This window comes from Micromonospora sp. NPDC048898 (assembly GCF_043198035.1).
GTDB lineage: Bacteria > Actinomycetota > Actinomycetes > Mycobacteriales > Micromonosporaceae > Micromonospora.
Map to the genome: position 1 here is coordinate 379,660 of NZ_JBICUF010000005.1, position 46,611 is coordinate 426,270.

A 46,611-nucleotide genomic window follows, 5' to 3' on the forward strand; every position below is an offset into this window, starting at 1 on the left:
ATCCTGGCCGAGTTGATCGAGTCGGCGGGCTCCTGGGGGCTCACCGCCACCCTGCCGCCGGCCGCCCAGCGCGGCGCTTACGTGGGGGCGTTCCGGCTCGGCAAGCAGCTGCAGTACCTGGTCGCTCCGGCCGCGTTGACCGCGCTCGGAGTGAGCACCGGCGGGTGGGGTTGGTTACCGACAGCAGCGATCTTCGTGCTGATCGGAGTGGCTGTCGTACCCGTGGTGACCTGGGCCGAACGGACGCCGCGGCTGGGTGCCGAGGCCCCGGAGCCGACCAGGACACCAGTCCCATAGTCCGGACCAGCCTTTCCACCCTCCGTTCCATCACGTAGGGTGATTTGGTCATGTGGCGGGCGCTTCTCCTCCTTAGCCGCCGCGACGAGGCCTGACCGGCCGGCACCTCGTCGCGGAGTCGCATCGCGCCGTCCAGCACATCCGATTTTCTTCTCGGCGCCGCCGCGCATCGTCGCCCGGCAGCGCGCCGACACCTTCCGATCTGCTGACGCCACATGTTCCAGGGAGCACTCCGAGATGGCTCAACCTGTCACCGACGCCGAGACCGATCCGATCGCCCGGCAACGCCCGAGCCGGATGCCGTACCACCGCTACCAGCCCTACGGGGAGCAGTTCCGGGTGGAGCTGCCGGACCGCACCTGGCCCACCCGCACCGTCGACGCCGCTCCCCGCTGGTGCGCGGTGGATCTGCGCGACGGCAACCAGGCCCTGATCGACCCGATGTCGCCCGAGCGCAAGCGCCGGATGTTCCAGCTGCTCGTCCAGATGGGCTACAAGGAGATCGAGGTCGGCTTCCCGTCGGCCAGCCAGACCGACTTCGACTTCGTCCGGCAGCTCATCGAGCAGGACATGATCCCGGACGACGTGACCATCCAGGTGCTCACGCAGTGCCGGGAGCACCTGATCGAGCGGACGTTCGAGTCGCTGCGCGGCGCGAAGCGGGCCATCGTGCACTTCTACAACTCGACGTCCACCCTGCAGCGGCGGGTGGTCTTCGGGCTGGACCGCGACGGCATCGCCGACATCGCCACGAGCGGGGCGCGACTCTGCCAGAAGTACGCGGAGATCCACACCCCGGACACGGAGATCTTCTACGAGTACTCGCCGGAGTCGTACACGGGCACCGAGCTGGAGTACGCGCTGGAGGTCTGCTCCCGGGTGATCGACGTGATCGACCCGACCCCCGACCGGCCGCTGATCATCAACCTGCCGGCCACCGTCGAGATGGCCACACCGAACGTGTACGCCGACTCGATCGAGTGGATGCACCGGCACCTGCCGCGCCGGGACAGCGTGGTGCTGAGCCTGCACCCGCACAACGACCGGGGCACCGGGGTGGCCGCCGCCGAGCTGGGCCTGCTCGCCGGTGCGGACCGCATCGAGGGCTGCCTGTTCGGCAACGGCGAGCGCACCGGCAACGTCGACCTGGTGACGCTGGGCCTCAACCTGTTCTCCCAGGGCATCGACCCGATGATCGACTTCTCGAACATCGACGAGATCCGGCGAGCTGTCGAATACTGCAACCAACTGCCGGTGCACGAGCGCCACCCGTACGCGGGCGACCTGGTCTACACCGCCTTCTCCGGCTCCCACCAGGACGCCATCAAGAAGGGGTTCGACGCCCTCGCCGCCGACGCCGAGGCCGCCGGTGTGCCGATGGACGAGCACCCGTGGGCCGTGCCGTACCTGCCGATCGACCCGAAGGACCTGGGCCGCACCTACGAGGCGGTCATCCGGGTCAACTCGCAGTCCGGCAAGGGCGGCATCGCGTACATCATGAAGAGCGAGCACCAACTGGACCTGCCGCGCCGGCTCCAGATCGAGTTCTCCGGGGTGGTGCAGCACGTCACCGACCACGACGGCGGCGAGGTCGACCCGGGCGCCATGTGGGAGATCTTCGCGACGCACTACCTGCTCGACCACCAGCCCGACCCGGCGGTCCGGCTGAGCGGCTACACGATCGGCACCACCGACGGCAAGGTCGAGATCGACGCCCAGGTCGTCGTGGGCACCGAGCAGCACTCGCTCGCCGCGGTCGGCAACGGCCCGATCGACGCGTACGTGAACGCGCTGCAGTCGGTCGGGGTGGGCGTGCGGGTGCTCGACTACCACGAGCACGCGCTGTCCTCCGGTGGGGACGCGCAGGCCGCCGCGTACGTGGAGTGCGAGGTCGACGGTCGGACGGTCTGGGGCGTCGGCACCGACGCCAACATCGTCACCGCCTCGATCAAGGCGGTCACCAGCGCCGTCAACCGCGCCCGCGGCTGATCACCCGCGCCGCGTCCCCGAGGTGGTCTCCTACCTCGGGGGCGTGGCCGCGGGCAGCGAGTGGCAGGGCTGCGACGGTGGGGCCGCGCGGGGCGGCCGGTGCACCAACACGAGGGCCAGCACCGCCCCGGCCAGCAACAAGCCCACACACCAGACCATGGCACCCCGGAACGCCTCGGTCAGCTCGGCCTTCTGCGCGTAGCCGCTGCCGGACAGGCCGACGAGCAGCGGCAGCGCCGCCACCGCGAGCAGACCGCCAGCCCGGGACGCGGCGTTGTTGAAGCCGCTGGCCACCCCGGAGAACCGGTCCTGCACGGCGGCCAGCACCGACGCGGTCAGCGGTGCCACCACCAGGGTCAGCCCGATGCCGAAGAGCAGCACCCCGGGCAGCACGTCGGTCCAGTACGACGCGCCCGGCCCGACGCCGCGCAGCAGCAGCAGACCGACCGCGGCGATCACCGGCCCGACGGTCAGCGGCAGCCGGGGGCCGATCCGCGCGGACAACGCGCCCGCTCGGGCCGACCCGGCCAACAGCAGCAGGGTCATCGGCAGCAACGCGATGCCGGTGCGGAACGCCGACCACTCGACCACGTTCTGCAGGTAGACGGCGAAGAAGAAGGTGAAGCCGCCGAGCGCCGCGTAGACGACCACGGTGAAGATGTTCAGCACCGAGAAGAGCCGGCTGCCGAACAGCCCGGTGGGCAGCATCGCGGCGTCGCCGCGCCGCCGTTCCAGCAGCACGAAGGCCACCGCGGACAGCACCCCGACCAGCGCCGCGATCAGCACCGGGGCCGAGTCGAAGCCCCGCGCCGGGGCGTCGACAAGGGCGTACGTGACACCGGCGAGCGCGAGCGCGCCGAGCAGGGCTCCCCCGATGTCGAACCGTCGGCGGGTCCGACCCGGCCCCGCCGTCCGGGAGGCGCTCTCGTCCCGGCTCTCCGGCACCCACCGGATCGTGGCCAGCACCACCAGCACGGCGATGGGCAGGTTGAGGAAGAAGATCCAGCGCCAGGACAACGCGTCGATCAGCCAACCACCGATGAACGGGCCCAGCGCGGTGGACACCCCGGACAGCCCGGCCCAGGCGCCGATCGCCCGGCCCCGGTCGTCCGGGTGGAAACTGGCCTGGAGCACCGACAGCGAGCCGGGTGTGAGCAGCGCGCCCCCGGCGCCCTGGAGGAACCGGGCCGCGATCAGCCAACCGGTGCCCTGAGCCAACCCGCACAGCACCGAGGCGGCGGTGAACCAGACCACCCCGATGAGGAAGACGCGTCGCCGACCGAAGCGGTCCCCGAGTGCGCCGCCGAGCAACACGAACGCCGCGAGCATCAGCAGGTAGCCGTTGACGGTCCACTGCAGATCTGCCACGTTCGCGCCGAGGTCCTGCCCGAGCTTCGGCAGCGCCACATTGACGACAGTACTGTCGAGGAAGACCATGCCGGAGGCGAGAACGGCGGCGAGCAGCGTCCCCCGGCCGGCGGAGGTGCCCATCCGGAGGGCGGAAGCCGGTGCGGGTGCGGTCATCACACCAATCTGCCTTGCATCATGTGGGAGACGCCACGAAACGCCGAAACCATTCCCGGGTACTGTGCGCAATCGCCGGGAGACCGCAAGCTGGAGAGGTGTCGTCTGTGCGTACCAGATCAGGACCGCGAGTGGCGGCGACCGCGCTCGCCGCGGCGCTGGCGCTCGGCGCGGCCGGTTGCGTCCCACCGGACGAGCCGGACGTCCCGCCGCCGAGCGACGGCGGCAACGCCACGCAGCAGCTCGGCCAGCTCACCGTCGCCACCGCTGGCTCGATGAAGGGCTACAGCCGGGACCACTTCCCGCACTGGCGGGACACGGGCAAGAACTGCGACGTGCGGGACAGCATCCTGCAGCGCGACGGCAAGGACGTGAAGCTCTCCGGCTGCAACGTGGTCGGTGGGCGCTGGGAGAGCGTGTACGACGGCCGCAGCGCCGCCGATCCCGCCGATGTGGACATCGACCACATGGTGCCGCTGGCCAACGCGTGGCGCTCGGGTGCCGACGAGTGGGACGACCAGAAGCGCGGCGACTTCGCCAACGACACGACACGTCCGCAGCTCATCGCGGTTTCCGCGTCCTCCAATCGGGCAAAGGGTGACCAGGACCCGTCCCAGTGGAAGCCGGCGAACCGGGAGTACTGGTGTAAGTACGCCGAGAGCTGGGTGACGGTCAAGCACTACTGGCGGCTCACGGTGACCAGCGCCGAGAAGGCCGCCCTGACCGACATGTTGGAGGGCTGCTCAGTGGGAGGCGATTCGTGACCGCCGCCGAGGCGGGCGGCCCGGCGGCCGCCGGCATGACCGCGGACGGCACCGCCGAGACCCCCGCCGCCGTGCCGGGTGCCGGCATGGTCGCGGATTCCGGTGGCGGGGCCGGCCCGCAGAGCCGCACCAGCGACATCGTGCCCGGCCCCGGCGGCGTGATGACAGATGAGGTCGGCGTCGTCACCGGCGACCTGACGCTGCGCACCGAGTACGCGGACGGCAAGGTCACCCTGCGGGTGCAGTACAAGGACGCGGACGAGTGGTATGTGGTGACCGGCACGGCGGTCGCGCTTGCCGATCCGGCGGGGCTGGACGCGGTGCACGGCGTCGCGGTGGGCCTGCTGCACCGCCCCGAGGGCTGAGCCACCCGAATCACCTACCCGTCCCAGGGGCCGTCCGTTCCCGGACGGCCCCTGGCGGCGTCACGGGGTGGGGATCAGCTCGCCCGGCGGGTCGACCGGGCCGGTGCCCTCGGTCGGGCGGACCAGTTCCACCTCGACCTCGTGCGGCCGGATCCGGCCGGCGGCGATGTCCTCGGCGAAGTGACAGGCCACCCGGTGCCCACCGACCACGTCGCGCAGTTCCGGCCGCTCGTCGGCGCACCGGGTCGGCTGCGCCCACGGGCACCGGGTGTGGAACCGGCAGCCCGACGGCGGGCTGGTCGGCGAGGGCAGGTCACCGGCGAGCAGGATCCGCTCCCGGCGGTCCTCCACGAGCGGGTCGGGCACCGGCACCGCCGACATCAGCGCCCGGGTGTACGGGTGCATCGGCTCGCGGTAGAGGTCGTCGCTGGACGCCTCCTCCACCAGCCCGCCGAGATACATGACGCCCACCGTGTCGGCGATGTGCCGCACCACCGCCAGGTCGTGCGCGATGATCAGGTAGGTCAGGCCACGCTCGTTCTGCAGGTCTTCCAGCAGGTTGAGCACCTGGGCCTGGATCGACACGTCAAGCGCGGAGACCGGCTCGTCGGCGACGATCAGGTCCGGGTTGAGCACCAGTGCGCGGGCGATGCCGATCCGCTGGCGCTGGCCACCGGAGAACTCGTGCGGATACTTGCCGAGGGCCGACGCGGGCAGGCCGACCGCCTCCAGCGTCTCGCGCAGCTTCCGGTTGGTCTCGGCCTTGTCGCCGGCCAGCCCGTGCGCCTTGAGCCCCTCCACCAACAGCGACTCCACCGACTGTCGGGGGTCGAGGCTGGAGAGCGGATCCTGGAAGATCATCTGCATCCGGCGGCGGGCCTTGCGCATCGCCTCGCCCTTGAGCGCGCGGACGTCGGTGCCGTCGAAGACGATCTCGCCCTCGGTCGGTTCGACGAGCCGCAGCAGGCCGCGACCCAACGTCGACTTGCCGCAGCCCGACTCGCCGACCAGGCCGTACGTCTCGCCCTTGCGGATGCTCAGCGACACCCCGTCCACCGCGTAGACGTACCCGATGGTGCGGTCGAAGAGCAGGCCGCTCTTGATCGGGAAGTGGACCTTGATGTCGCGCAGCTCGATCAGGGGTTCGGTCTGTTCGGTCATCGGACCGCCACCTCCTCGGAGACGGGGTTGTTGCAGCGGAGGTCGCCGCCGGTGGCGGTGGGTTCGAGCGGCGGCGGCCCTTCCAGGCACGCGTCCACGACGTTGTCGCAGCGCGGCGCGAACGCGCACCCCTCGGCCCACGGGATGTTGTCGGAAACCGACCCGCGGATCGCGTGCAGCCGCTCACCGCGCGGTGAGTCCAGCCGGGGCACCGAGTTGAGCAGCCCGTGCGTGTACGGGTGCCGGGCGTGCGCGAACAGCTCGTGCCGTCGGTTCCGCTCGACCACCTTGCCGCCGTAGAGGACGTTGACGGTGTCGCAGAGCCCGGCCACCACGCCCAGATCGTGCGTGATCATGACAAGTGCGGTGCCGGTCTCGTCGACCAACTGCTTGAGCAGGGTGAGGATCTGCGCCTGGATGGTCACGTCGAGCGCGGTGGTCGGCTCGTCGGCGATCAGCAGCCGAGGCTTGCAGGCCAACGCGATGGCGATCAGCGCGCGCTGGCGCATGCCGCCGGAAATCTGGTGCGGGTACTCGCTGAGCCGCCGCTGCGGGTCGGGGATTCCGACCGCGTCGAGCAGGTCCCGCGACTCGCGCAGCGCCTGCTTGCGGTCCCGGCCCTGGTGACGTTCCAACACCTCGGCCACCTGGACCCCGATCGGGATGACGGGGTTCAGCGAGGAGAGCGGGTCCTGGAAGATCATGCTGATCTCCCGGCCGCGTCGGTCACGCATGTCGTCGGGTCGCAGCTTCAGCAGGTCGGTGCCGTCGAAGAGCACCTCCCCGGTGACCCGGTTACCGCGCTTGGGCAGCAGGCCCATGATGGCCAGGCTGGTCACGCTCTTGCCGCAGCCGGACTCGCCGACCAGGCCGACCGTCTGCCCCGGCTCCACCGTGAAGCTGACCTTGTCCACGGCGGTGAAGGGCCGCTCGCCGCGCCGCTGGAACACGACGCTCAGGTCACGGACGTCGAGCAGGCTCATCGGGTCACTTCCTCACTGCTGTGGTCCTTCGCTCGCGACTGTGGGGCTCGCAAGCTCACTCCTCGCGCTCGCCCGAGACGGGGTCCGGGCGCGCTGACAGCGCTCACCGTGGTCACCGCCGGTTCTTCGGGTCGATCGCCTCGCGCATCGCCTCACCCAGCAGGGTGAAGCCGAGCGCCACCACGATGATGGCGAGCGCGGGGTAGTACGCCAGTTCCGGACGGACCTCGAAGTAGCGCTGGCCGTCCACACCGAGCATCAGGCCCCACTCGGCCCGGTTGATGTCCGGGTCGCCGAGGCCCAGGAAGGAGAGCGCGGCGGCGTCCAGGATGGCCACCGCGAAGGTCAGGGTGGCCTGCACGATCACGGCGGTCAGCGAGTTGGGCAGCATGTGCCGCAGCACGATGTTGCGCTCCTTGACGCCGAGCGCGCGGGCGGCGAGCACGTGGTCGCTCTCCCGCTGGGCCAGCATGGAGCCGCGCAGCAGCCGGGCGAAGATCGGCACGCTCACGATGGCCACCGCGAAGATGACTGTCCACTGGCTCGACCGGCTGGCCATCGCGACCAGGGTGATCGCGAGCAGCAGGCTGGGCAGGGCCAGCATCACGTCGGTGAGTCGCATCAGGACCACGTCGACCCAGCCGCCGAAGGCACCGGCGATCGCGCCGAGCAGCACCCCGAGGGCGAGACCGATGAGGGTCGCGAGGACGCCCACGAAGAGCGTCTGCCGGGCGCCGTAGATCATGCGGGACAGGAAGTCCCGGCCGAGTGGATCGGAGCCGAACGGGAATCCACTGCTGGCCCCGGGGATGGTGTCCACGGTGAGGCCCTTGGTCAGCTCGTCGAAGCGCTGCACCGGGTCGTGCGGTGCGATCAGCGGGGCGAAGATCGCCACCAGGACGAACAGCCCCACGATCACGGCTCCGACGACGGCGACCGGGTTGCGCCGCAGCCGGCGCAGGGCGTCGCGGACGAGGCTGATCCCGCCCCGGTCGGAGGCACTCGCCTGGGCCAACTCGTCGAGCCGGGCCTTCTTGCGGTCGCCGAGCAGGCCGATGCTGCGCTCGCTCATCCCGGGACGGGGCTTGTCGTTCCCGGGGCGGGGGGCCGGCGTGCCGGCCTGGGTGGTCGGGTCACTCATCGCACACGCACCCTCGGGTCGATGAAGGCGTAGGAGAGGTCGACCAGCAGGTTGACCACCACGAAGACCAGCGCGGCGAGCAGGATGATCGCCTGGAGCACCGGGTAGTCCCGGCCGCCGCTGATGGAGTCGGTGATCAGCGTGCCGATGCCGCCCCAGTTGTAGACCTTCTCGGTGAGCACCGCGCCGGAGAGCAGCGCACCGGTCTGCAGGCCGATGGTCGTGACCACGGGCAGCAGCGCGTTGCGCAGGATGTGCCGTCCACGGATGGTGCGGTGGCGCAGGCCCTTCGCCTCGGCGGTCCGTACGTAGTCCTCGTTCAGGACGTCGAGCACGCTGGCCCGGGTGATCCGCACGATCACCGCCAACGGGATGGTGGCGAGCGTGATCGCCGGCAGGATCAGGTGCCACAGGGCGTCCGCGCTCGCGTCGAACTCCCGGGTGAGCAGGCCGTCGAGCACGAAGAAACCTGTGACGTTCGTGTTGTCCAGACCCGTGGTGAGCCGCCCGGACGGCGGGAACCAGTGGATGTTCTGGGTGAAGACGTCCTTGAGCAGATAGCCCAGGAAGAAGATCGGGATGGAGATGCCGAGCAGGGTGCCGGCGATGGTGAGGTTGTCCGGCCAGCGTCCGCGCCAGCGGGCGGCCAGGTAGCCGAGTGGCACACCGAGGCCGATGGCGATGATCATCGCGGCGAGGGCCAACTCGATGGTGGCCGGGAAGGCGCGGCTGATGATCTCGGTGACCGGGTCACCGGTCCGGATCGAGTTGCCGAAGTCGCCGGTGAGCACCCGCTGCATGAACTTGCCGTACTGCACCAGGATCGGCTGGTCGTAGCCGAGCGCCCTGGTCAGCAGCTCGCGGCTCTCGGGCGTGGCCCGCTCGCCGAGCAGCGCCTCGACCGGCCCTCCGGGCAGATTCCGCAACCAGACGAAGATCAGCGCCGACAGCGCTATGAGGGTCACCACCAGCTGCAACAGGCGGCGGACTATGACTCGCAACATCTCTCACACACCAGACTCTCAAAGATCGCGGATCGGCCCGGGCCGGGAGGAACCCCGGACCCGGGCCGATCACGCCTACGGCCTCAGCCGAGGGACGTCACTTGCTGATGCTGACCGTGTTGAATCGCTCGTCGGTCAACGGGCTGGCCACGAGGCCCTTGACGTCCTTGGTGACGACGATGGCCGGCGGGGCGTGCCAGAGCGGAACGGCCGGCAGCCACTTGGTGGCGATGTCCCGGTTGACCTGCTCCCAGGCCGCCTTCTTGCCCGCCTCGTCGACGGTGCCGTCAGCCTTGGTGATGGCGTCGAACATCTCGGTCATCGACTGGTCCCCGAACTCGGCCTTGCCCCGGCCGAAGAACGTGCCGACGAAGTTGCCCGGGTCGTTGTAGTCACCCGTCCAGCCGAGGATGTGCAGGTCGTGCTTGCCGAACTGCTGCACGTCGTCCTTGAAGCCACCGTTCCACGGGCGAGGCACACCGTTGACCTTGATGCCGACGGCCTGCAGGTCGTTGGCGAGGACGGTGAAGATCTCCTGCGGGTTCGGCATGTACGGCCGGGTGACGTCCGGCGGGTAGTAGAAGTTGAGCGTCAGACCCTCGGCGCCAGCGTCCTTGAGGAGCTGCTTGGCCTTCTCCGGGTTGTAGTCGTACTTCTGCACGTCCGGGGCGTAGCCGAGCACGGTGTCCGGCAGGAACTCGTCGGCGACCTTCGCGCCACCCGGGCCCTTGGTCTGCACCAGCTGCTGGCGGTTGAGGGCGTAGGCGATCGCCTGCCGCACCCGCAGGTCCTTCAGCTTCGGGTTCTTCTGGTTGAGGCCGAGGTAGAGGATGTTGAACGCCGGGCGGTTGACGACCTGGAAGCCCTCACCCTCGAGCGCCTTGCGGTCGGCCGGGGCCGGGAAGTCGATGCCCTGCACGGTGCCGGCACGAAGCTCCTGCTTGCGGGTGCTCTCGTCCTTGATGATCTTGATGATCATCTTGTCCACCTTGGCCTTGTCGCCAAAGTAGTCCGGGTTGCGGTTCAGGGTGATCTCGTTCTTGGCCTTGTCCCAGCCACCGAAGGTGAACGGGCCGGTGCCGACCGGGTTGGTGGTGGCGAAGGCGCTGTACTCGAACGAGTCGCCGTTCTGCTTCACCGTGTTGGCGTCGTACTTCTTCAACGCCTCCGGGCTCGCGATCGACAGCGAGGTCAGCGCGAAGGCCCCCGGGAAGGCACCCTTGTACTGGTTCAGCGTGACGACCGCGGTGCCATCGCCCTGCGCCTCACACTTGTTGTAGACCGGCTTGCCGGCGGACTCGCTCTCGTTCTTGGCGAAGCCCCCGAAGACGTCCATGTAGTAGATCATCTGGGACTGGGCGGCAGCGCCCTTCATGTTGTACCAGCGGTCGAAGTTGAAGCAGACCGCGGCGGCGTTGAACGGCGTACCGTCGTGGAACTTCACGCCCTGGCGGAGCTTGAACGTCCAGACCTTGCCCGCCGGGTCGTGCTCCCAACTCTCCGCCAGACCGCCCTGCAGCTCCGCGGTGCCCGGCTTGTGGCTCACCAGGGTGTCGAACATCTGCCGGACCGGCCGGAACGACTCACCGTCATCGTTGAAGATCGGATCGAAGTTCTTCGGGTCACCGGCACCCGCGAAGATGAAGGTGCCGCCAGTCTTGGCCTCGCCACTGTCGCCGTCGCGCTCGCTCTTCGCGCAGCCGGCCGCGCCGACCGCCAGAGCGGCAACGGCCGCGATGGCCACGGCCGTTTTAAGCCTTCTCGCCTGCATCTCTCACCTCTGTCATGCGCATGACCACGCCGAGCTGTGGCTCGGTCCGTGTGCGGGAGGCTATGACATGTCACACGCGAAGCGGAACGGGCGTTAGGCAATCGCTACCAAGCCGACACCTTGGGCCGGGGTCTGACAGTCGACGGCACGGCGGACACAGGTGGCGACACATCGATCCGTGCCGGGCCGGACACCGAAACGGGGGCGGCACCGTCGGTGACGGCACCACCCCCACGGGTACGACTCAGACGGCCCGGCGACCCTCGAAGGCCCGGCCCAGGGTGATCTCGTCGGCGTACTCCAGATCGCCGCCGACCGGCAGCCCGCTGGCCAGCCGGGTCACCGCGATGCCCATCGGCTTCACCATCAGCGCCAGGTAGGTGGCGGTCGCCTCACCCTCGGTGTTCGGGTCCGTGGCCAGGATCAACTCCCGGACCCCGCCGCCGCCGAGCCGGATCAGCAACTCCCGGATGCGCAGGTTGTCCGGACCGATCCCCTCCAGCGGATTGATCGCGCCGCCCAGCACGTGGTAGCGACCGCGGAACTCACCCGTCCGCTCGATGGCGACCACGTCCTTGGGCTCCTCCACCACGCACAGCACCTCGTCGGTGCGCCGTGTGTCGCGGCAGATCCGGCACTGCTCGGACTCGGCCACATTGTAGCAGGTCGTGCAGAACCGCACCAGCTCCTTGACCTTGCGCAGCGCGCCGGCCAGCCGGTTGACGTCGGCCGGATCCGCCGACAGGACGTGGAACGCGATCCGCTGAGCGCTCTTCGGGCCCACGCCCGGCAGCCGGCCCAGCTCGTCGATCAGGTCCTGGATGGCACCTTCGTACATCTGCCGGCTCAGAAACCGGGCAGGCCGAGGCCGCCCATGCCACCGGCGACCGGGCCCATCTTGCGCTCGGTCAGCTCCCGTGCGGCCTCGGCGGCGTTGTGCACGGCCGCGACGACCAGGTCCTCCAGCGTCTCCACGTCGTCCGGGTCGACGGCCTTCGGGTCGATCTTGATGGCCTTCAGCTCACCGGAGCCGGAGACGGTCGCGGTGACCAGCCCACCGCCGGCGGTGCCGGTCAGCTCGGCCTCGGCCAACTCGGCCTGGGCGGCGGCGATCTGCTGCTGCATCTTCTGCGCCTGCTTCAGCATCTGCTGCATGTTCGGCTGTCCACCTGGGCGCACGGATGGCTCCTTCTCGCACTCGTCTGCTCGGCCGCCGCCCAGCCTATCCGCTGGGACCGACCACACCCCGCCCGGTGCGCGCCCCACGCCGAGCCCTCCGGGTACGGCTGTCACTACCCCGAACCGGCCGGCTGCGCGTAGTGCGCCGAGACCCGCCGCCCTGGTGTGCTCGACGGCATGAACCTCAACCGCACCGGCCGGGTCGGCGCGCTGTGCTGGGCCGGAGCCGCACCGATCTTCCTCGTCGCCAGCCTGGTCACCGGCCTGCGCTGGCGCGAGCCGACCTACAGCTGGGCCATCCACAACATCAGCGATCTCGGCAACGCCCACTGCGGCATCTGGGACACCACCAGACCCCGCTACGTCTGCTCACCCTGGCACCCGCTGATGAACGCCGCGATGCTGGTCACCGCCGTCCTGCTCGCCGCCGGGCTCCTGCTGACCTGGCGGGTTCTCGGTCGCGGCGGCGTCGTGCGCTGCGCGCAGGCGCTCCTGTTGCTGGCCACCGTCGGGTACGCCCTGGCGGCCCGCTATCCGGCCGACGTCAACGAGAACCTGCACGTCCTCGGCGCATTCCTGATCATGGGACTGGGCAACGTCGGCCTCCTCGTCGCCGGCTTCGCACCACGCACCACCACGCTCGGCCGGTGGCGAGGTCTCACCGTCACCGCCGGGGTCGTCGCGCTGATCGGAACTCTGCTGTTCTTCAGCCAGCAGGCCGTCGGAATCGGCGTAGGCGGCACGGAACGCGTCGCCGTACTCCCCTTCCCCCTCTGGGCCTGCGCCGTAGGCGTCCTACAAGCCGAAATCCCCGCCCAGCCCCCGTCCGCCCCCGCTCCGGTCCCCGCCGCCGTCGATCAAGGAGTTGTGGTGCCTGAATAGGTCAGCAGCGGGTGGTTTGTCACCCACCACAACTGCATGATCGACGAGAGCGGGGGCCGGAGCGGGGCCGGGCTTAGCGGGCGTCTACTTCGTTGATCTTTTCGGCGCCGAAGGTTTCCCGGAGCAGCCGTACCGCCTGCTCCTCGCTGGACTCCCGGGCCGTCTTCTCGTCGATGACCTCGTCCAACGGCTCGTCGCCCGGGTCGAACCCCTCAAGGGCCGGCGTCGCCGCTGGCGCAGCGCCACCCGGCCGGCCACCGCGCGACGGGCCGTCGAAGTCCGGGTCGTAGGGCGGTTCGCCCGCCCACTCGGCGTCCGCGACGGGCCGGGCCACCGCTCCGGTACGCGCACCGCGCCCCGCCGCCGCCGCGCGAGCCGCGGCGATGGCGCTGCTCACCGGTGCACCACCGGCTGTCGCCGGCTGCCGGGCCGCCGGTGTCGGGTTACCCCGCCCGCCCGGGTTGCCGCCGCTCGCCGAGCCGGGGCGACCTGAACCGCCCGGCCCGCCACCGCCCGGCCCGCCACCGCTGGTGCTGCCACCGTTCGGGAAGCCGCCGTTCGGCCCGCCGCCGTTCGGGAGGCCGCCGTTCGGAGCGCCACCGTTCGCGCCGCCGCCGCCGTTCGGGCGGGTCGGGGTGGGTGCCGATCCGGGGCCGCCCGGTGCGGCGGCAGAGCCTGGGTCGTTCCCGGCCGACGCGCCGCCCGGACGGGCGGCCTCCGGCCAGTCCTCGTCATCTGTCGCCTCGGCGGCGGGAGCGCCACCTCCGGGGAGGGCCGCCTCCGGCCAGTCGTCCTCGTCGTCCGCCGACGCGACGGGCTGCGCCGCGCCCTGTCGACCCGAAGCGCGACCATCTGCCGACCCGGCTGGCTGAATTCCGCCCTGCCGACCCGAACCGGGACCACCTGCCGACGCGGCAGGCTGCGCCGCGCCCTGCCGACCCGAACCGTAACCATCTGCCGACGCGGCTGGCGGCGTTCCGCCCTGCCGACCCGAACCGGGACCACCGAAGCCTTCGCCGCCGTCATCGGCACGCGCACCCGGGGCACCAGGCACGCCACCATGGGCACCCGGGCCGGCAGCGCCGCTCGGGTTCGCCCCGGCGGCCGACCCACCCGGCAGACCAGCAGCGCCGCTCGGGTTCGCCCCAGCGGACGACCCACCCGGCAGCCCCGCCGCGCCACTCGGATTCGGTGCGGCGGGAGGTGCGCTCGTCGGGCCGGCGGCGGCATTCTCGTGCGGGGCGGCAGTCGGAGTCGACGCGGGGACGGCGGGTCGGGCCGGTGCGGCGGATTGCGAACGCTGCGGACCGGACAGTGACACGCCACCGCGCTCACCGGCGACCTCGCAGCGGATCTGCCAGCGCCCGCCCAGCTCCTCGTAGAGCGCGTCGGTGAGCACCGCCGCGTGATCGGCCATCATCTTGGCCAGCACTGTGGACTTCACCGTCAGCACCAGCATGTCGCCGTCGAGTTCGCGGACCACGGCGTCGCGCATCAGGGCGGCGATCCGCTTGTTGGTCCGGTTGACCTTGCCGACCACGTCGGGCCAGACGCGGCGGACCGCGACGGCGTCCAGCGCGGCGGGCGGCGCACCAGGCCGGGGCGGCTGCGGCGTGGCCGGGTCGGGGAGCACCGCCGATGGCGGTACGACGCGACGGGGGGCCGGGCCGGCGGGCGAGACGGGTGCGGACCCGGCGACGGCCGACGCACCGGGTGACGCCGGGATCGGCGAGTCGGCAGCCGAGACGTGCGAGGCCGGCACACCCGAGGTAGGCGCTGGTGCGCCCGGGACCTGACCGGGTGGGGCAGGTACTCCGGAAACCGCGGGAGCACCCGGGCCCGCGCCGCTCTGGGTCGGGGACGCTGCCGGGTCGACCGCCCACGGCGGCGCGGAGGTGGGGGCGTTGACGGGTGCTGGGCTTGCGGCAGCCGGGACCGGGGTGCCCGACTGTGGGCGTACTCCTGGGTGGGCGGCCGGCGCGAAGCCGGCGGCGGCCGGCGGCGCGTCGGTGCCGACCAGGGTGAGCCGGCGTTCCATCCGTTCGAGGCGTTGGAGGAGGGCGCCGGTGGAGTCGTCCACGCCGGGCAGCAGCATCCGGGCGCAGATCAGCTCCAGCAGGAGGCGAGGCGCTGTGGTGCCGCGCATCTCCACCAGGCCGTCGTGCACGATGTCGGCGCAGCGGGAGAGGGTGGCCGGGCCGAGTTGCGAAGCCTGGGCGGCCATCCGCTCGATCTGGTCGGCGGGGCCGTCGATCAGGCCCTTCGCGGCGGCATCCGGCACCTGCTGGATGACGATGAGGTCGCGGAGCCGTTCGAGCAGGTCGGAGGCGAACCGGCGCGGGTCGTGCCCGGCCTCGGCGACCCGGTCGACGGTGGCGTAGGCGGCGGCGCCGTCACCGGCGGCCAGCGCGTCGCACATCTCGTCGATCAGCGCGGCGTCGGTGACCCCGAGCAGCGCGGCGGCCCGCGCGTAGCTGACGCCCTCCGGGCCGGCGCCGGCCATGAGCTGGTCGAGCACGGAGAGGCTGTCCCGGGCGCTGCCGCCACCGGCGCGGACCACAAGCGGGAAGACCGCCGGCTCGACGGCGACGCCCTCGGCCTGGGTGAGTTGCTCCAGGTACGGGCGGAGGACCTTCGGCGGGATCAGCCGGAACGGGTAGTGGTGGGTGCGCGACCGGATGGTGCCGAGGACCTTCTCCGGTTCGGTGGTGGCGAAGATGAACTTGACGTACTCCGGAGGTTCCTCGACCAGCTTGAGCAGGGCGTTGAAGCCCTGGGTCGAGACCATGTGCGCCTCGTCGATGACGTAGATCTTGAAGCGGCTGCTGGCCGGCGCGAAGAACGCGCGCTCGCGCAGCTCGCGGGCGTCGTCGACACCACCGTGGCTGGCCGCGTCGATCTCGATCACGTCGATGGAGCCGGCACCGTCGGTGGCCAGCGAGCGACAGGACTCACACTTGCCGCACGGCTCGGGGGTGGGGCCCTGCTCACAGTTGAGCGAGCGGGCCAGGATCCGCGCGCTGGAGGTCTTGCCGCAGCCGCGCGGGCCGGAGAAGAGGTAGGCGTGGTTGAGCCGCCCGCTGCGCAGCGCCTGCGACAGCGGCTCGGTCACGTGCTCCTGACCGATGACCTCAGCGAAGGTACGCGGCCGGTACTTGCGGTAGAGCGCCAGCGTCACTCGTCCCGCCTCCTCTCGACCGAGCCATTCTGCGCCGGTCGGGCGCGGGTGACCACCCACCACCCCGGGCAGCTTGGTCTGCGCGCGTTGATCGACTCGGCTTCCTGGCCGCCGGCCTCGACTTCCTGGCCGCCGGGCTTGATCGACTCGGCTTCCTGAAAACCGCGGTGTCGGCGTGGCCAGGACACCGCGACATCATGAATGTCGAGTGGATCAACCGGCCCACAGACAAAAAGGCCTCCCGTGCACCCGGCAGAGCTCGCTTATCCTTGCTGCCTTCCGGCCCTGGGGAGGTTCACGAGATACCGCCGCACGGGAGGTGCCGCCAAGCCTACCCGACCGCCGGTCGATCTTCAGGGGGTGGTGGGGTGGCCCGGCCGGCGGGGGCCTGTATCCTGGCTCGCGGAGGATTCGCCTAGAGGCCTAGGGCGCACGCTTGGAAAGCGTGTTGGGTTTACACCCTCACGAGTTCGAATCTCGTATCCTCCGCTCGCCTGAGCTGCACGAACGACAGGGCCGACCCTCAACGGGGACCGGCCCTGAGTCGTCTCTGCGCCGGCGTCAGCCCGGATGTCAGGCGCTTGCGACCTTGACCTCGCCGAATCGGCGCACACCGCGTTGATGTAGCGCGTGCTGGCGGTCGGTAGTGCTCCCCCCGATACCTGTAGAGCTGCCCCAGGTACGGGGCGGCGCTACCGACCCGGCCCGCGCTGCTCGGCGTCGACCTCGAATCCGCTGTTCAGCGGGTCACCACCGGCCGTGCTGCTCGCCCGGATCGTCCACCGCGGGGTTGGCGTCGCGCAGCTGCTGCCCGACGCGTTCGGCGATGGCCCGCGCCGCGGGCGAATCGGTCCCCAGCGTGTCGCCGATGATCTCCTGCGCGCGGTCGGCCAGTTGACGCTTGGCCACACCGATCGTGTTCATGATCGTCCGGGCGACGACGTCGGGCGCGACCCGTTGGACCCGCTGGCCGAGTTGTAGATCGACGAGCGCCCCCGCCGAGTCGACGGTGACCTCCACCAGCCCGTTGTCGTCGGCGGCCGTCACCCGTAGCTCCTGGATCCGGTCACTCATCGCGTCGGTGGCGCTCGCCAACTGGTCCAGACGCCCCTTCCACTCCGCCAGCCGATCCATGGCGCCGTCCGGGTCCAGGAGCCCTCCCGCGTGTGGAACCTCGGCAGTCATGTGTCCCCTCGGTCGCTCAAAGTGATCATGGTGAGCTGAGGGAGATTAACATGAACCGGCGTATATCTGAGGCGTCACAACCCGCCCCGTGGTCTCATCGACGTCGTGACCGAGGCGACGTGGCAGTGGGACGAGACCTTGTACGCGGGCAGCGCCCGCCACTACAGCGTCGGACGACTGCCCTACCCACCCGGTCTCGCCGAGGCGATCCGCAGCGCGCTCGACCTCGACGGCACCGGTCGGCTCCTCGACGTGGGCTGCGGGCCCGGATCGTTGACGCTGCTGCTCGCCCCCCTGTTCGAGGCGGCGGTGGGCGTCGACGCCGACCCGGACATGCTCGTCGAGGGGCAACGCAGGGCCAACGGCCTCGGGGTGACGAACGTCGAGTGGCGACACCTGCGCGCCGAGGCACTGCCGGCCAACCTGGGTACGTTCCGGGTGGCCACGTTCGCCCAGTCGTTCCACTGGATGGATCGTTCGCTGGTGGCTCGTCGCGTCCGCGACATGCTCACGCCCGACGGGGCCTGGGTCCACGTCGGCGCCACCACGCACCAGGGCATGGCCGGGGACGACCCACTGCCGTACCCCCGAGCGCCCTGGCCGGAGATCGACGACCTGGTCGCCAGTTACCTGGGGCCGGTCCGCCGGGCCGGCCAGGGGTTGTTGCCAGCGGGCACTCCCTCTGGTGAGGGCGAGATCATGCGCGCGGCGGGCTTCACCGGCCCCACCCGGATCGCCGTCGAGCAGGGGGTCGTCGTGGAACGCACAGTGGACGAGATCACCTCTGCGGTGTTCTCGCTGTCCAGTTCGGCGCCACACCTGTTCGCCGACCGGCTCCCGGCCTTCGAGGCGGATCTGCGCCAGCTCTTGACGACTGCCGCACGTGACGGCCGCTTCGCCGAGCGGCGAGGCGACATCGAGGTGGCGATCTGGCGCCCCTGACATCCGGGGCCGCCACGGGGAGCGTGCGCACGATGCGCGCCCGGTGAGAGGTGCCCCATCCGTGGGGCAGCTCTACAGGTGGTTGCGGGCACAGGTAGGTGCGGGCCCAGGTGGGTGCGGGCCCAGACGAGGCAGCACGGTCAGGCACGGGCGCGGGTCCAGGAGAGGAAGCGTTCGCTCAGGCTGGCCGGGTCGACGTCGGTGAGGTGTGCACCGGCCTCGGCCTGAAGTGTCGCCAGGTAGACGGTCAACGCCAGCCGATCGTGCCGGTACTCGCCGAGCAACCGCAGCTTCGCCGCCGAGCACGGCCAGGCGATGCCGCACGCCGCGCAGCGCCAGGTGGGACGGGCTCCCGGTGGCGGCGGCGGGGCATGCGCGGGCCTCCTTCGGCCTGGAAGGGGTGCCGCCCCGCTTCCCCGTCGGGGCGGCACCCGAACTGACGCCGACCACCGGGCCCCTGCGCCTCCACCGGCCACGCCGTCTTCTACGATTCACCCTCGGGCGCGTCACCAGACAACTACACCGCGTATCGATATGGTTTCCAGATATCAGAGACATCCGATGGAGGAGCCGTGAACGACGCGTTGCGGGTGGCGCTCAGCGACACCGGGCACACCGCCGAATCCCTCGCCGAGACCGTCGGCGTCGACCCGAAGACCGTGGGGCGTTGGTTGGCCGAGGGGCGCATCCCGCATCCCCGGCACCGGCTGGCGGCGGCGGAGGCCCTCCATAAGGACGTGGCGGACATTTGGCCGGACACTTCAAGACGTCGCGACCCCATCTGGTTCCGTTCGTGGCAGGAGATCGAGCGGGAGGCGGTGTCGCTGCGGTCGTACGAATCGACGGTTCTGCCGGGCTTGCTGCAAACCTCGGCGTACGCCCGCGCGGTGCTGAGCGGCGCGGGCCTGATCCCTCGGAGCGAGATCGAGCGGCATCTCACGGTCCGAATGGGCCGCCAGGGTGTGCTCAAGCGGGACGACCCGCCGCAGTTCACGGCGGTCATCGACGAGGCGGTCATCCGCCGTCCGGTCGGCGGCCGGTCGACCATGCGCGAGCAACTGCTGGCCGTGGCGGCGGCCTGCGCCGAGCCGCACATCCGGGTGCACGTGGTGCCCAGTGTGGTCGGTGCCTACGCGGGCCTCAACGGGCCGTTCGTGATCGCGCACAGCCATGACCACCGGGTCGCCGGCTACCTGGACAACCAACTCCAGGGACAAGTCGTTAGCGACCCGGACGAGATCGCGACCATAATGGCGGCATGGGAGAACGTGCGCGGGGAGGCGCTGTCCCACCGGCAGTCTGTCGATCTCATCACGGAAGTGGCGGAGTCATGGAGCTGAACGGCGCACGGTGGCGTAAGAGCAGCCGCAGCAGCGGCAACGGCGGCAACTGCGTGGAGGTCGTCGTCAACCTGGCCGACGTGGTCGGCGTACGCGATTCCAAGGACCCGACCGGCCCGACGCTCGCCTTCGCGCCGACGGCCTGGCGCGCGTTCGTCAACCAACTCGCCCGGCGGGCCTGAACGGGTCCGACGACTCGGTAACCCTCGACGGACGCGACCCAGCGAGATGTTGGACAGTCGATCTCATCACGGAAGTGGCGGAGTCATGGAGCTGAACGGCGCGCGGTGGCGCAAGAGCAGCCGCAGCAGCGGCAACGGCGGCGCGTGTGTGGAGGTCGCCGACAATCTGGCCGACGTGGTCGGCGTACGCGATTCCAAGGACCCGACCGGCCCGACGCTCGCCTTCGCGCCGACGGCCTGGCGCGCGTTCGTCAACCAACTCGCCCAGCGGGCCTGAACGGGTCCGACGACTCGGTAACCCCTCGACGGACGCGACCCGGCGAGATCTTGGACAGATCCCGACGTCCGGCCACCCCGAGGACCAACGTGGCCAACGCATCCCCCGGGGATGACTGTCGAAGCGTAGGGAGACGGCGATGAGAGTGGTCTTCGTGCACGGTGCCTGCGTCCGCGACGGGGAGTGGTGGTGGTCGCGGGTCGCGGACGCACTGGGAGCCGACGGGCTGGGCAGTGTCGCCGTCCGGCTGCCGAGCTGCGGCGAGGTGGCGGGTGCCGCGTCCGACTTCGCGGCGGACGTCGCGGAGACTCGACGGGTGCTGCGCGAGGTCGGGCCGGCGGTGCTGGTGGGGCACTCCTACGGCGGGGTGGTCGCGACCGAGGCCGCCGACGCCGGCGAGGTCGCTCATCTGGTGTACGTCAGCTCGTTCCTGCCGGACGTCGGGCAGGCCCTTGCCCACCTCGGCCCGGCGGAGCCGGCCCCCCACCTGGAATTCTTGCCGGACGGCACATTTGGCGCGCGACGCGAGTTGGTGCGCGAACTGTTTCTCCAGGACTGCGACGAGCAGGCGGTCGAGGGCGCGGTCGCCCGCCTGACCTGGCAGGACGCTTCGGTGCTCGCCGCCCCGGTCCGCCACGCGGGTTGGCGTCACCTGCCGTCGACGGCGGTCGTCTGCGCCGAGGACCGGGCCACACCTCCCGCTCTCCAACGGTCCCAGGCCGCCCGCGCGGCCCGAACTGTCGAACTACCCGCCGGCCACCACCCGATGCTGTCCCATCCGCACCTGCTCGCCGACACGGTGCGGGCCGTAGCGGTGCCGCCGGGACGGGCCTGACCACCACACGGGTACGGTGCCAGGCACCGACGGATCGCATCACCGTCGTACACATGTTCTATCCACAGGCTGTGGACGACGGAGAGATCGATGGGTTACCAGCTCAGCGCGGTGGTCGCGGACGCCGAGCTGCTTCGGGAGCAGACCGCCGAGCTGGATCACGCGGTCCTCGGCGAGTTGCGCCAGGACTTCGCACTGCTGCCGGTCACCCCGCAGTTGATTGTCGAGCTGACCGGGTCGCTGCCGGACTACGCGGCGGATGATCCCAGCGTCGCGCAGCCGTTCGGGCTGGTGCTGTCGCCGCCGCTTGTCGAGTTGCTGTCGGCCTGGTCCACGTCGGGGCCCGTGGCGTACCTGGAGGCGGAGTTCTTCGGCGGCGCCGGCTACCAGGCGGCGGCGGTGTGGCTGGACGGGGCGCTGTCGTGGGGCCCACGTTTCGACGATGTCTTCGACGCCCCGCGCGACAGGTGGCCGATCAACTCGGCGTTGACGCGGCTCGGCGTGGAGCCGGGTGCGTGGATCGACCCGTTCGCCGAACTGGGGTTGCACCTGGAGCGCAACACCGACGGCTGGTTGGCGCACGGGCGGCGTCGGCTCAGTGCCGACTACTGGGACGAACTGGTCGAGCAGTGGGAGGAAGACCGCTGACTACGCGGCCTGGCCGGCGAGCTTTTCGCAGAGCGCCCAGATGTTGTCGCGGTTGTGCCTGTCGAGGACCGCGGCGGGCCACGGGGTGCGCTGGGACCGGCTGTTGACGTAGGTCCGGTGCATGCCCTGTGCCTGCGGGCTGGAGGCGAGGTAGATGCTTGACCTCGACGCCTTGACCACCGCCCGGTGTCCGTAGAGGATCGGCAGCGCCAGACGGAGCAGCGGGACGACGGGCCGCGCCCACGTCGGGTAGGTGCTGCTGGTCAGGCCCCGGTTCATCGACGTGTACGCGTGGCCGGGGTAGGCCACGTTGAGGGTCACGCCGGTGCCGGTCAGGCGTTCGGCGAACGTGTAACTCATCGCCATCAGCGCCAGCTTGGTCTGGTTGTAGAACGACAGCCCGACGTAGGACTTCTCGCCCTGCAGGTTGTCGAGGTCGATTCGTCCGCGCGGAATGCCGCCGGTGATGTTGATGACCCGGGCCGCCGGGACACGCTTCAGCGCCGGCAGCAACAGGTGGGTCAGCAGGTACGGGGCGATGACGTTGGCGGCGAAGGCGGTCTCGATGCCGTCCTCGGTCAGTTCGCGTCGTCCCCTGGTCATGCCGACGTTGTTGATCAGCACGTCCACGCCGCCGTACCGCGCGGTCACCTGGTCGGCCAGTCGGTGCAGCTGGCTCCGCCGGGTCAGATCGGCGGTGAGCGTGTCGATGTTGCCGTTGCCGGTGTCGCGCTGGAGCTCCACTGCCGCAGCGGCTGCCCGACCAGGGTCGCGCCCGACGAGGACGACACGGGCGTCGAGCCGAGCCAGCCCGCGGGCGGTCTCCTTGCCGATTCCGCCCGTGCCGCCGGTCACCAGGACGGTTTTGCCGTTCAGCGTCATAGCTGTCGCCTCCCTCTGCTCAGGTCGACATCAATATACGACACCGAGTGACAGGTTCGACATGTGATGTTGTGAAGTAGACTTCGGTGCGTGGCTGACGGACTACGGGAACGCACGCGCCGCGCGGTTCGCGCAGAGCTCGCCCGGGTGGCGCTGGACCTGTTCGCGGCACGCGGGTTCGACGCGACAACTGTCGACGAGATCGCCCAGGCCGCCGGGCTGACCAAACGGAGCTTCTTCCGCTACTTCCCGGCGAAGGAGGACGCCGTGTTCGGCGGGGTGGACGTCACCGGCGAACAGGTCGTCGAGGCCATCTGCGCACGGCCCGCCGACGAGGACCCGTGGGAGTCCCTGCACCGGGTGCTGAGCCAGTGGGAACGGCAGATCCACACGTCGGAGCAGACGCTGGCCAGCCTCCGCCTGATCGAGTCGACCCCGTCGCTGCGTGCCCGCCTGCACCAGAAGCGGACGCAGTGGCGCCGACAGGTCAGCGACGCCCTGCGCGATCGACCGGGTGTGCGGCTCGACCCGTTCGACGCGGAGCTTCTCACCAACGCCGCGGCGGCGATCCTCGACACGGTGTCGCAGGAGTGGCTGCGCTCCGACGGCACCGCCGACCGAGCCGCGCTGCTCGACCGGGCCTTCGCATTTCTGCACCCGGCAGCCACCATCCGCGGACACCGCGACGATCCTTTCGCGACACACGCCGCAGGCCGCGCAGAAATACGGAGACCGGCAGCAACCTGAACGCTCCCGTCCCGTTGGGGACTGGGGGATTCCATGAAATTGCGACAATTTGCGTTTATTGCCACGCTGATGACGGCTGCCTTGATCGCTGGCAGCGGAGTGCCGCCGACCGGGCCGATCCCGGACGGCCAACCCGCCAGCAGCGTGGAGATCATCGACCTGAACGGCCTGCGCAACATCGAGTTCGGTGCCAGCGAGGAAGAGCTGACCCGACGCGGCATCCTGCTGACCACCATGGATGCATGCGGGCCGATGCTCGCCGGCCACGACACGGTCAGCCCGGTCTTCATGGAAGACAGGTTGGTGCTGCTCTGGGTCGGTGCGCCGATGCGGACACCGGAGGGCATCACCGCCGGGTCGCCCATCGACCAGGTCTGGGCCCGCTATCCGCTTGTCACCCGACTGCGCGCTCCGCACGGGACGCACCGCCTGGACGGGCTACTCGCCCGCAGCGGCGACCGCGCGTACCTCTTCCTGCACAACGGACGCACGGTCCAGAAAACCATCGCCGGGTACGCGGACTGGGCCCGCCGCCTCTTCGAGGAGGGTGCGGGCCCATGCTGACCGGCGCACCCGACCGGCCGGGCGACATCAGCGCAACGACCGCCAGAAGTCGTACGAGTGGGCTGCGGCGAAGCCCGTGGTGCCCGATTCCCCGCCCCCGGCGAACACCCGCACGTACGGGGCGGCACCGCGCAGTCGGGGCCAACCGGCCCGACCCGTCCGGGCGAAGTCGCTCCAGACCCGGACCATCTCGTCGGAGAGCCGCTGCTGGGCAGGCGTGAACGCCTCGGCGTAGTCGACGGTGAACAGGTACGGCAGTTCGGCGCAGTGGTACGCCCCGGTGGGGAAGGTCGGCTCGGGCCCCTTGGTGAAGAACGGCGCGTCGTCGTCGGCGAACTCGTACAGGTACGTCGGCACCCGCCGCGCGAACGCCAACGCCGCGGAGTAGATCGGCTCGGCGTAGTCGTGGTCGGTCAACACGGCCCCCAGCGTCTCGCTGGCAAACTGCTTGTCGTTGCGGGGATAACGGGCCAGCACCTCCTCCGCCCGGTCGCCGAACATTCCGCGTATTTGGTCCCGGTACTGATCGTCGGTGAGTGGGCACGACTCGGCCTCATCTCCCGGCTGCGGCTGCGGCTCCGGGCAGTTCAGTCCGCTGTGCTCCATGCCCCACACCACGAGGCGGGACTCGTCGCGATTCATCCCGGTCAGCACCGGCACCTGATGCAGTTTCCCGGTGGCCAGCGCGTGGGCCGGGTCCACCGGCAACGTGCGGCCGTCGACGACCGGGCCGAGGTCGACACCCGCACCGGGGTAGCCGGCCGTTTCGACCAACTGGGCGGGGTCACGCCCGCGCAGGCAGGCGGCGACAGTGCCCGGGTCGGCGCAGCCGACGTTCCTCGCGAACTCCTCGGCCGCCCGTGCCGCCTCGACCCGGGTCTGCACCGGGTTGGCGCACGAGTTGCTCTGCAGGATCGCGCGGTGGAACAGGCCGGCGGAGCCCGGCGCGGCGAGGTGCGCGCAGACGCTTGTGGCCCCAGCGGACTGGCCGAACACTGTGACGTTGCCCGGGTCACCCCCGAAGGCCGCCGCGTTGCGCCGCACCCAGCGCAGCGCGGCCTGCTGATCCTGCAACCCGAAGTTGCCGGCGACCCCACCCGGGCCGGCCAGCGCCGGATGCGCCAGGAACCCCAGCGCGCCGAGCCGGTAGTTCACCGTGACGACGACGACATCGCCGTTGGCCGCCAACCGCTGCCCGTCGTACACGTCTCCCCTGCCGAACCGGAAGTCGCCGCCGTGCAGCCACACCATGACCGGTCGGGGTGTCCGTGCGGCGGTACGCGGGGTCGTGACATTCAGGTGCAGGCAGTCCTCGGAGTCCGCGGCACGATCCATCGGGAGCCCCTGCAGTTGGGCGCAGGCGGCACCCGGCTTCGTCGCGTCCCGGACACCGGCCCAGACCGGCCCCGGCTGCGGTGGTGCCCAGCGCAGCGCGCCCAGCGGCGGGCGGGCGTACGGAATGCCCTGGAACGACAGGTGGTCCGCCGAGACGCTGCCGCGTACCGTGCCCTGGTCGATGCGGACGACTGCCGCGCCGCGGCGGTCGTCGGTCGCCGCGGCCGGGCCGACGGCCATCGCCGGCGCGAGGAGCGCGATGGCGCCCAGCACGACGGCCCAGCGGGGGTACGGAATCCTGGTCATGACTCTCCTCATTCGGCAAATCCGGTACGGCGTACGCACCGCGTGGTGGTGAGCATGCCGATCCGTCAGTCGTTCGCCCAGAGGGCTCTAGTACGCCCAGCCGTGCGACCGGCGACCATCGACGGGACGGCCGTCGGCGCTCTAGTGCGCTACTGTCATTCCCGACCGCCGGGAGGGGCATCGTGACCGAGATCGACGACTCCACTCCTCCCTATCTGCGCATCGTCGGGGAGTTGCGGCGGCGCATCGCGGTGGGCGAGCTGGGCCCCGGCGACCGGGTGCCGTCCACCCGCCAGATCGTTCGGGAGTGGGGGGTCGCCATGGCGACCGCCAGCCGGGCGCTCACCCTGCTCCGCCAGGAGGAGCTGGTCCGGGCGGTGCCCGGCGTGGGCATGGTGGTGATCGGCCCCGAGTCGACGCCGGCCGGTCGGTCCGCGCGGGGCGACGCACGTCGACGGCCGGCCCGCGGGGTGACCCGCGACCAGGTGGTGCGAACCGCCACCGGGATCGCCGACGCCGAGGGGTTGGCCGGGCTGAGCATGCGACGCATCGCCACCGAGCTGGACGTGCCGACCATGTCGTTGTATCGGCAGGTCCGGGGCAAGGAGCAGCTTCTGCTGTTGATGGCGGACGCCGCCTTCGCGGCCCAGCGTCTGCCCCGGACGTTCCCGCCCGGGTGGCGAGCCCAGTTGGAGCTGCTCTGCCGGCTCCAGTGGTCGATCTACCGTCGGCATCCCTGGCTGGCCCAGGTGATCTCGGTGACCCGTCCGCTGCTGGCGCCGCACGCCGTCGCGCACACCGAATGGGCTCTGCGCGCCGTCGCCGGGCACGGCCTGGACCACCACACCCAGCTCCATCTGGTGGCGACTCTCGCCAACCACGTGCGGGGCACGGCGGTGAACCTGCAACAGGGGGCCGAGGCGGAACAGGACACCGGTCTGACCGACGACGAGTGGATGGTGACCCAGGCCGAGGTGTTGGCCGGCCTGTTCACCGCTGGTGAGTTCCCGCACCTGGCGCGGCTGTCCCGATCGGAGATCGATCTCAACGTCGACAGCCTCTTCGAGTTCGGCCTGCAACGCCTGCTCGACGGGGTGGCGAAGCTTCTGGGACCTTGACGGATCAAGTCCGTTTTGTGCTGTGCTATGCCAATATGGGGCGTTGAGAGGCTTTCACCCGTCAAGCGGCCCGAGGGAACATGGCGATCTTCAGCAGCACGGACACGTCCCCCAGGATCACCGGGATGTCCCGGGTCGCTTCTGCCCTGACCCTGGTGGGCGCGATCATCGCCCTGGCCGTGCTGGCCGTCCCGCGGAGCGCGAGTGCGGCCGAGTTGCCGGTGCCGCTGGGCGCCGCCGCCAACTTCGCGGTCCTCGCCGGCACGACGATCACCAGCACCGGGCTCAGCACGGTCAACGGCGACATCGGCGTGAGCCCGGGCACGGCGGTGACCGGTTTCCCTCCGGGCCAGCTCAACGGATCACTGCACTCCAACGACGCCGCCGCCGTCGCCGGCCAGACCGATCTGGCCATCGCCTACAACGACGCCGCCGGGCGAACGACCACCGAGGTCGTCTCGGACCAACTCGGTGGGACCACCAAGACCACCGGGGTGTACGAATCCGTGGCGGGCACCTTCAACATCACCGGCGATCTGACCCTCGACGCGGAGGGTGACCCGAACGCGGTATTCATCTTCAAGACCACCAGCACGCTCATCACCGGCGCGTCGAGCACGGTGAACCTGGTCAACGGCGCCCAGGCCTGCAATGTCTTCTGGCAGGTCGGCAGCTCCGCCACACTCGGCGCCGACTCCACGCTGCGCGGCAACCTGCTGGCCTTCACCTCGATCACCGTGGGCGCGGCGCTCCAGGTGGACGGCCGCACCCTGGCGATCAACGGCGCGGTCACCATGGACACCGCCACCATCACCAGCTCGACCTGCGCGGTACCCGGCGAGCTGTCGATCAGCGCACCGACGACAGCCGACCTGGGCAGCGCCGACCTCGGCGGAGTCGTGTCGGGAAACCTGGGCCCGGTCACGGTGACGGACGAGCGCCTGCTGTCCGCGCCGATCTGGACCGCCACCGTCGTCGCGACGGACTTCGTCACCAGCGGCATCCCGGTGCACACGATCTCCAACGCCAACGTCTCCTGCTGGTCGGGGCCCGCCACCGCCACCAGCGGTATCGGCACCTTCACCTCGGGCCAGCCCACCGCCGGCGACGCGGAGATCATCAATGTCGAACGGACGGCGTTCACCCTCACCAACGGCATCGGCAACAACTCGGCGACCTGGGACCCCGTCGTCTCGGTCCAGATCCCGCCGACCGCCGTCGCGGGCGCCTACACCGGAACCGTCACGTTCTCGGTCGCCTGACGGTGGCACAGCCGCTCCACGAACCAGCCTGGCCGGGGCGGCTCACCGCGGGCTGGGCGGCGATGGGCAGGCGCTCTCGGCGTAGGCGAAGAGGGAGTCGGTCGCACTTGCCCGGATCGATCTGCGCCGGATCATCGAGTCGGCGTTGATGATCTTGGCTGAGGCCAGTGGGTCCGGGCGCACCGGGCAGGCGTTGATGCGGTCGAGCAGCCACACCCGTTGCCCGCTTGGGCCGGTGCCGGGGCTGAAGGACAGGCTCAGGGCGGTGGTGCCGATGTACCGCGGCACCGGCAGCTCCTCCGGTGCCCGGGTCAGGCAGGACGGAGTCGTCTCGACCACCCGGACGTCGATCACCGTGCCCCCGCCCGGCGCGCCGCTCACCCGCACCGTCGAGCGTTGCGGGCGCACCTCGATGTGCTGCGGGTCGTCCCAGAAGCCCGCCGGTAGCCCGGAGACGTTCGGGGCGGGCGTGGGCGGGTTGGTCGGCAGCACCGCCTGGCAGGACCGGATGGCCCGGTTCGCCGCACGGAGGGCGGCGGCGTGGCCGTCGTCGCGGTGCAGCGCACTGAGGTACGGCCCGACATCCCCACCGGGAACCTGGGCGCCGAGCAGGATGAACAGCCGGGCCAGGTAGGCGTCGACCAACGCCGGACCCGGGCGGACCTCGTCGGCTGGTATCGAGAGCAGGTGCCGCAGCCCCACCGGGCAACGGCTGGCGAAGGTCGGCATGTTGATCACCATCGCCGCGGCGGAGATCGGGTCGTTGCACGCCCGTTCGAACAGGGCCCGCTCCTCCTGACGCTGCTGCCGCTCCAACGAGTCGGTCCGCCGCTCGATGTACCAGGTGGCCGTCGAGGCCAGGCCGACGAGGCATGCGGTGAGCAGGGCGGCGATCGGCCGGGCGGGCCGGCCGCGGCGGGGAGCGGCCGGGGCGTCTCCGGCGTCGGCGGCGCGGCCTGCGTCATCCATGTATCCCAGTACCCCCCTCGCAACCGCGTCCAGGGTAGCCGGGCACCACTACAGGTCACGCCCAGCAGCATCGAGGCGGCCGTGACGACCACCGCCACCAGCGGTCCGAGGGCGTGGGCGGCGATGTGCCGCAAGCGGAACGCCCGGCCGATCCTCGCGGATCTGCCGGGCGTTCTCGCACTTCGGAGCGGTGGCGGAGGGATTTGAACCCTCGGAGGGCGTTAACCCTCACACGCTTTCGAGGCGTGCTCCTTAGGCCGCTCGGACACGCCACCGCCGACGAGGGTACAGGACCGCCGGTTCCGACGCCGAACCGGTATCGCCCACGCCGGCCTGGCAGGATCTTTGCCATGAGTACGCACATCGGCGCGAAGCCGGGCGAGATCGCCGAGCGGGTCCTGATGCCGGGTGACCCGCTGCGGGCCAAGTGGATCGCGGAGACCTACCTTGAGGGCGCTACCTGCTACTCGACGGTCCGGGGCATGCTGGGCTTCACCGGCCGCTGGAACGGTGTCGAGGTTTCCGTCCAGGGCTCCGGCATGGGCATGCCGTCCGCCTCCATCTACGCCCACGAGTTGATCAACGAGTACGGCGTGAAGACGCTGATCCGGGTCGGCTCCTGCGGCGCCCTCAGCACCGACCTGCAACTGCGGGACGTGGTGGCCGCGATCGGGTCGTCCACCGACTCGAACATGAACCGGATGCGCTTCGACGGGTTGATCGACTACGCCCCGGTGGCCGACTTCGGGCTGCTGCGTACCTCGGTCGAGGTGGCCGAGCGGCGCGGCATCAGCATGCACGTCGGGCCGATCCTGGCGGCGGACGCCTTCTACATCGACCGGCCGGACCTCTACGACACCCTCGCCGACTACGGCGTGCTGGCGGTGGAGATGGAGTCGGCGGCGCTCTACACGATCGCCGCCCGGTTCAAGGCCCGCGCGCTGACCGTGCTGACCGTCAGCGACCACATCAAGACCGGCGAGAAGACCACCTCGGAGGAGCGGGAGCAGACCTTCAGCCAGATGGTCGAGATCGCCCTCGACACGATCATCGCCTGACCCGTCGGGCGGCCGTCACCGCGATGAGCGTGATGACTGTGCGGCATATTGATGCCGCACAGTCATCACGCTCTCATGCATGTAGCCGGCCCGCGCCGGCCAAGCCGCGACGACAGCCCGACCGGCACCACGCCGGCCCGACCGGCACGCCAGCCCGGCCGGTACTCCGGTCACACGGCGGCCAGCGCCTCCGTCGGCGCGAGGCGGGCGGCGCGCACCGCCGGGTAGAGGCCCGCGAAACCGCCGATGACCAGGGTCGCGCCCACTCCGCCGAGCATCGCCCAGGCCGGCACCACTGTCGGCCAGTCCTGGGAGAACGCGTACCCCGAGGTGACCAGGACACCCAGCAGCACCCCGCCGATCCCGCCGAGCGCGGAGAGCAGCAGCGACTCGGCGAGGAACTGGGTCCGTACCTGGCCGCGGGTGGCGCCGAGCGAGCGACGCAGGCCGATCTCGGCCCGCCGCTCCAAGACCGAGATCACCATGGTGTTCGCCACGCCGACCCCACCGACCAGCAGGGCGACCGCGCCCAGGCCCAGCAGCAGCCCGGTGAACGCGTCGTCGGTCGCCTCGGCGGCGGCCAGCGCGTCCGAGGGACGGGACACCTCGACCTCGTTCGGCGCCGCCGGGTTGGCGGTCGCGCCGAGCACCGACCGGACCGCCTCGACCTGCGACTCCCGCGCCCGGGTGTAGACGGTGGTCGGGTGCCCGTCGAAGCCCAGGTAGTCGCCCGCCGCCGGCCAGCCGACCAACGCCGAGGTGTCCAGCTCCGGGGCGAGTGGTGCGGCGGCGAGGACGCCGACCACGGTGAACGCCCGACCACCCAGCCACACCTGCACCTGCGGGTCGGCCACGGTGATTCCGAGCCGTTGCGCGGCGGTGGCACCCAGCACCACCGCCGGGTAGTGGGCGGTCGCCTCGTTGAGCCAGGTGCCGCTGGTCAGCTCGGCCCCGACCGTGCCGAGCAGGTCCAGCTGGGCGGCCCGGGTGGCGATGCCGCCGGTCTCCGCGGCCGGGATCCGGTCCGAACGGTAGACCTTGGCGTCGGGGACCTGCCCGGTCGCGGACACCTCGGTCACCGGGCCGATCCGCCCGATCATCGCGATCGACTCCTCGGGCAGTTGGGCGTCCGCCCCGAACAGGGTGCTGCCCGGCTCGACGGTGAGCAGGTTGGTGCCGAGCGCGTCGAGCGCCCGGTCCAGTTCCGCGCGGGACGACGACGAGATCCCGACGACCGCGATCATCGCGGCGATACCGATGGCGATGCCCAGCGCGGAGAGGAACGCCCGTAGCGGACGGGTGCGCAGCCCCACCCCGCCGACCCGCAGGACGTCACCCGGCCCCATCCGGGCCGGGGTGAGAGTCGACGTCGCCATCAGCCGACCCCACCGGGCGTGCGGGCCGAGTCGTGCCGCACCGCGCCGTCGCGCATCCGCACCTGCCGGGGCAGACCCGCCGCGATCTCCCGGTCGTGGGTGATCACCACGACTGTGGTGCCGGCCCGGTGCAGCTCGTGCAGCAACTCCAGCACGCCGGCACCGGACGCGGAGTCCAGGTTGCCGGTCGGCTCGTCGGCCAGCAGCACCGCCGGCTCGCCGACCACCGCCCGCGCCACGGCCACCCGCTGCCGTTCCCCGCCGGAAAGCTCGTGCGGCCGGTGCCCGAGCCGGTGGCCCAGCCCAACCCGGACCAACGCGGCCTCCGCCCGTTCGCGCCGCCTCCGCAGGGGTACGCCTGAATAGAGCAGGCCGTCTGCCACGTTGTCCACGATCGGGACACCGGGGGCCAGGTGGAACTGCTGGAAGACGAAGCCGATCCGGCTGGCCCGCAGGGCCGACAGCTCCCGGTCGGTCAACTTCGCCGCGTCGTACCCGTCGACGAGCACGCTGCCCGACGACGGCCGGTCCAGGGTGCCGATCAGGTGCAGCATCGTCGACTTGCCCGACCCGGACGGGCCGACGATCGCCACCAGCTCGCCGTAGCCGATCCGCAGCGACACGTCGTCCAACGCGACGACGTCGCCGGCGTACCGTTTGCTGACCCGGTCGAGCACGATCACCTCGCCGGTCATGTCGGCACCACCACTGTCGTACCCTCGGTGATGTCCGCGCCGGTGACCTCCACCCGGCCGTCGGCGAACAGCCCCGTGGTCACGGCGGCGACCCGGCTCGCCTCCCCGTCGGCGATTTGCACGCCGTAGCCGCCCTCGGCGAGGGCGAGAAGCGCCGACACCGGCACGGTGAGGACGTCCCGGCGCTCCGCGGCGGTGAACACGACGTCGACGCTGGCCTGGTCGAAGCCGGTGAGGGCCTTCGGATCGGCGACGGCGACCGTCACCTCGATCTTCGTCTCGGCGTCGCCGGACTGGCCGTTGGCTTCGGCGGCACCGGCCTGGATGACGGTCTCGATCGTGCTGACCGTGCCCCCCACGGCCCGGCCGTCCGGCAGCTTGACGCTGACCTTCGCGTCGCGCTTGGCCAGCCGCTGGTCGTCCATGTCCAACTCGACGGTGACCAGGCGGCTGGTGCCGGTGTGGGCGAGCACCGCCTGGCCCGGCTTCGTGAGATCACCGACGTCCGCCTGGTGACTCTCCACCCGGACCTCCCGGTCGGCGTAGACGATCCGCCCCGGCTCGACCCGACCGGTCTCGGCCAGGCCGAGGTCCTCCTGCCACTCCCGCACGGCGTCCGCGGTGGAACCGGTGTACTCGTCGTCGACGGTGAAGCCGGTGTAGCCCAGCGCCTTGAGGTTCCGTTCGAACTGCGCGACGTCGGCACCCTCCACCCCGGGGGCGAGGGTCCGGTACGCGGGCAGCCCGCCGTAGAGGAGCACCACCTCCTCGTTGTCGACCGAGTAGAGCGCCTGACCTCGGCGCACCGTCGACCCGGTCGCCGGCAACGCGGTGACGGTGCCGGTGAGTTTCGCCGTGGCGGTACGCGTCGCGCCGTACCCCAGCTCACCGTCGGCGGTCTCCGAGTCGGCGAGGGTCTGGCGGGTGACGGTCGCGGTGGCCGGCGCCGCGTTGTCGGCCTCGGCGCGGTCTGCGCCGCCGCCGAAGCCCACCGCGGCGGTCACGCCCACGGCGGCGACAAGCAGGACGCTGCCGCCGATGACGGCAGCGCGCAGCCGTGCGCGTCGGATGGCGCTGGTCACCGGCCACCCCCGAACTGTGGTGCGTGTTGCCGGCACTTCTCCATCGCGGCCTTCATGGCCGGGTCGCCGATGTCGATCCCGTTGCCGCCCGCCCCGATCCGGACCCGTCCGTCGGCGTCCGGGTCCGGGAAGTCCGGCACCCCGTTCTCCCGCATGCACTTGGCCAGCGTGCGCATCTGCTCGGCCTGCTCGGGGTTGAGCTGCGGGCCCTGCCCACCGTTGGGCAGCTTGTCCTGGCACTTCTCCATGGCCGCCTGGACCTTCTGCCGGTCCACGTTCGCGCCGAAGCGGAAGCCCGGACGGCCGCCGGCCTCCGGGTCGGGCATGTCCACCCCGTTCTCCCGCATGCACCGGGCGAAGGCGAGCTGCCGGTCCGAGTCGCTGACCGGCGCACCGCTGGCCGTGACGCTTGTCGTCGCCCCACCGGCCGTCGCGACGCCGCCACCGTCGTCGCCTCCCGCGCCGCACCCGCCCAGCGCCAGGGCGAGCAGGACGGGTATCGCGAGGACCTGTCGTCGCATGGTGTCCACCTCCGCTGTGGGTCCGACGTGATTCGTCGAACGTCGGCACCCAGTGCACGCCAGCGGGCGTATCCCCGGCGTTACCGTCGGCGGTTATGCCGCCGTTACCGCACCCCGAGGACGATGGAGGGGTGAGAGTGCTGGTGGTCGAGGACGAGATCGTGTTGGCGGACGCCATCGCCGAGTGGCTGCGGCGGGAGTCGTTCGCGGTCGACGTGGCGTACGACGGTGACGCCGCGCTGGAGCGGCTCGGTGTCAACGAGTACGACGTGGTGGTCCTGGACCGGGACCTGCCGGTGGTGCACGGCGACGACGTGTGCCGGGCGATCGTGGACGCGGGCGGGGAGACCCGGGTCCTGATGCTGACCGCGGCGGCGGCGGTCCGGGAGCGGGTGGCGGGGTTGGCGCTCGGTGCCGACGACTACCTGACCAAGCCGTTCGCCCTGGTCGAGCTGTCGGCGCGGGTGCACGCGCTGACCCGGCGTGCCCGCCCGGCGGCACCGCCGACGCTGCGTCGCGCCGGCATCCAGCTCGACCCGGCCCGCCACGAGGTACGCCGCGACGACCGGCACGTGGCGCTGTCCCGCAAGGAGTTCGCGGTGCTCGCCGAGCTGATGCGGGCCGACGGCGCGGTGGTCTCCGCCGAGGAGCTGCTGGAACGTGCCTGGGACGAGCACATCGACCCGTTCACCAACGTCGTCCGGGTCACCGTGATGAAGCTTCGCCGCAAGCTCGGCGACCCGCCGGTAATCGAGACGGTGCCCGGAACGGGGTACCAGATCCGATGAAACGCCTGACCATCCGTGCCCGCCTCACCCTCATCTACGGTGGGCTCTTCCTACTGGCCGGCGTGGTCCTGCTGGCCGTCACGTACGTGCTCGTGGATCAGCGGATGCCGCAGCCGTTCGGGGTGAAACTGAGCGACCTGCCGAAGACCACCCCCACGACGCCCAGCGGGCAGAACATCGACAATGTGCGCGCCCTCTTGCAGGAGGTACAGCAGGAGGCGAAACGCAACGCGTTGGAGTCCCTGCTCACCCAGGGCGGCATCGCGTTGGTCGTGGTGTCGGCGGTGGCGATCGCCTTCGGCTGGCTGCTCGCCGGCCGGGCGTTGCAGCCACTGCACCAGATCACCGGCACGGCCCGACGGATCGCCGGCGCGGACACCGCCGGCCGCGGCCTGCACGAGCGGATCGCGCTCACCGGCCCCCGCGACGAGGTACGCGAACTCGCCGACACGTTCGACGAGATGTTGGAACGGTTGGACCGTTCCTTCGACGGGCAGCGCCGGTTCGTGGCGAACGCCTCGCACGAGCTGCGTACCCCGCTGGCGCTCAACCGGGCCCTGGTGGAGCTGGCGGTCACCCGGCCGGAGGCGTCGGCGGAGACGCGTCGACTGGGCGAGTCGCTGCTGGCGATCAACGAGCGGCACGAACGGCTGATCGACGGCCTGCTGACCCTGGCCGACTCGGAGAACGAGCTGACCGAGCGTACGCCGATCGACCTGGCCGAGGTCTGCGCGCACGTCATCGACCAGGCGGGGAAGCAGGCCCCCGACGTCCCGATACGCCGGTCGCTCGCACCGGCCCCGGTCAGCGGCGACCCGGTGCTCGTGGAACGGCTCACCGTCAACCTGGTGGAGAACGCGGTGCGGCACAACCTGCCCGCCGACGGCTGGGTGGAGGTTCGCACCGGCCTGTCCGCCGACGGCCGGGCCACCCTGACGGTGACCAACACCGGCCCGGCGATCGCCGGCTACGACATCGAGATCATGTTCCAGCCGTTCCGCCGGCTGTCGCGGGAGCGGGTCGCCGGGGTCCGGGGCTTCGGGCTGGGCTTGTCGATCGTCCGCGCGGTGGCCCGCGCACACGGTGGCACCGTCGACGCGCAGCCCCGCCCGGCGGGCGGCCTGACCGTCACGGTCACCCTGCCGGTGGCCTGAGCCGGCGACCTCAGCGGAAGAAGGCGCGCAGGACGGCGGCGGTCTCGGCCTCCAGCACGCCGCCGTAGACCTCGGGTCGATGGTTGAGCCGGCGGTCGCGGAGCACGTCCCAGAGTGATCCGGCCGCGCCGGTCTTGGGCTCCCACGCGCCGAAGACGACTGTGGAGACCCGGGCCAGCACCAGCGCCCCCGCGCACATGGTGCACGGTTCCAGGGTGACCACCAGGGTGCAGCCGTCCAGCCGCCACCGGCCGGCCCGCTCGGCACCCCGGCGCAGGGCCAGCACCTCGGCGTGGGCGGTGGGGTCGCCGGTCAGCTCCCGTTCGTTGCGCCCGGTGGCCAACTCGGTCCCGTCCGGCCCGTAGAGCACCGCACCCACCGGCACGTCGTCCACGTCGGTGGCGCGCGCCGCAGCGTCGTCAGCGCCGGTGACGGCGACCTCCAGGGCACGGCGCATCCACAGCTCGTGGCGCTGCCGGCGGCCGACCGCACCCGGGTCGGCCAGGCCCTCGGAGGCGCCCGGTCCGGCACGCCCCACCGCACCGGGAGTCGGCTGCCCCGGTCGGATCGTCTCCAGAGCCGGGTCGGTCGCGTCGGCCGGCTCAGACCTCACGCAACTCCTCGACCTCGTCGGCACAGCCGAGCACCTGGCAGATCTCGGCGGTGACGTCCGCCGGCAGCATTCCCTCGTGCGTGCACAGGGTCAGCAGCTTCTGCGCGGAGATGCCCAGGTTGGCCAGCAGGTCGGCCTCACCCACCGGATCGGCCTCCGGATCGACGACGGGCTGCTCGCTCTCCTCGTCACCGGTGGTCACCGGGCGCGGCTCGTCGTCGCCGTCGAGCCCGGTTACCGAGGTCTTCAGGTCACCGACCAGCAGCGCGCCCAGCGGCGACTCCTCGGCGTACGCGGAGTCCGAGCCGAACACCCGCAGATCCTCGCCCTCGTCGAGACGCAGGATCACCAGGTACGCGTCATCGGCCTCGACGAAGAGCAGCGACACGTCGGCCTCCTGGTCGACGTCACGCAGCCGCTCGGCAACCTCGTCGATGTCGGTGGCGCCACGCAGGCTGACCTCGGCGGCGGTCCAGCCACTGTCGTCACGCACCACGGCCGCAGCGAAGTACGACACGGTCCCCCCAATAGCCCCTCGACACAGCGTCGACTCGTTACGCGTGCACGTTAGCCGGTCGGGTCGGCGGGCGACTCGTCAACGCCCCGAAGGGTCGGTCATTCCTGACAAAGTTGGATCAGCCGGTTACTCGACGACGGGTAGCGATGAGCTGGCGCAGACGCTCGGTGCGCTGCCGCTGTGGTCGGCTGCGCTGGCGTACCGCGCGGGCACCCGCCAACTCGGCCAGCAACTGCAGGCGACGGCGACTGCGATCCGGGTCCTGTCGCGGGGTGGTCCAGGCCATAGTGCCGAGCGTGCCGAGTCTCGGCGGCCACGTCAAGACGGCGTTCGCTACGCAGCCAACCGGGCACGCGCCGCAGTCGTCCACGACCGCCAAATCACCACGGCCGCCCGATCACCACAGCGGCCAGTCACCGCTGGTGGCCCAACGGACCACCACCACGGCGGCGGCGATGCTCCAGCCACCCGCCGTGACGATGGCGACCCCGGTGGCGACCCCGCGATCGCCGTAGCGGATCAGCACCAGCGCGGTCACCCACGCCAGCAGACCCGCCAGCACCGTCCACCACGCGTAACTCGTCACATCGGTGCCGAGCAGGCCGAACAGCAGCAGCCAGGCGGTCGCCGCGGCACCGCCGACGGCGACGCCACCACCGGTCACCGGGTGCGGCTCGCGGTAGGTCGGGCGGGACGGTGGCCCGGCGGGGAAGAGCCCCGAGGGGGTACGCGCCACCTGCTGCGCGACGACAGCCGGATCCGGGCCAGGATCGGGTCGGGCGATGGTCACCGTCGCTGCCCTCCCTCACGCGTGCCGCTCGTGCTCACGGTACCGGCTCTGCCAGGATGGCTGGATGCCCTCGCCGACGATCAGCCGCCGCGCGCGTCCGGCGTACCCGATCCTGCTGCTTCTCGCCCCGGTGCTGGCCGCCGGCTGCGCGACCACCCGGCCGGGGGTGCCGACCGGCGACGCCCCGCCGACGCCGTCCGCGGTCTGGGCGACCGCCGACCAGCCGGCGTCGCCGACGGCCACGCCGACGCCGACCGCGACCGGCCAGACCCGCCCGGCGCCGTCGTCGGCCAGGCCGTCGCCGACGACACCTCGCACCGGGCTGAAGCACGTCTTTCCGGTACGCGCCGACAACGTGGACTACCACCCGACGCACGGGGCGTACCCCGCCACGGACCTGTTCGCCGACTGCGGTGAGCCGTTCGTCGCGGTGACCGACGGGACGGTGCTGGAGGTGAGTCGGGTCGACCGGTACACCAAGCGTGGGCCGCAGGGCCCGGACAACGGCGGCCTGTCGGTGTCCCTGCTCGGCGACGACGGGGTGCGTTACTACGGCTCGCACCTGAGCATGGTGTCCAGCGGCGTCGACGCCGGTGTGCGGGTCCGCGCCGGGCAACAGCTCGGCAAGGTGGGGCGCACCGGCAACGCCAACAACGTCTGCCACGTGCACTTCGGCATCTCGCCGCCGTGCACCGGCAAGGACGGCTGGTGGATCCGGCGCGGTGTGCTCTGGCCGGCGCGGTACCTGGATTCGTGGCGGCGCGGCGACAACCGGGACCCGGCCGCCGAGGTCGTCGCGTGGCAGCGCAAAAACGGCTGCCCGAAGGCGCCCTGACATGGCTGGCGCCAGGGATCCCATCGCCGACCTGCGACGCATCGCGTTCCTGCTCGAACGCGCGAACGAGGCCACGTACCGGGTACGGGCGTTCCGGTCGGCGGCGAAGGCGTTGGCGGGTCTGCCGGCGACCGAGGTTGCCGCGCGGGCCGACAACGGCACGCTCACCGAGTTGGCAGGTGTCGGCGACGTGACGGCCCGCTGCGTGGCGGAGTCGCTGGCCGGCGAGGAGCCGGTCTACCTGCGCCGGCTGGTGGCGACCGAGGGCAGCGACCTGGATGCCGAGGCCACGGCGCTGCGCGCCGCCCTGAAGGGCGACTGCCACACCCACTCGGACTGGTCCGACGGCGGCTCGCCCATCGAGGAGATGGCGCTGGCCGCGGTGGAGTTGGGCCACGAGTACCTGGTGTTGACCGACCACTCGCCCCGCCTGACGGTGGCCCGGGGGCTGACCGCGGAGCGCCTGCGTCGGCAGCTCGACCACGTGGCGCAGGTCAACGCCGCGCTGCCGGAGGGGTTCCGGATCCTCACCGGGATCGAGGTGGACATCCTCGCCGACGGCTCACTCGACCAGGACGACGAGTTGCTGGCCCGGCTGGACGTGGTGGTCGGCTCGGTGCACAGCGGTCTGAAGGACGAGCGGTCGAAGATGACCCGGCGCATGCTGGCCGCGGTCGCCAACCCGCACCTGGACATCCTCGGTCACGTCACCGGCCGGATGGTGTCGTCCCGCCCGGCCGGGGTGACCGGTCCGGGCGACCGGGGGCACCGCGCCCGCACCAGGGCGGAGAGCGACTTCGACGCGGAGGCCGTCTTCGCCGCCTGCGCCGAGCACGACACCGCCGTCGAGATCAACTCTCGGCCGGAGCGGCAGGATCCGCCGAAGCGCCTGATCCGTCGCGCGCTGGAGGCCGGCTGCCGCTTCGCCATCAACACCGACGCGCACGCGCCCGGCCAGCTCGACTGGCAGCGGTTCGGCTGTGAGCGGGCCGCCCTCTGCGGCGTCCCCGCCGACTCGGTGATCAACACCTGGCCGGCGGAGCAGTTGGTCGCCTGGACGCGCGAACGGTCCTGACCAGCGCTCCCGCCCACCACGACACCTCAGGCACGGTTCGGCCTTGATCGACTCGGCTTTCTTGAAATCGGCCTGTCCCACTGCCTTGGACACCGCGACTTCAAGAAAGCCGAGTCGATCACGCGCCGGATCGAGCCGGCGCAGCGGCCCTCAGCGGCGGGCGGGCTCGCCGGCCCCAGACTCCACGGCCGCAGACTCGACGGCGGAGAACGCGGGCCCGGCCGCAGGCTCGACCGCGGGACCGGCCGCAGAACCGGCCGCGGAACCGGCCGCGGGACCGGCGGCGGGACCGGCCGCGGGACCGGCGGCGGGACCGGCGGCGGGACCGGCCGCGGAACCGGCCGCGGCCGCCAACTCGGCGGCCTCGGCGAACTCGGGGGCGGCCGCAGGCTCGGCGGGAGCGTTGACGCCGATCACCGGGCGGGGCTGCCGGCGGCCGAGCACGCCCTGCGCGACCGCGACCCCCAGCAGCACGATGAGCGCGCCGACCGGTTGGTGCCAGTTGAGCCGCTCGCCGAGCGCCACGGCTCCGATCAGCACCGCGAAGATCGGGATCAGGTACGTGACCGTGGACGCGGTGCTCGCGCCGGCCACCCGGATGTTGCGCATGTTGATGACGAAGGCGAGCCCAGTGCCGAGCGCACCCAGGGTCAGCACGCTGGCGACCACTCCCGCCGACAGTTCGGTGGGCAGCGGTGGCAGGCCGGCGACGAACGGAGTGACGATGGCCAGTTGCCCGGCCGCGATCAGCAACTGCGCGGCGGACAGCGACAGGCCGGAGTAGGAGCTGCCGGCGACGAACCGCTTCTGGTACGGGATGGCGACGCCGTAGCAGGCGGCCGCGCCGAAGCACATCAACTGCCCGGTGAAGTGCGCCCCGCCGATGCCCTCCCAGACCCCCAGCACCACCAGCACCCCGAGGAAGCCGAGCCCGAGCCCGATGGCGCGGCGCACGGTCAGCCGCTCGGTGCGGAAGACCAACACCGCCAGCGGCAGCACGATCAGGGGCGTGGTCGCGTTCCAGATGCCGGCCAGCATCGACTCGACCCGTTGCTCGCCGTAGCCGAACAGGGTGAACGGCACGGCCACGCCGAACGCGGCGACGACGGTGAGATGCCCCCAGACCCGGGGCTCGCGGGGAAGCCTGTCGCGCAGCACGGCGAGGACGATCAGCAGGGTTACCGCGCCAGCGACGACCCGGTAGAGGGTGAGCTGGACCGGGTGCAACTCGGCCACCCCGACCTTGATGAACAGGAAGCTGGAACCCCAGATCGCGGCGAGGGCGACGAAGCCCGGCAGCCAGGTACGAACCGGTGCCTTGTCAGGAGTGGTATCGGCAGTCACCCCTGACACTCTGCCGGAACCCACCGACAAAGTCGCGCGCCTTTCAGGCGTTGCGCCGCTCGTCACTTCAGTGGCCTGAACACGACAAACGTCGTCGACACGGGGGTGGGGTGGTCACGTAGGGTCGCAGCGTGGGACGAATCGATGAAATCGCCAACCGTTACGTGGCCGAGTGGGCGCCGTTGAGCCCCACCGGCGCGACCTTCGTCGGCATCGCCGGCCATGATGACCAGCTCGACGACCTCTCGCCGGAGGGTTACCGGGCGCGCGCGGACCTCACCCGCCGGACGCTCACCGAGCTTGAGGTGACCGAGCCGCAGACCGAGTCCGAACGGATCGCCAAGGAGGCCATGCAGGAACGACTCGGCCTGGACCTGGCCCGGTACGACGCGGGCGAGACGACGAGCGGCATCAGCGTGATCGAGAGCGGGCTGCACGAGATCCGCATGGTGTTCGACCTGATGCCGACGGCGACCAACGACGAGCAGGCCAACGTCGCCGCCCGACTCAACGGCTTCGCCGGCACGCTGGACAACTACAAGGTCACTCTCCGTGCGGCCCTCGCCGCCGGTCAGGTCAGCTCGAAGGTGCAGCTGATCGAGGTCGCCAAGCAGTGCGACATCTGGGTCGACCCGACCCAGGACAACTTCTTCCACGGGCTGGTCGAGCGGCTGGGCGCTGAGGGCTCGCTCGGCGCGGAGCTGCGTCGGGGCGCGGCCGCGGCGACCGCAGCGACCGCCGAGTTCGGCCAGTTCCTGCGTACCGAGCTGGCCCCGCACGGGCGGGACAAGCAGGCCGCCGGCCGGGAGCGCTACGAGCTCGCCTCGCAGTACTTCCTCGGCGCCAAGGTCGACCTGGACGAGACGTACGCCTGGGGCTTCGCGGAGCTGGCCCGCCTGGAGGCGGAGATGCGCATCGTCGCGGGGCGCATCGCCGGTTCCGGTGCCACCGTCGACGAGGCCGTGGCCAAGCTGGACGCCGACCCGGCCCGGACCATCCAGGGCAAGGAGGCGTTCCGGGACTGGATGCAGGCGCTGGCCGACAAGGCGATCGCCGAGCTGCACGGCACCCACTTCGACATTCCGGAGCAGGTCCGCCGCATCGAGTGCTGCCTCGCCCCGACCAGCGACGGCGCCATCTACTACACCGGCCCGAGTGAGGACTTCTCCCGCCCGGGCCGGATGTGGTGGGCGGTGCCGCAGGGCATCACCGACTTCTCCACCTGGCGAGAGGTGACCACGGTCTACCACGAGGGCGTGCCGGGTCACCATCTCCAGGTGGGGCAGACCGCTGTCCGGGCCGACCTGCTCAACCGCTGGCAGCGCCTGCTCTGCTGGGTGTCCGGGCACGGCGAGGGCTGGGCGCTCTACTCGGAGCGGCTGATGGACGAGCTGGGTTACCTGGAGGATCCGGGCGACAAGCTGGGCATGCTCGACGGCCAGGCGATGCGCGCCGCGCGGGTGATCGTCGACATCGGCATGCACCTGGAGTTGGAGATCCCGAAGGGCAACCCCTTCGGGTTCCACCCGGGCGAGCGGTGGACGCCCGAGCTGGGCTGGGAGTTCATGCGGGCGCACTGCCGGGTTCCGGACGAGAACCTGCGCTTCGAGCTGAACCGCTACCTGGGCTGGCCGGGGCAGGCGCCGTCGTACAAGGTGGGTGAGCGGATCTGGCTCCAGGCCCGCGAGGACGCCAAGACCCGCAAGGGCGCCGACTTCGACCTGCGGGAGTTCCACCGGCAGGCGTTGGACCTGGGCGCGCTGGGTCTCGACCCGCTGCGCCGGGCGCTGGCCCGGCTCTAGGGCCGGTGTCGAAGTCCTCGGTCGAGCCGAGGCGGAGTCCGGGCGGCGGTCCGGCAAGGCGGAGATTCGTTCGGATACCGGTGTTGTATCCGGGCGAATATCCAACGCGGCCGGTCGTCGTCCGGGCCCGCCGCAGGCCGGCCAGGGGCTTTGACACCGGCCCTAGGCCGGCAAAGGCTCCAAGCGCCGGCGGTACGTCGTACCGCCGGCGCTTGGAGCCGTGCCCGTTCAGCCGAGGGTCAGCGCCAGCGCCGGTCGGGCGGTCAGTCAGTCAGGACCCCGCGGCCAACCAGTCCTCGAGAAGGCGGTGGTCGATCGCGTCCACCCGCCCGAGGGTACGGCCGGAAGCCACCCGCTCCCGCAGCTCCGCCCGGGTGAACCAGCGCGCCTCCAGCAACTCCTCGCCGTCGACGCGTACCTCGTCGGAGCTGGCGGTGGCCCGGAAGCCCACCATCAGGCCGGCGGGGAACGGCCACGCCTGCGACCCCTGGTAGGTCACATCGGTGATGGTCACGCCCGCTTCCTCGGCCATCTCCCGACGGACCGCGTCCTCCAGGCTCTCGCCGACCTCGACGAAGCCAGCCAACGTCGAGAACGCGTCCTCGGCCGCACCCGCGTGCCGGGCCAGCAGGCAGCGCCCCGGCCGACCGGGTGCCTCGACCAGCACGATGATCGCCGGCTCGATCCGGGGGAAGAGGAGACGACCGCACTCCCCGCCCGTGCAGGTACGCATGTGCCCGCCGCCATCGGCGACGGCCGGCGCACCGCACGTCCCGCAGAACCGCTGCTGCCGGTGCCAGTGCAACAACCCTCTGGCGTACGCCTGGACGGCCGCGTCGCCCGGGTCGAGCCGCCCGACCAGCGCCCGTACGTCGACGGACCGCGCCGCCCCGGCCATCTCGGTGGCGGCACGTTCGGGGAGTGCGGACAGGTCCACGGCGAACACGGCAACGTCCCCGTCCAGCCCCAGGAACACCGTCTCACTCGCGGCGGACCGGACGAGAGACGCGCGCTCCGCGGTGAGCCGGACCGGCCCGTCCGCGTCGACGAGACACCGGTCCCGCCACAACGCCAGCACCACGGTTGTCGGCTCCGCGAGCAACGCGCTCAACCGGGTCGGATCGGTGCGTAAGGGGCCCGCCCGGTCCAGCCAACCGCCGCCGTACGCCAACACCCGCTCCGCAGTGTCCACCCGGCCACCGTGCCACGTCCCCGGTCGGTCGCCGGCACCACCCCCGTACCTCCGTGGGTGGTCCTCCCCGTGCTCTGCCGACGCACCGGGCGACACGCGGTAGCGGTGCCTGGCCGGCGCAGCCGAAGGACGGCCGGGCATTCGTTACCGTAGGTGCCTCCGGGAGGGCGTTACCTCCCGCGGCACCCTGGCGATCGAGGTTGCAGTGACGCTCTACGGCGAAAAGAGTCCGCCCGCCGACGACCGGCCCACCGTGCAGGTCACCGCTGTCACCTGGCCGGACGACGGACCGGTGACGGTGTCCGCCCCCGGTGAACTGCCCCAGGTGATGCCGCCGCCGGCCCAGGTGTGCAGCCCGGAGGGCGGCCCGAGTCGCCCCCGCCGGGTGCGGATGCTGCTCGCCGTCGGCGTCAGCGGCGGCGTCCTCGCCGCCGTGGCGGGTGCCGGAGCCTGGGCGTACGCCGGTGACGTTCCCCGCGGCACCAGCGTGCTCGGCACCGAGTTGGGCGGCCGGAGCCGCGCCGAGGCCGATCGGGAGTTGCGGGCGGAGCTCGAACGGCGGGCGGCGGCCCTCGCCGGTCCGTTGCGGGTCACCGTCGACGGGCGGACCGCCGAGATCAACCCGACCGACGTGGGGTTGGCCGTCGACGTGCCGGCGACCGTCGCCGCAGCGGCCGCGGCCGACGCGCACCCGGTCAGCCGTCTGGTCGGCTCCCGCACGGTCGACCCGGTGGTCACCGTCGACGTCGACCGGTTGGACGACGCGCTGCGTAGGGTGCTCGGCAACCAGGCCCAGGGGATGACGATGCCGGCAATCACCTACCAGGGCGTCACGCCGAAGGTCGTACAGCCCAAGCCGGGGCTGGCCCTGGATCCCCAGCGCTCGGCCGAGGTGGTCCGCGCCGGCTGGCTGGCCGGCACCCCGGTCACCGTGCCACTTGTGGAGCGCCACCCGGCGACCACGCCGGAGGAGTTGGACCGGCTGGTCACCGAGCTGGCCAAACCGGCGGTCGCCGCACCGGTCACCCTGCGTACCGAAAAAGGTTCGGTGCGGATCCCACCCGCCGCCATCGCGAGAAGCCTGCGGTTCACCGCCGACAAGACCGGCAAGCTGACCCCGTCGGTGGACGCGAAGCGGCTGCGTGCGGCGCTCGGCGGCGACCTGGCGGCCATCGAGGTGCCGCCGAAGAACGCCACGATGACCATCTCCGGTGGTCGGCCCACCACCACCGACGGGCGGCCCGGTCAGCAACTGGACATGACGAACCTGGGTCAGGGCCTACTGGCGGTACTGCCCAAGTCGGACGGCCGCGAGGTGACCGGCCAGCTGAAGCCGACACCACCGGAGCTGACCGCGGAGAAGCTGACCGGCCTGGGCATCAAGGAACGGGTGTCCACCTTCACCACCCGTTTCACCGGCGGAATGGCCTCGTCGCGCAGCCGGAACATCGCGACCATCGCCAGGCAGGTGGACGGCACCGTCGTCCTGCCCGGGAAGACGTTCTCGTTGAACGGTCACACCGGCGAGCGCGGTTACGCCCAGGGCTACCTGGACGCACCGGTGATCCTCGACGGCAAGTTGGTGCCGGGCGTCGGCGGCGGCATCTCACAGTTCACCACCACGCTGTTCAACGCCACGTACTACGCCGGGCTGGAGGACGTCCAGCACAAGCCGCACTCGTACTGGTTCGACAGGTACCCGGCCGTCATCGAGTCGACGATCATCTGGCCGGACCTGGACTTCAAATTCCGAAACAACACCGAGTACGGCGTACTCATCGACACCTCGTACACGTCCAGCTCGATCACTGTGTCGATCTGGAGCACGAAGATCTACGACAGTGTGAAGACGGAGTACGGGCCCCGCCGCAACATCACCACACCGAAGCTGATCCACCTCGAGCCCGGCCCCTCGTGCATCGCGACGAACGGCATCAACGGCTTCACCCAGGACGCCTTCCGAGTCATCAAGAAGGGCGGCAAGGTGGTCAAGCGGGAGAAGTTCAGCTGGCGCTACGACGCGGAACCCCGCTACGTCTGCGGGCCGAAGCCCTCCTGAGGTCGCGGTCAGCCCGCGGCGCCACCACTGCCCTGTTCACTGGGTCGGCCGCCCTGGGGAGGCGTTGGCAGCATGCGCGCCTCCTGCACGCGAATCTCGGCCCGGAACCGATGCGCCGCCGGGTGCCATATCTCCTCGAACGGGCCCATGACCTCGGCGCCGATACCGCGCCGACGCACACGGGCTCCCAGCCACCAGAGGATGCCCAGGATCGCCGCCACACAGCCGGCGAACACCAGCAGTATCAGAACGTCAGCCACACCCCGAACCTAACCCGAGGCCGCCAGACCTGGTTGCCGGCCGACGGGACCGCCAGACCTGGTTGCCGGCCGACGGGACCGCCGGACTTAGTCGACGGCCGACGGGGCCGCCGGACCTGGTTGCCGGTCGACGGACCTGGCTGGTGGCCCGAGGTCGGTCACCGACACCAGGCCGAAGTCCGCGCCCTCTATAAGGACATGCGGCCTTGCGCCCACCTCACGGTCCCAAGGGTCAAAACCCCAGTGCAGCCCAGGCCCGGCTGATCGACTCGGGTTCACTGATATCGGGCTGTCCCGCGCTCCCGGATGCCCCGTCTACCTGTTGATCGACTCGGGTTTGCTGAAATCGGGGTGTCCCGCGGTCGTGGATACCCCGATTTCACGAAAGTCGAGTCGATCAACCCGTGCGTGGTCGGGATCGCGTCGTAATCGGGGACCGTGCCGTAATCGGGGACCCTTGCCGGGTCAGGGGCACACCGGGGTAGGGCGGCTCGGGATCCGGGGCTCCGGCCGGGGGCGCAACCCGGATGCGGGAATGCAGATAGGGCCACCCCGGTATCGGGGTGGCCCTATCTGGAAGATTGTCCGGCGGCGTCCTACTCTCCCACACCCTCACGAGT

At 71.2% G+C, this 46,611-nt stretch carries 48 protein-coding genes, 2 tRNA genes and 1 other RNA gene (1 of these 51 only partly in view); 23 read left to right on the plus strand and 28 right to left on the minus strand.

What is annotated here, in order from left to right:
* Window positions 1-297, plus strand: partial view of an MFS transporter gene (locus ACGFIQ_RS17445; protein WP_393244630.1) — the final stretch only. The gene continues 975 nt to the left of window position 1, outside the view; 297 of the gene's 1,272 nt are visible here — the last part of the coding sequence; its start codon lies beyond the left edge, outside the window; it ends in the stop codon at window positions 295-297.
* A 237-nt stretch (window positions 298-534) separates the two neighbouring features.
* Window positions 535-2,286, plus strand: a complete 1,752-nt coding sequence (gene leuA / locus ACGFIQ_RS17450) for a 2-isopropylmalate synthase (RefSeq protein ID WP_393244632.1) — start codon at window positions 535-537, stop codon at window positions 2,284-2,286.
* 30 nt (window positions 2,287-2,316) lie between these two features.
* On the opposite strand, the gene ACGFIQ_RS17455 is transcribed toward leuA, so the two are convergent.
* Window positions 2,317-3,810 carry an MFS transporter gene (locus ACGFIQ_RS17455; RefSeq protein ID WP_393244634.1) on the minus strand — a complete coding sequence of 498 codons (1,494 nt, stop codon included), beginning with the start codon at window positions 3,808-3,810 and terminating at the stop codon, window positions 2,317-2,319.
* A gap of 107 nt (window positions 3,811-3,917) precedes the next feature.
* Here ACGFIQ_RS17455 and ACGFIQ_RS17460 point away from each other — a divergent pair, with 107 nt between their 5' ends.
* Window positions 3,918-4,574: an HNH endonuclease family protein gene (locus ACGFIQ_RS17460; protein WP_393244636.1), complete on the plus strand. Its 657-nt coding sequence runs from the start codon at window positions 3,918-3,920 to the stop codon at window positions 4,572-4,574.
* 35 nt (window positions 4,575-4,609) lie between these two features.
* Window positions 4,610-4,939, plus strand: coding sequence for a hypothetical protein (locus ACGFIQ_RS17465; protein WP_393244733.1), 330 nt, complete (start codon window positions 4,610-4,612; stop codon window positions 4,937-4,939).
* A 60-nt stretch (window positions 4,940-4,999) separates the two neighbouring features.
* Here the strand turns inward: ACGFIQ_RS17465 and ACGFIQ_RS17470 are convergent, their stop codons facing one another.
* The 7 genes from ACGFIQ_RS17470 to ACGFIQ_RS17500 form a co-directional block, all read right to left on the minus strand.
* Window positions 5,000-6,100 (minus strand): ABC transporter ATP-binding protein, encoded by a 1,101-nt coding sequence (locus tag ACGFIQ_RS17470; RefSeq protein ID WP_393244638.1) that lies wholly within the window; start codon window positions 6,098-6,100, stop codon window positions 5,000-5,002.
* Window positions 6,097-7,083 (minus strand): ABC transporter ATP-binding protein, encoded by a 987-nt coding sequence (locus ACGFIQ_RS17475; protein ID WP_393244640.1) that lies wholly within the window; start codon window positions 7,081-7,083, stop codon window positions 6,097-6,099. The genes ACGFIQ_RS17470 and ACGFIQ_RS17475 overlap by 4 nt, the downstream gene beginning before the upstream one ends.
* A 112-nt stretch (window positions 7,084-7,195) precedes the next feature.
* Window positions 7,196-8,155, minus strand: a complete 960-nt coding sequence (locus ACGFIQ_RS17480; protein WP_393244735.1) for an ABC transporter permease — start codon at window positions 8,153-8,155, stop codon at window positions 7,196-7,198.
* A gap of 65 nt (window positions 8,156-8,220) precedes the next feature.
* A complete protein-coding gene (locus ACGFIQ_RS17485; protein ID WP_393244642.1) occupies window positions 8,221-9,228 on the minus strand; it encodes an ABC transporter permease in 1,008 nt (335 codons plus the stop codon).
* Window positions 9,229-9,325: 97 nt separating this feature from the next.
* Window positions 9,326-10,999, minus strand: a complete 1,674-nt coding sequence (locus tag ACGFIQ_RS17490; RefSeq protein WP_393244643.1) for an ABC transporter substrate-binding protein — start codon at window positions 10,997-10,999, stop codon at window positions 9,326-9,328.
* Between the two features lie 244 nt (window positions 11,000-11,243).
* Window positions 11,244-11,837, minus strand: a complete 594-nt coding sequence (gene recR / locus ACGFIQ_RS17495) for a recombination mediator RecR (RefSeq protein ID WP_393244644.1) — start codon at window positions 11,835-11,837, stop codon at window positions 11,244-11,246.
* Between the two features lie 8 nt (window positions 11,838-11,845).
* Complete coding sequence (locus ACGFIQ_RS17500; RefSeq protein ID WP_007466279.1) at window positions 11,846-12,154, minus strand: YbaB/EbfC family nucleoid-associated protein; 309 nt, start codon at window positions 12,152-12,154, stop codon at window positions 11,846-11,848.
* A 201-nt stretch (window positions 12,155-12,355) separates the two neighbouring features.
* Between ACGFIQ_RS17500 and ACGFIQ_RS17505 the strand changes: the two genes are divergently transcribed.
* Window positions 12,356-13,060: a DUF998 domain-containing protein gene (locus ACGFIQ_RS17505; RefSeq protein ID WP_393244646.1), complete on the plus strand. Its 705-nt coding sequence runs from the start codon at window positions 12,356-12,358 to the stop codon at window positions 13,058-13,060.
* A 73-nt stretch (window positions 13,061-13,133) separates the two neighbouring features.
* On the opposite strand, the gene ACGFIQ_RS17510 is transcribed toward ACGFIQ_RS17505, so the two are convergent.
* From ACGFIQ_RS17510 to ffs, 3 genes are all read right to left on the minus strand, one after another.
* The gene (locus tag ACGFIQ_RS17510; RefSeq protein ID WP_393244648.1) at window positions 13,134-16,238 is read right to left on the minus strand and encodes a DNA polymerase III subunit gamma and tau; all 3,105 of its coding nucleotides are present in this window, start codon (window positions 16,236-16,238) and stop codon (window positions 13,134-13,136) included.
* Window positions 16,235-16,426, minus strand: coding sequence for a hypothetical protein (locus tag ACGFIQ_RS17515; protein ID WP_393244650.1), 192 nt, complete (start codon window positions 16,424-16,426; stop codon window positions 16,235-16,237). Before ACGFIQ_RS17515 ends, ACGFIQ_RS17510 begins: the two co-directional genes overlap by 4 nt.
* A 44-nt stretch (window positions 16,427-16,470) precedes the next feature.
* Window positions 16,471-16,560, minus strand: an RNA gene (ffs, locus tag ACGFIQ_RS17520) — signal recognition particle sRNA small type.
* Between the two features lie 82 nt (window positions 16,561-16,642).
* On the opposite strand from ffs, the gene ACGFIQ_RS17525 reads away from it, so the two are divergent.
* Window positions 16,643-16,727: transfer RNA gene (locus tag ACGFIQ_RS17525), tRNA-Ser, on the plus strand.
* Between the two features lie 258 nt (window positions 16,728-16,985).
* On the opposite strand, the gene ACGFIQ_RS17530 is transcribed toward ACGFIQ_RS17525, so the two are convergent.
* Entirely contained in the window at window positions 16,986-17,423 is a 438-nt protein-coding gene (locus ACGFIQ_RS17530) for a YbaB/EbfC family nucleoid-associated protein (RefSeq protein ID WP_393244651.1), read from the minus strand.
* A 105-nt stretch (window positions 17,424-17,528) separates the two neighbouring features.
* Here ACGFIQ_RS17530 and ACGFIQ_RS17535 point away from each other — a divergent pair, with 105 nt between their 5' ends.
* Window positions 17,529-18,365: a class I SAM-dependent methyltransferase gene (locus tag ACGFIQ_RS17535; RefSeq protein WP_393244653.1), complete on the plus strand. Its 837-nt coding sequence runs from the start codon at window positions 17,529-17,531 to the stop codon at window positions 18,363-18,365.
* A 140-nt stretch (window positions 18,366-18,505) separates the two neighbouring features.
* On the opposite strand, the gene ACGFIQ_RS17540 is transcribed toward ACGFIQ_RS17535, so the two are convergent.
* Window positions 18,506-18,649, minus strand: coding sequence for a hypothetical protein (locus ACGFIQ_RS17540; RefSeq protein WP_393244655.1), 144 nt, complete (start codon window positions 18,647-18,649; stop codon window positions 18,506-18,508).
* Between the two features lie 288 nt (window positions 18,650-18,937).
* On the opposite strand from ACGFIQ_RS17540, the gene ACGFIQ_RS17545 reads away from it, so the two are divergent.
* The 5 genes from ACGFIQ_RS17545 to ACGFIQ_RS17565 all read left to right on the plus strand — a co-directional run bounded on the left by ACGFIQ_RS17545 (window position 18,938) and on the right by ACGFIQ_RS17565 (window position 21,647).
* On the plus strand, window positions 18,938-19,705 hold the full coding sequence (locus tag ACGFIQ_RS17545; RefSeq protein WP_393244657.1) for a Scr1 family TA system antitoxin-like transcriptional regulator: 768 nt from the start codon (window positions 18,938-18,940) through the stop codon (window positions 19,703-19,705).
* Window positions 19,696-19,887 (plus strand): DUF397 domain-containing protein, encoded by a 192-nt coding sequence (locus ACGFIQ_RS17550; RefSeq protein ID WP_393244659.1) that lies wholly within the window; start codon window positions 19,696-19,698, stop codon window positions 19,885-19,887. Before ACGFIQ_RS17545 ends, ACGFIQ_RS17550 begins: the two co-directional genes overlap by 10 nt.
* A gap of 85 nt (window positions 19,888-19,972) precedes the next feature.
* A complete protein-coding gene (locus tag ACGFIQ_RS17555) occupies window positions 19,973-20,164 on the plus strand; it encodes a DUF397 domain-containing protein (protein WP_393244661.1) in 192 nt (63 codons plus the stop codon).
* A gap of 139 nt (window positions 20,165-20,303) precedes the next feature.
* On the plus strand, window positions 20,304-20,999 hold the full coding sequence (locus ACGFIQ_RS17560) for an alpha/beta hydrolase (protein ID WP_393244662.1): 696 nt from the start codon (window positions 20,304-20,306) through the stop codon (window positions 20,997-20,999).
* 90 nt (window positions 21,000-21,089) lie between these two features.
* Window positions 21,090-21,647: a hypothetical protein gene (locus tag ACGFIQ_RS17565; protein WP_393244664.1), complete on the plus strand. Its 558-nt coding sequence runs from the start codon at window positions 21,090-21,092 to the stop codon at window positions 21,645-21,647.
* Here ACGFIQ_RS17565 and ACGFIQ_RS17570 read toward each other — a convergent pair whose 3' ends face one another.
* Window positions 21,648-22,529, minus strand: coding sequence for an SDR family NAD(P)-dependent oxidoreductase (locus ACGFIQ_RS17570; protein WP_393244666.1), 882 nt, complete (start codon window positions 22,527-22,529; stop codon window positions 21,648-21,650). It lies immediately after the preceding gene.
* Window positions 22,530-22,619: 90 nt separating this feature from the next.
* Between ACGFIQ_RS17570 and ACGFIQ_RS17575 the strand changes: the two genes are divergently transcribed.
* On the plus strand, window positions 22,620-23,276 hold the full coding sequence (locus ACGFIQ_RS17575; RefSeq protein WP_393244668.1) for a TetR family transcriptional regulator: 657 nt from the start codon (window positions 22,620-22,622) through the stop codon (window positions 23,274-23,276).
* Between the two features lie 69 nt (window positions 23,277-23,345).
* Window positions 23,346-23,840: a hypothetical protein gene (locus ACGFIQ_RS17580; protein ID WP_393244670.1), complete on the plus strand. Its 495-nt coding sequence runs from the start codon at window positions 23,346-23,348 to the stop codon at window positions 23,838-23,840.
* Window positions 23,841-23,867: 27 nt separating this feature from the next.
* Here the strand turns inward: ACGFIQ_RS17580 and ACGFIQ_RS17585 are convergent, their stop codons facing one another.
* Window positions 23,868-25,481, minus strand: a complete 1,614-nt coding sequence (locus ACGFIQ_RS17585) for a carboxylesterase/lipase family protein (protein WP_393244672.1) — start codon at window positions 25,479-25,481, stop codon at window positions 23,868-23,870.
* A 182-nt stretch (window positions 25,482-25,663) separates the two neighbouring features.
* Between ACGFIQ_RS17585 and ACGFIQ_RS17590 the strand changes: the two genes are divergently transcribed.
* Both ACGFIQ_RS17590 and ACGFIQ_RS17595 read left to right on the plus strand, forming a co-directional pair.
* Window positions 25,664-26,599 carry a TetR/AcrR family transcriptional regulator C-terminal domain-containing protein gene (locus ACGFIQ_RS17590; protein ID WP_393244674.1) on the plus strand — a complete coding sequence of 312 codons (936 nt, stop codon included), beginning with the start codon at window positions 25,664-25,666 and terminating at the stop codon, window positions 26,597-26,599.
* A gap of 125 nt (window positions 26,600-26,724) precedes the next feature.
* Complete coding sequence (locus ACGFIQ_RS17595; RefSeq protein WP_393244676.1) at window positions 26,725-27,861, plus strand: ice-binding family protein; 1,137 nt, start codon at window positions 26,725-26,727, stop codon at window positions 27,859-27,861.
* A 42-nt stretch (window positions 27,862-27,903) separates the two neighbouring features.
* Here ACGFIQ_RS17595 and ACGFIQ_RS17600 read toward each other — a convergent pair whose 3' ends face one another.
* Both ACGFIQ_RS17600 and ACGFIQ_RS17605 read right to left on the minus strand, forming a co-directional pair.
* Window positions 27,904-28,830, minus strand: coding sequence for a hypothetical protein (locus ACGFIQ_RS17600; RefSeq protein WP_393244678.1), 927 nt, complete (start codon window positions 28,828-28,830; stop codon window positions 27,904-27,906).
* 188 nt (window positions 28,831-29,018) lie between these two features.
* Window positions 29,019-29,105: transfer RNA gene (locus ACGFIQ_RS17605), tRNA-Ser, on the minus strand.
* Window positions 29,106-29,180: 75 nt separating this feature from the next.
* Between ACGFIQ_RS17605 and deoD the strand changes: the two genes are divergently transcribed.
* Window positions 29,181-29,888: a purine-nucleoside phosphorylase gene (gene deoD, locus ACGFIQ_RS17610; protein WP_393244680.1), complete on the plus strand. Its 708-nt coding sequence runs from the start codon at window positions 29,181-29,183 to the stop codon at window positions 29,886-29,888.
* A 170-nt stretch (window positions 29,889-30,058) separates the two neighbouring features.
* Here the strand turns inward: deoD and ACGFIQ_RS17615 are convergent, their stop codons facing one another.
* The 4 genes from ACGFIQ_RS17615 to ACGFIQ_RS17630 are packed head-to-tail and all read right to left on the minus strand — an operon-like array spanning window position 30,059 to window position 33,562.
* The gene (locus ACGFIQ_RS17615) at window positions 30,059-31,264 is read right to left on the minus strand and encodes an ABC transporter permease (RefSeq protein ID WP_393244682.1); all 1,206 of its coding nucleotides are present in this window, start codon (window positions 31,262-31,264) and stop codon (window positions 30,059-30,061) included.
* A complete protein-coding gene (locus ACGFIQ_RS17620; protein WP_393244684.1) occupies window positions 31,264-31,959 on the minus strand; it encodes an ABC transporter ATP-binding protein in 696 nt (231 codons plus the stop codon). Before ACGFIQ_RS17620 ends, ACGFIQ_RS17615 begins: the two co-directional genes overlap by 1 nt.
* Window positions 31,956-33,041, minus strand: a complete 1,086-nt coding sequence (locus ACGFIQ_RS17625) for a peptidoglycan-binding protein (protein ID WP_393244686.1) — start codon at window positions 33,039-33,041, stop codon at window positions 31,956-31,958. The genes ACGFIQ_RS17620 and ACGFIQ_RS17625 overlap by 4 nt, the downstream gene beginning before the upstream one ends.
* On the minus strand, window positions 33,038-33,562 hold the full coding sequence (locus ACGFIQ_RS17630; RefSeq protein WP_393244688.1) for a hypothetical protein: 525 nt from the start codon (window positions 33,560-33,562) through the stop codon (window positions 33,038-33,040). The genes ACGFIQ_RS17625 and ACGFIQ_RS17630 overlap by 4 nt, the downstream gene beginning before the upstream one ends.
* Window positions 33,563-33,693: 131 nt before the next feature.
* On the opposite strand from ACGFIQ_RS17630, the gene ACGFIQ_RS17635 reads away from it, so the two are divergent.
* Window positions 33,694-34,350 (plus strand): response regulator transcription factor, encoded by a 657-nt coding sequence (locus tag ACGFIQ_RS17635; protein ID WP_393244690.1) that lies wholly within the window; start codon window positions 33,694-33,696, stop codon window positions 34,348-34,350.
* Window positions 34,347-35,504 carry a sensor histidine kinase gene (locus tag ACGFIQ_RS17640; protein ID WP_393244692.1) on the plus strand — a complete coding sequence of 386 codons (1,158 nt, stop codon included), beginning with the start codon at window positions 34,347-34,349 and terminating at the stop codon, window positions 35,502-35,504. Before ACGFIQ_RS17635 ends, ACGFIQ_RS17640 begins: the two co-directional genes overlap by 4 nt.
* 10 nt (window positions 35,505-35,514) lie before the next feature.
* Here ACGFIQ_RS17640 and ACGFIQ_RS17645 read toward each other — a convergent pair whose 3' ends face one another.
* The 4 genes from ACGFIQ_RS17645 to ACGFIQ_RS17660 form a co-directional block, all read right to left on the minus strand.
* On the minus strand, window positions 35,515-35,961 hold the full coding sequence (locus ACGFIQ_RS17645) for a nucleoside deaminase (protein WP_393244737.1): 447 nt from the start codon (window positions 35,959-35,961) through the stop codon (window positions 35,515-35,517).
* 145 nt (window positions 35,962-36,106) lie between these two features.
* Window positions 36,107-36,634 (minus strand): tRNA adenosine deaminase-associated protein, encoded by a 528-nt coding sequence (locus tag ACGFIQ_RS17650; RefSeq protein ID WP_357525093.1) that lies wholly within the window; start codon window positions 36,632-36,634, stop codon window positions 36,107-36,109.
* 118 nt (window positions 36,635-36,752) lie between these two features.
* Window positions 36,753-36,920 (minus strand): hypothetical protein, encoded by a 168-nt coding sequence (locus ACGFIQ_RS17655; RefSeq protein ID WP_167393606.1) that lies wholly within the window; start codon window positions 36,918-36,920, stop codon window positions 36,753-36,755.
* 111 nt (window positions 36,921-37,031) lie between these two features.
* Window positions 37,032-37,418, minus strand: coding sequence for a hypothetical protein (locus ACGFIQ_RS17660; RefSeq protein WP_393244739.1), 387 nt, complete (start codon window positions 37,416-37,418; stop codon window positions 37,032-37,034).
* A 70-nt stretch (window positions 37,419-37,488) separates the two neighbouring features.
* Between ACGFIQ_RS17660 and ACGFIQ_RS17665 the strand changes: the two genes are divergently transcribed.
* Together ACGFIQ_RS17665 and ACGFIQ_RS17670 are read left to right on the plus strand one after the other, a co-directional pair.
* Window positions 37,489-38,259 (plus strand): M23 family metallopeptidase, encoded by a 771-nt coding sequence (locus ACGFIQ_RS17665; RefSeq protein ID WP_393244694.1) that lies wholly within the window; start codon window positions 37,489-37,491, stop codon window positions 38,257-38,259.
* Between the two features lies 1 nt (window position 38,260).
* Window positions 38,261-39,334: a PHP domain-containing protein gene (locus ACGFIQ_RS17670; protein ID WP_393244696.1), complete on the plus strand. Its 1,074-nt coding sequence runs from the start codon at window positions 38,261-38,263 to the stop codon at window positions 39,332-39,334.
* 150 nt (window positions 39,335-39,484) lie between these two features.
* Here ACGFIQ_RS17670 and ACGFIQ_RS17675 read toward each other — a convergent pair whose 3' ends face one another.
* Window positions 39,485-40,678, minus strand: a complete 1,194-nt coding sequence (locus ACGFIQ_RS17675; protein WP_393244697.1) for a DMT family transporter — start codon at window positions 40,676-40,678, stop codon at window positions 39,485-39,487.
* Window positions 40,679-40,809: 131 nt separating this feature from the next.
* Between ACGFIQ_RS17675 and ACGFIQ_RS17680 the strand changes: the two genes are divergently transcribed.
* Window positions 40,810-42,480 (plus strand): DUF885 domain-containing protein, encoded by a 1,671-nt coding sequence (locus tag ACGFIQ_RS17680; RefSeq protein ID WP_393244699.1) that lies wholly within the window; start codon window positions 40,810-40,812, stop codon window positions 42,478-42,480.
* 271 nt (window positions 42,481-42,751) lie between these two features.
* On the opposite strand, the gene nudC is transcribed toward ACGFIQ_RS17680, so the two are convergent.
* Window positions 42,752-43,672 (minus strand): NAD(+) diphosphatase, encoded by a 921-nt coding sequence (nudC, locus tag ACGFIQ_RS17685; RefSeq protein WP_393244700.1) that lies wholly within the window; start codon window positions 43,670-43,672, stop codon window positions 42,752-42,754.
* Between the two features lie 205 nt (window positions 43,673-43,877).
* Between nudC and ACGFIQ_RS17690 the strand changes: the two genes are divergently transcribed.
* On the plus strand, window positions 43,878-45,731 hold the full coding sequence (locus tag ACGFIQ_RS17690) for a VanW family protein (RefSeq protein ID WP_393244702.1): 1,854 nt from the start codon (window positions 43,878-43,880) through the stop codon (window positions 45,729-45,731).
* Window positions 45,732-45,739: 8 nt separating this feature from the next.
* Here the strand turns inward: ACGFIQ_RS17690 and ACGFIQ_RS17695 are convergent, their stop codons facing one another.
* A complete protein-coding gene (locus tag ACGFIQ_RS17695; protein ID WP_393244704.1) occupies window positions 45,740-45,991 on the minus strand; it encodes a hypothetical protein in 252 nt (83 codons plus the stop codon).
* Between the last annotated feature and the right edge of the window lie 620 nt (window positions 45,992-46,611).

Excerpts from the sequence above, each read along its gene's own strand:
- leuA (WP_393244632.1), top strand. The coding sequence starts at position 535 with ATGGCTCAACCTGTCACCGACGCCGAGACCGATCCGATCGCCCGGCAA.
- ACGFIQ_RS17455 (WP_393244634.1), bottom strand. The coding sequence starts at position 3,810 with ATGACCGCACCCGCACCGGCTTCCGCCCTCCGGATGGGCACCTCCGCC.
- ACGFIQ_RS17465 (WP_393244733.1), top strand. The coding sequence starts at position 4,610 with ATGACCGCGGACGGCACCGCCGAGACCCCCGCCGCCGTGCCGGGTGCC.
- ACGFIQ_RS17470 (WP_393244638.1), bottom strand. The coding sequence starts at position 6,100 with ATGACCGAACAGACCGAACCCCTGATCGAGCTGCGCGACATCAAGGTC.
- ACGFIQ_RS17475 (WP_393244640.1), bottom strand. The coding sequence starts at position 7,083 with ATGAGCCTGCTCGACGTCCGTGACCTGAGCGTCGTGTTCCAGCGGCGC.
- ACGFIQ_RS17480 (WP_393244735.1), bottom strand. The coding sequence starts at position 8,155 with ATGAGCGAGCGCAGCATCGGCCTGCTCGGCGACCGCAAGAAGGCCCGG.
- ACGFIQ_RS17485 (WP_393244642.1), bottom strand. The coding sequence starts at position 9,228 with ATGTTGCGAGTCATAGTCCGCCGCCTGTTGCAGCTGGTGGTGACCCTC.
- ACGFIQ_RS17490 (WP_393244643.1), bottom strand. The coding sequence starts at position 10,999 with ATGCAGGCGAGAAGGCTTAAAACGGCCGTGGCCATCGCGGCCGTTGCC.
- recR (WP_393244644.1), bottom strand. The coding sequence starts at position 11,837 with ATGTACGAAGGTGCCATCCAGGACCTGATCGACGAGCTGGGCCGGCTG.
- ACGFIQ_RS17500 (WP_007466279.1), bottom strand. The coding sequence starts at position 12,154 with ATGCAGCAGATGCTGAAGCAGGCGCAGAAGATGCAGCAGCAGATCGCC.
- ACGFIQ_RS17505 (WP_393244646.1), top strand. The coding sequence starts at position 12,356 with ATGAACCTCAACCGCACCGGCCGGGTCGGCGCGCTGTGCTGGGCCGGA.
- ACGFIQ_RS17530 (WP_393244651.1), bottom strand. The coding sequence starts at position 17,423 with ATGACTGCCGAGGTTCCACACGCGGGAGGGCTCCTGGACCCGGACGGC.
- ACGFIQ_RS17550 (WP_393244659.1), top strand. The coding sequence starts at position 19,696 with ATGGAGCTGAACGGCGCACGGTGGCGTAAGAGCAGCCGCAGCAGCGGC.
- ACGFIQ_RS17555 (WP_393244661.1), top strand. The coding sequence starts at position 19,973 with ATGGAGCTGAACGGCGCGCGGTGGCGCAAGAGCAGCCGCAGCAGCGGC.
- ACGFIQ_RS17560 (WP_393244662.1), top strand. The coding sequence starts at position 20,304 with ATGAGAGTGGTCTTCGTGCACGGTGCCTGCGTCCGCGACGGGGAGTGG.
- ACGFIQ_RS17565 (WP_393244664.1), top strand. The coding sequence starts at position 21,090 with ATGGGTTACCAGCTCAGCGCGGTGGTCGCGGACGCCGAGCTGCTTCGG.
- ACGFIQ_RS17570 (WP_393244666.1), bottom strand. The coding sequence starts at position 22,529 with ATGACGCTGAACGGCAAAACCGTCCTGGTGACCGGCGGCACGGGCGGA.
- ACGFIQ_RS17580 (WP_393244670.1), top strand. The coding sequence starts at position 23,346 with ATGACGGCTGCCTTGATCGCTGGCAGCGGAGTGCCGCCGACCGGGCCG.
- ACGFIQ_RS17585 (WP_393244672.1), bottom strand. The coding sequence starts at position 25,481 with ATGACCAGGATTCCGTACCCCCGCTGGGCCGTCGTGCTGGGCGCCATC.
- ACGFIQ_RS17595 (WP_393244676.1), top strand. The coding sequence starts at position 26,725 with ATGTCCCGGGTCGCTTCTGCCCTGACCCTGGTGGGCGCGATCATCGCC.
- ACGFIQ_RS17600 (WP_393244678.1), bottom strand. The coding sequence starts at position 28,830 with ATGGATGACGCAGGCCGCGCCGCCGACGCCGGAGACGCCCCGGCCGCT.
- deoD (WP_393244680.1), top strand. The coding sequence starts at position 29,181 with ATGAGTACGCACATCGGCGCGAAGCCGGGCGAGATCGCCGAGCGGGTC.
- ACGFIQ_RS17615 (WP_393244682.1), bottom strand. The coding sequence starts at position 31,264 with ATGGCGACGTCGACTCTCACCCCGGCCCGGATGGGGCCGGGTGACGTC.
- ACGFIQ_RS17620 (WP_393244684.1), bottom strand. The coding sequence starts at position 31,959 with ATGACCGGCGAGGTGATCGTGCTCGACCGGGTCAGCAAACGGTACGCC.
- ACGFIQ_RS17630 (WP_393244688.1), bottom strand. The coding sequence starts at position 33,562 with ATGCGACGACAGGTCCTCGCGATACCCGTCCTGCTCGCCCTGGCGCTG.
- ACGFIQ_RS17640 (WP_393244692.1), top strand. The coding sequence starts at position 34,347 with ATGAAACGCCTGACCATCCGTGCCCGCCTCACCCTCATCTACGGTGGG.
- ACGFIQ_RS17645 (WP_393244737.1), bottom strand. The coding sequence starts at position 35,961 with ATGCGCCGTGCCCTGGAGGTCGCCGTCACCGGCGCTGACGACGCTGCG.
- ACGFIQ_RS17655 (WP_167393606.1), bottom strand. The coding sequence starts at position 36,920 with ATGGCCTGGACCACCCCGCGACAGGACCCGGATCGCAGTCGCCGTCGC.
- ACGFIQ_RS17665 (WP_393244694.1), top strand. The coding sequence starts at position 37,489 with ATGCCCTCGCCGACGATCAGCCGCCGCGCGCGTCCGGCGTACCCGATC.
- ACGFIQ_RS17670 (WP_393244696.1), top strand. The coding sequence starts at position 38,261 with ATGGCTGGCGCCAGGGATCCCATCGCCGACCTGCGACGCATCGCGTTC.